This is a genomic window from Aliiglaciecola litoralis, from assembly GCF_039523355.1.
GTDB lineage: Bacteria > Pseudomonadota > Gammaproteobacteria > Enterobacterales > Alteromonadaceae > Aliiglaciecola > Aliiglaciecola litoralis.
Genome location: NZ_BAAAFD010000002.1, coordinates 519,043 through 576,713, shown reverse-complemented (window position 1 = coordinate 576,713; position 57,671 = coordinate 519,043). Strand labels below are relative to the sequence as shown.

The 57,671-nt window shown below is 43.8% G+C and carries 54 protein-coding genes (2 of these 54 only partly in view); 15 read left to right on the top strand and 39 right to left on the bottom strand.

Annotation, left to right across the window (positions count from 1 at the left end):
- The 4 genes in view from gspF to gspC are tightly spaced (at most 10 nt apart) and all read right to left on the bottom strand, a layout consistent with a single transcriptional unit that may run on beyond the window.
- Positions 1–1,155, bottom strand: the 5' portion of a protein-coding gene (gspF, locus tag ABD036_RS06250; protein WP_343857649.1) for a type II secretion system inner membrane protein GspF. 69 nt of this gene lie to the left of the window's left edge; 1,155 of the gene's 1,224 nt are visible here — the first part of the coding sequence; the start codon lies at positions 1,153–1,155; its stop codon lies beyond the left edge, outside the window.
- A 2-nt stretch (positions 1,156–1,157) separates the two neighbouring features.
- Positions 1,158–2,726, bottom strand: coding sequence for a type II secretion system ATPase GspE (gspE, locus tag ABD036_RS06245; RefSeq protein WP_343857647.1), 1,569 nt, complete (start codon positions 2,724–2,726; stop codon positions 1,158–1,160).
- Positions 2,723–4,774, bottom strand: a complete 2,052-nt coding sequence (gene gspD, locus ABD036_RS06240; protein WP_343857644.1) for a type II secretion system secretin GspD — start codon at positions 4,772–4,774, stop codon at positions 2,723–2,725. Before gspD ends, gspE begins: the two co-directional genes overlap by 4 nt.
- A 10-nt stretch (positions 4,775–4,784) precedes the next feature.
- Positions 4,785–5,732 carry a type II secretion system protein GspC gene (gene gspC / locus ABD036_RS06235; RefSeq protein WP_343857641.1) on the bottom strand — a complete coding sequence of 316 codons (948 nt, stop codon included), beginning with the start codon at positions 5,730–5,732 and terminating at the stop codon, positions 4,785–4,787.
- Between the two features lie 125 nt (positions 5,733–5,857).
- Between gspC and hslR the strand changes: the two genes are divergently transcribed.
- Together hslR and hslO are read left to right on the top strand one after the other, a co-directional pair.
- Positions 5,858–6,265 (top strand): ribosome-associated heat shock protein Hsp15, encoded by a 408-nt coding sequence (gene hslR, locus ABD036_RS06230; RefSeq protein WP_343857639.1) that lies wholly within the window; start codon positions 5,858–5,860, stop codon positions 6,263–6,265.
- A gap of 9 nt (positions 6,266–6,274) precedes the next feature.
- A complete protein-coding gene (gene hslO, locus ABD036_RS06225; protein ID WP_343857637.1) occupies positions 6,275–7,171 on the top strand; it encodes an Hsp33 family molecular chaperone HslO in 897 nt (298 codons plus the stop codon).
- 173 nt (positions 7,172–7,344) lie between these two features.
- Here the strand turns inward: hslO and ABD036_RS06220 are convergent, their stop codons facing one another.
- The 3 genes from ABD036_RS06220 to ABD036_RS06210 form a co-directional block, all read right to left on the bottom strand.
- Positions 7,345–8,022 (bottom strand): acyl-CoA desaturase, encoded by a 678-nt coding sequence (locus tag ABD036_RS06220; protein ID WP_343857634.1) that lies wholly within the window; start codon positions 8,020–8,022, stop codon positions 7,345–7,347.
- 348 nt (positions 8,023–8,370) lie between these two features.
- Positions 8,371–8,751 (bottom strand): SMI1/KNR4 family protein, encoded by a 381-nt coding sequence (locus tag ABD036_RS06215; protein ID WP_343857632.1) that lies wholly within the window; start codon positions 8,749–8,751, stop codon positions 8,371–8,373.
- A 289-nt stretch (positions 8,752–9,040) separates the two neighbouring features.
- Positions 9,041–10,021, bottom strand: a complete 981-nt coding sequence (locus ABD036_RS06210; RefSeq protein ID WP_343857630.1) for a transposase — start codon at positions 10,019–10,021, stop codon at positions 9,041–9,043.
- A gap of 401 nt (positions 10,022–10,422) precedes the next feature.
- Between ABD036_RS06210 and ABD036_RS06205 the strand changes: the two genes are divergently transcribed.
- Positions 10,423–11,229 carry a substrate-binding periplasmic protein gene (locus ABD036_RS06205; protein ID WP_343857628.1) on the top strand — a complete coding sequence of 269 codons (807 nt, stop codon included), beginning with the start codon at positions 10,423–10,425 and terminating at the stop codon, positions 11,227–11,229.
- Between the two features lie 288 nt (positions 11,230–11,517).
- Here ABD036_RS06205 and envZ read toward each other — a convergent pair whose 3' ends face one another.
- From envZ to ABD036_RS06165, 8 genes are all read right to left on the bottom strand, one after another.
- Entirely contained in the window at positions 11,518–12,810 is a 1,293-nt protein-coding gene (gene envZ / locus ABD036_RS06200) for a two-component system sensor histidine kinase EnvZ (RefSeq protein WP_343857625.1), read from the bottom strand.
- An 18-nt stretch (positions 12,811–12,828) separates the two neighbouring features.
- A complete protein-coding gene (ompR, locus tag ABD036_RS06195; RefSeq protein ID WP_343857622.1) occupies positions 12,829–13,554 on the bottom strand; it encodes an osmolarity response regulator transcription factor OmpR in 726 nt (241 codons plus the stop codon).
- A 179-nt stretch (positions 13,555–13,733) separates the two neighbouring features.
- Entirely contained in the window at positions 13,734–14,087 is a 354-nt protein-coding gene (locus ABD036_RS06190; protein ID WP_343857619.1) for a DUF1428 domain-containing protein, read from the bottom strand.
- A gap of 36 nt (positions 14,088–14,123) precedes the next feature.
- On the bottom strand, positions 14,124–14,588 hold the full coding sequence (locus tag ABD036_RS06185) for a DUF6265 family protein (protein ID WP_343857616.1): 465 nt from the start codon (positions 14,586–14,588) through the stop codon (positions 14,124–14,126).
- Positions 14,585–15,553 carry a Gfo/Idh/MocA family protein gene (locus tag ABD036_RS06180; protein WP_343857614.1) on the bottom strand — a complete coding sequence of 323 codons (969 nt, stop codon included), beginning with the start codon at positions 15,551–15,553 and terminating at the stop codon, positions 14,585–14,587. Before ABD036_RS06180 ends, ABD036_RS06185 begins: the two co-directional genes overlap by 4 nt.
- A 119-nt stretch (positions 15,554–15,672) precedes the next feature.
- On the bottom strand, positions 15,673–16,575 hold the full coding sequence (locus tag ABD036_RS06175) for a phosphoribulokinase (RefSeq protein ID WP_343857612.1): 903 nt from the start codon (positions 16,573–16,575) through the stop codon (positions 15,673–15,675).
- Positions 16,576–16,715: 140 nt separating this feature from the next.
- Positions 16,716–17,111: a cupin domain-containing protein gene (locus tag ABD036_RS06170; protein ID WP_343857610.1), complete on the bottom strand. Its 396-nt coding sequence runs from the start codon at positions 17,109–17,111 to the stop codon at positions 16,716–16,718.
- Between the two features lie 5 nt (positions 17,112–17,116).
- Positions 17,117–17,548 (bottom strand): ion channel, encoded by a 432-nt coding sequence (locus ABD036_RS06165; protein ID WP_343857608.1) that lies wholly within the window; start codon positions 17,546–17,548, stop codon positions 17,117–17,119.
- Between the two features lie 98 nt (positions 17,549–17,646).
- Here ABD036_RS06165 and ABD036_RS06160 point away from each other — a divergent pair, with 98 nt between their 5' ends.
- On the top strand, positions 17,647–18,255 hold the full coding sequence (locus tag ABD036_RS06160) for a 3'-5' exonuclease (protein ID WP_343857606.1): 609 nt from the start codon (positions 17,647–17,649) through the stop codon (positions 18,253–18,255).
- Here ABD036_RS06160 and ABD036_RS06155 read toward each other — a convergent pair.
- From ABD036_RS06155 to prmA, 7 genes are all read right to left on the bottom strand, one after another.
- Positions 18,239–18,481, bottom strand: a complete 243-nt coding sequence (locus tag ABD036_RS06155; RefSeq protein WP_343857604.1) for a VF530 family protein — start codon at positions 18,479–18,481, stop codon at positions 18,239–18,241. The two genes, ABD036_RS06160 and ABD036_RS06155, sit on opposite strands and share 17 nt — an antisense overlap.
- Before the next feature lie 4 nt (positions 18,482–18,485).
- Positions 18,486–19,769 (bottom strand): phosphoribosylamine--glycine ligase, encoded by a 1,284-nt coding sequence (gene purD, locus ABD036_RS06150; protein WP_343857601.1) that lies wholly within the window; start codon positions 19,767–19,769, stop codon positions 18,486–18,488.
- A gap of 120 nt (positions 19,770–19,889) precedes the next feature.
- Positions 19,890–20,135 carry a hypothetical protein gene (locus ABD036_RS06145; protein WP_343857599.1) on the bottom strand — a complete coding sequence of 82 codons (246 nt, stop codon included), beginning with the start codon at positions 20,133–20,135 and terminating at the stop codon, positions 19,890–19,892.
- 566 nt (positions 20,136–20,701) lie between these two features.
- Positions 20,702–22,300, bottom strand: coding sequence for a bifunctional phosphoribosylaminoimidazolecarboxamide formyltransferase/IMP cyclohydrolase (gene purH / locus ABD036_RS06140; protein ID WP_343857598.1), 1,599 nt, complete (start codon positions 22,298–22,300; stop codon positions 20,702–20,704).
- A gap of 123 nt (positions 22,301–22,423) precedes the next feature.
- Positions 22,424–22,717, bottom strand: coding sequence for a DNA-binding transcriptional regulator Fis (fis, locus tag ABD036_RS06135; RefSeq protein WP_343857597.1), 294 nt, complete (start codon positions 22,715–22,717; stop codon positions 22,424–22,426).
- 29 nt (positions 22,718–22,746) lie between these two features.
- Entirely contained in the window at positions 22,747–23,748 is a 1,002-nt protein-coding gene (gene dusB, locus ABD036_RS06130) for a tRNA dihydrouridine synthase DusB (protein WP_343857596.1), read from the bottom strand.
- 288 nt (positions 23,749–24,036) lie between these two features.
- On the bottom strand, positions 24,037–24,915 hold the full coding sequence (prmA, locus tag ABD036_RS06125) for a 50S ribosomal protein L11 methyltransferase (RefSeq protein WP_343857594.1): 879 nt from the start codon (positions 24,913–24,915) through the stop codon (positions 24,037–24,039).
- A 119-nt stretch (positions 24,916–25,034) separates the two neighbouring features.
- Here prmA and ABD036_RS06120 point away from each other — a divergent pair, with 119 nt between their 5' ends.
- On the top strand, positions 25,035–25,799 hold the full coding sequence (locus tag ABD036_RS06120) for a substrate-binding periplasmic protein (RefSeq protein ID WP_343857592.1): 765 nt from the start codon (positions 25,035–25,037) through the stop codon (positions 25,797–25,799).
- Here ABD036_RS06120 and ABD036_RS06115 read toward each other — a convergent pair.
- Complete coding sequence (locus ABD036_RS06115) at positions 25,752–27,251, bottom strand: S10 family peptidase (protein WP_343857590.1); 1,500 nt, start codon at positions 27,249–27,251, stop codon at positions 25,752–25,754. The genes ABD036_RS06120 and ABD036_RS06115 overlap by 48 nt on opposite strands.
- A 703-nt stretch (positions 27,252–27,954) precedes the next feature.
- Between ABD036_RS06115 and ABD036_RS06110 the strand changes: the two genes are divergently transcribed.
- From ABD036_RS06110 to ABD036_RS06095, 4 genes are all read left to right on the top strand, one after another.
- Positions 27,955–28,464 carry a hypothetical protein gene (locus ABD036_RS06110; RefSeq protein WP_343857588.1) on the top strand — a complete coding sequence of 170 codons (510 nt, stop codon included), beginning with the start codon at positions 27,955–27,957 and terminating at the stop codon, positions 28,462–28,464.
- 102 nt (positions 28,465–28,566) lie between these two features.
- Positions 28,567–29,313, top strand: coding sequence for a fimbrial biogenesis chaperone (locus ABD036_RS06105; protein WP_343857586.1), 747 nt, complete (start codon positions 28,567–28,569; stop codon positions 29,311–29,313).
- A 14-nt stretch (positions 29,314–29,327) separates the two neighbouring features.
- A complete protein-coding gene (locus ABD036_RS06100; protein ID WP_343857584.1) occupies positions 29,328–32,570 on the top strand; it encodes an SPOR domain-containing protein in 3,243 nt (1,080 codons plus the stop codon).
- A gap of 429 nt (positions 32,571–32,999) precedes the next feature.
- On the top strand, positions 33,000–33,209 hold the full coding sequence (locus ABD036_RS06095; protein WP_343857582.1) for a cold-shock protein: 210 nt from the start codon (positions 33,000–33,002) through the stop codon (positions 33,207–33,209).
- A 160-nt stretch (positions 33,210–33,369) separates the two neighbouring features.
- Here ABD036_RS06095 and ABD036_RS06090 read toward each other — a convergent pair whose 3' ends face one another.
- The 7 genes from ABD036_RS06090 to ABD036_RS06060 all read right to left on the bottom strand — a co-directional run bounded on the left by ABD036_RS06090 (position 33,370) and on the right by ABD036_RS06060 (position 40,556).
- Positions 33,370–35,391 (bottom strand): M3 family metallopeptidase, encoded by a 2,022-nt coding sequence (locus ABD036_RS06090; RefSeq protein ID WP_343857579.1) that lies wholly within the window; start codon positions 35,389–35,391, stop codon positions 33,370–33,372.
- Positions 35,392–35,508: 117 nt separating this feature from the next.
- Positions 35,509–36,417 (bottom strand): DUF6492 family protein, encoded by a 909-nt coding sequence (locus ABD036_RS06085; protein ID WP_343857577.1) that lies wholly within the window; start codon positions 36,415–36,417, stop codon positions 35,509–35,511.
- 176 nt (positions 36,418–36,593) lie between these two features.
- Positions 36,594–37,427 (bottom strand): FAD:protein FMN transferase, encoded by an 834-nt coding sequence (locus ABD036_RS06080; RefSeq protein WP_343858013.1) that lies wholly within the window; start codon positions 37,425–37,427, stop codon positions 36,594–36,596.
- Between the two features lie 91 nt (positions 37,428–37,518).
- Entirely contained in the window at positions 37,519–38,811 is a 1,293-nt protein-coding gene (locus tag ABD036_RS06075) for a DUF3570 domain-containing protein (protein WP_343857575.1), read from the bottom strand.
- Positions 38,802–39,026 (bottom strand): DUF4266 domain-containing protein, encoded by a 225-nt coding sequence (locus ABD036_RS06070; protein WP_343857573.1) that lies wholly within the window; start codon positions 39,024–39,026, stop codon positions 38,802–38,804. The genes ABD036_RS06075 and ABD036_RS06070 overlap by 10 nt, the downstream gene beginning before the upstream one ends.
- Before the next feature lie 12 nt (positions 39,027–39,038).
- Positions 39,039–39,491, bottom strand: a complete 453-nt coding sequence (locus ABD036_RS06065) for a TlpA disulfide reductase family protein (RefSeq protein ID WP_343857571.1) — start codon at positions 39,489–39,491, stop codon at positions 39,039–39,041.
- Between the two features lie 222 nt (positions 39,492–39,713).
- Positions 39,714–40,556, bottom strand: coding sequence for a transglutaminase family protein (locus tag ABD036_RS06060; protein ID WP_343857569.1), 843 nt, complete (start codon positions 40,554–40,556; stop codon positions 39,714–39,716).
- Between the two features lie 266 nt (positions 40,557–40,822).
- Here ABD036_RS06060 and ABD036_RS06055 point away from each other — a divergent pair, with 266 nt between their 5' ends.
- Positions 40,823–42,538, top strand: coding sequence for an ATP-binding protein (locus tag ABD036_RS06055; protein WP_343857566.1), 1,716 nt, complete (start codon positions 40,823–40,825; stop codon positions 42,536–42,538).
- 45 nt (positions 42,539–42,583) lie between these two features.
- Here the strand turns inward: ABD036_RS06055 and ABD036_RS06050 are convergent, their stop codons facing one another.
- The 6 genes from ABD036_RS06050 to ABD036_RS06025 form a co-directional block, all read right to left on the bottom strand.
- On the bottom strand, positions 42,584–43,285 hold the full coding sequence (locus tag ABD036_RS06050; protein ID WP_343857564.1) for a hypothetical protein: 702 nt from the start codon (positions 43,283–43,285) through the stop codon (positions 42,584–42,586).
- Positions 43,272–44,042: a hypothetical protein gene (locus ABD036_RS06045; protein ID WP_343857562.1), complete on the bottom strand. Its 771-nt coding sequence runs from the start codon at positions 44,040–44,042 to the stop codon at positions 43,272–43,274. The genes ABD036_RS06050 and ABD036_RS06045 overlap by 14 nt, the downstream gene beginning before the upstream one ends.
- The gene (locus ABD036_RS06040; RefSeq protein ID WP_425542547.1) at positions 44,032–44,424 is read right to left on the bottom strand and encodes a cupredoxin domain-containing protein; all 393 of its coding nucleotides are present in this window, start codon (positions 44,422–44,424) and stop codon (positions 44,032–44,034) included. Before ABD036_RS06040 ends, ABD036_RS06045 begins: the two co-directional genes overlap by 11 nt.
- The gene (locus tag ABD036_RS06035) at positions 44,412–45,611 is read right to left on the bottom strand and encodes a sensor histidine kinase (RefSeq protein ID WP_343857561.1); all 1,200 of its coding nucleotides are present in this window, start codon (positions 45,609–45,611) and stop codon (positions 44,412–44,414) included. The genes ABD036_RS06040 and ABD036_RS06035 overlap by 13 nt, the downstream gene beginning before the upstream one ends.
- Positions 45,612–45,709: 98 nt before the next feature.
- On the bottom strand, positions 45,710–46,381 hold the full coding sequence (locus ABD036_RS06030) for a response regulator (RefSeq protein WP_343857559.1): 672 nt from the start codon (positions 46,379–46,381) through the stop codon (positions 45,710–45,712).
- A gap of 153 nt (positions 46,382–46,534) precedes the next feature.
- The gene (locus ABD036_RS06025; protein ID WP_343857557.1) at positions 46,535–46,858 is read right to left on the bottom strand and encodes a hypothetical protein; all 324 of its coding nucleotides are present in this window, start codon (positions 46,856–46,858) and stop codon (positions 46,535–46,537) included.
- A 273-nt stretch (positions 46,859–47,131) separates the two neighbouring features.
- On the opposite strand from ABD036_RS06025, the gene ABD036_RS06020 reads away from it, so the two are divergent.
- Entirely contained in the window at positions 47,132–47,725 is a 594-nt protein-coding gene (locus ABD036_RS06020; protein ID WP_343857555.1) for an HD domain-containing protein, read from the top strand.
- 62 nt (positions 47,726–47,787) lie between these two features.
- On the opposite strand, the gene accC is transcribed toward ABD036_RS06020, so the two are convergent.
- Genes accC through aroQ form a run of 3 tightly spaced genes read right to left on the bottom strand, consistent with a single transcriptional unit; the run spans position 47,788 to position 50,057 of the window.
- Entirely contained in the window at positions 47,788–49,131 is a 1,344-nt protein-coding gene (accC, locus tag ABD036_RS06015) for an acetyl-CoA carboxylase biotin carboxylase subunit (protein WP_343857553.1), read from the bottom strand.
- A 14-nt stretch (positions 49,132–49,145) separates the two neighbouring features.
- Complete coding sequence (accB, locus tag ABD036_RS06010) at positions 49,146–49,595, bottom strand: acetyl-CoA carboxylase biotin carboxyl carrier protein (protein ID WP_343857550.1); 450 nt, start codon at positions 49,593–49,595, stop codon at positions 49,146–49,148.
- Positions 49,596–49,622: 27 nt separating this feature from the next.
- Positions 49,623–50,057, bottom strand: coding sequence for a type II 3-dehydroquinate dehydratase (aroQ, locus tag ABD036_RS06005; protein ID WP_343857548.1), 435 nt, complete (start codon positions 50,055–50,057; stop codon positions 49,623–49,625).
- A 263-nt stretch (positions 50,058–50,320) separates the two neighbouring features.
- On the opposite strand from aroQ, the gene ABD036_RS06000 reads away from it, so the two are divergent.
- The 4 genes from ABD036_RS06000 to ABD036_RS05985 all read left to right on the top strand — a co-directional run.
- Positions 50,321–50,899, top strand: a complete 579-nt coding sequence (locus ABD036_RS06000) for an acyl carrier protein phosphodiesterase (RefSeq protein WP_343857545.1) — start codon at positions 50,321–50,323, stop codon at positions 50,897–50,899.
- A gap of 7 nt (positions 50,900–50,906) precedes the next feature.
- Positions 50,907–51,536 (top strand): uracil phosphoribosyltransferase, encoded by a 630-nt coding sequence (upp, locus tag ABD036_RS05995; protein WP_343857542.1) that lies wholly within the window; start codon positions 50,907–50,909, stop codon positions 51,534–51,536.
- Positions 51,537–51,833: 297 nt separating this feature from the next.
- Positions 51,834–56,384, top strand: a complete 4,551-nt coding sequence (locus ABD036_RS05990) for an EAL domain-containing protein (protein ID WP_343857539.1) — start codon at positions 51,834–51,836, stop codon at positions 56,382–56,384.
- 123 nt (positions 56,385–56,507) lie between these two features.
- Positions 56,508–57,671 carry the 5' portion of a GGDEF domain-containing response regulator gene (locus ABD036_RS05985; RefSeq protein WP_343857536.1) on the top strand. The gene runs 531 nt beyond the window's last position, so only the first 1,164 of its 1,695 coding nucleotides appear in the window; it begins with the start codon at positions 56,508–56,510; its stop codon lies beyond the right edge, outside the window.

The following is a 57,671-nucleotide window of genomic DNA, read 5'->3' as shown; positions in this document are numbered from 1 at the left end:
GGCCGCCATAGAGACAATCAAAATTGGCTCAAACACCTTAAGTGAGACACCAACGAGCGCCTCAAATTCCCTATCTTGATTATCTGCCGCTCGTTTGAGCATTTGTTGTAGTTCGCCGCTGCGTTCTCCCGACGCAATCATATGCATCATCATCGGTGGGAACATGCGGGTTTTTTCTAAGGCCGCGCGTAGACTTGAGCCTTCTTTAACATTGACTGCGGCTTGAGCCACAGCTTCACGAATGTGTACATTTTCCAAAACGTCCCCAGCTATACGCATCGCTTCTAACAAAGGCACTGCACTGGCGTTAAGAATGCTCAAGGTACTGGCAAACCGCGCGGTGTTGAGGCCTTTGGAGACTTTGCCAATCAACGGCAATTTCAAGATGAATTGATGATAGCGTTTCTTCATTGCCGGTTTTTGCACCATGCGCTGAGCAACCAATATCAGCACCACTATTAAGGCGATCATGATCAGGCCATAACTTTGTAACCACTCACTTACTGAGATCAATACGCGGGTAATGGTGGGTAGGTCTTGTCCCATGTTGTCAAACTGACCAACAATTTTGGGTACCACCACCGTGAGGAGCAAAAACACAATGCCAAACGCGAAGAACATCATCAGCGAGGGATAGACCATCGCTTGGGTGATTTGACTGCGCGTTTGCTGACGTTTTTCGGTGTAATCGGCGAGTCGGTTGAGAACGGTATCAAGGTGACCCGATTTCTCACCTGCGGCCACCATAGCGCGAAACAGCTCATCAAACACATGGGGGAACTCTGCCATTGCATCGGCCAATGAATGCCCTTCAACCACTTTACTGCGTACTGCCATCATCATATTTTTATGCCGTGGCTTTTCACATTGCTCTGCCACTGCTAATAACGCTTCTTCTATGGGTAGGGCAGATTCAATGAGGGTCGCAATTTGACGGGTTAGCAGCGCAAGATCGCTGGCTGAAATTCCTCGTTGAAAAAGGCTAATATTACGTTTGTTGGCACGCCTTTCACTTTCAGCAACTTGCTCCACCTCGATCGGAATCAATCCCAATTCGCGCAGTTGTTGTCGAATGTGTCTTGCGTTATCACCCTCTAAAACGCCGTTTTTGTTACGACCTTTTTCATTTAGGGCCTTGTATGCATAAGCCGCCAAGACTAATCCTCCCGAGTAACACGCAACACTTCTTCTAGTGAGGTGTAACCTTTGAGAACCTTTTGACAGCCGTCTTCGCGAATACTGGGGGTATTCTGACGTATGTATTTTTCGATGGCTTGTTCGCCATGCCCGTTATGCACCAACTCGCGAATGCCTTCATCAACAATCAAAAGCTCATGGATACCGGTTCGGCCACGGTACCCCGTTTGATTACAAGCTGCACAGCCTTTTGGACTGTATATTTGATGACTGTTATCGGTCGTGCTTAAACCTAAAATCTGGCATTCGGCTTCACTTGGCAGGTGAGGCACTTTGCAATCTTCACACAAGGTTCTTACCAAGCGTTGTGATAATACAGCGAGCAAACTTGAGGACAGTAAGAAGGGCTCAATGCCCATATCTTCTAGACGCGTAATCGCGCCAGACGCCGTATTGGTGTGTAAAGTCGATAACACTAAGTGACCGGTTAAACTGGCTTGCACGCCAATTTGCGCCGTTTCTAAATCGCGTATTTCACCGATCATTACCACGTCAGGGTCTTGCCGCAGAATCGCTCTTAGCCCGCGGGCAAAGGTCATATCTACGCGAGGATTCACTTGAGTTTGGCCAATGCCTTGTAAATCAAATTCGATAGGATCTTCGACCGTTAAAATATTACGATCTTTAGAGTTAATCTCAGAAAGACCGGCATACAAGGTGGTACTTTTACCTGAACCCGTTGGTCCGGTTACTAAGATGATACCGTGTGGTTTACGGATCAATTTAGAAAAGTGAGCGCGGTTTTCTTGAGTCATGCCTAAATCAGTTAAATTCAAGCGAGCATTGTTCTTATCGAGTAAACGCAATACCACCCGTTCACCATGACTAGATGGCATTGTCGAGACCCGCACATCTACCGCGCGACCGGCAATACGTAAGGTGATCCGGCCATCTTGCGGTACCCGCTTCTCTGCGATGTCGAGTTTGGCCATTACCTTGATACGCGAGACCAGCATGGTGGAAAGCTTGCGGTTGGGGCGCAGAATTTCACGCAATACACCGTCAACTCTAAAACGCACAATTAATTGGTTTTCAAACGTCTCGATGTGAATATCAGAGGCGCCTTCCTTGATTGCTTCGCCCAGCATGGCGTTAATCAATTTAATAATAGGCGCGTCGTCTTCATTTTCGAGCAAGTCTTCGGTATCTGGAAGCTCTTCGGCAAGCGCAAAAAGATCGCTCTCATTACCTATGTCTTCCATTAACTGCTTAGCGGCAGATGAATCACGTTGAAAGGCTTTGGTGAGTAGATCTTCAAATTGCTCGTCTGGAATTTCGCGCAGCACAAAGTCGCTTTGCAAGAAACGGCGCACTTCGATAAATACTGAAAAATCAGTATTTGCAGTGTGATAAAGCACCGTAGGTTCTTCACCAGTGTCTAGTAGCACTTTGTGTCGTTTGGCAAAACTGAACGCTAGCTGTTTATGTGGCTCGTGTTCAATTTCTTCCATTGCTTGTTCGGAGCGCTCTGGATCAAGATTGGTGCCTGAGGCATCGAGCGCAGCCTGTGTCGCTGTTTCGGTGCTCATTCGTTTTTACTTTCCTCGTCTTTCTTCAACAAATACTCTTCAAACGTGGGCGGCAATGACAACGCATCGTCCCATTCAGGCAACGTCGGGCTGTCGGTCAACGGCATTAATGCGATGCCTTCGGCTTGACGTTTTAATTGTTGAGCGCGAATAAAGTTATATTTCTTATGACTGATCTTGTTCATAGTCACACCATCACGGACGATAGTGGGACGGATAAACACCATTAGATTACGTTTGCGCTTGCTGGTGGTGGTAGATTTAAATAAGTTACCAAAAAACGGGATGTCACCCAAAAGTGGCACTTTAGACACGCTTTCTTGTACTTCTTCGTCTATTAAACCGCCTAACACTATGGTGCCGCCGTCATCAACGATCACCGTGGTTTTGATTTCACGTTTATTGATCGCGATATCTACCGAGGTTGCACCACTGACACTGGACACTTCTTGCTCGATCAGCATTTGCACCGCGTTACCTTCGTTAATCTGCGGTGTTACTTTCAATTTGATACCCACTTCTTTACGCTCGACGGTCTGAAAGGGATTGGCGTTGTTTGAGCCAGTAGAAGACCCCGTAATAATAGGCACTTCTTGCCCGACAATGAAAAACGCTTCTTCGTTGTCCATGGTGGTTAGGTGAGGAGTCGATAACACGTTTGAATTGGTATCTGTACTCACTGCTTGTAGTACTGCTCCCCAACCATCTTTAACCACACCGACCAAGAAGCCGTTGAGGCCACCCAGCAAGCTTGCCAAAGGTGTTAGATTACCTTCAACCGTTTCGGTACTGGTTACGACTTCGCCGTTAGCGGTAATCGTACTGATATCATTCACCGTGTCTTCAGCTTCACGCAAGGCTACGCCCAATGCACCAATACCAATCACACCATTGTTAAACTGCTGTCCGCCGCCTTTTTCACTAGCCCATTGCACGCCCAATGTGGTGCCGTCGCCTTCGAACACTTCGACAATTATGGCTTCAACGGTGACCTGCGCACGTCGAATATCCAGCTGACGCACGACCTCTTCAAGAGAACGCATCATGTCGGGCTCGGCGGTGATCACCAGCGCATTAGAATCAGGATGTGCATCGATACTGATTTCACGGTTATTGGAACTGCGACCGCGTGTACTGGCGCCAGCCGCACCTTGCTCTTCAGCTTGAATGCTGGCACTCACACCTTGTAGCACTTTGACGAGCTCTTCAGCTTTCGCGTAATTAACAAAAATAACCCGCGTATTGCCGCTGGTTTCCAGCTCCTGATCCATTTTAGTGATCAGATTGATAAGACGTTTACGGCCCTTGTTGTCTCCCGACACGATTACACTGTTGGTGCGGTCATCAGCAACGACACGAGGTTCAGATTTGCCTGAGCCCTGCTGTTTATTGGCGCTCTTGTTAATATTTTCAATGATCCTGACCATCTCTGATGCAGAAGCATATTTGAGTTTCACAATTTCAACTTCTTCGTCACCGGCTTGGTCAACTCGTTCGATGATTTCTACTAAGCGATTTACCACGGCCGCACGACCGGTCAACATCATCACGTTTGATGGATCATGACTGACCACGTTACCCCCACCGGCTTGGTCATTAAGCTGACGTAAAATGGGGGCTAACTCTCTAACTGGCACATTGTATACCGGTACCACGCGGGTGATCATTTCATCACCATCAAACAAGGTGCCTTGTACTACGGGGATGTTCGACGTTTTAGCATCTTTCGAGCGCACTACTTTGAGAATACCACTGGGCATTTCGACCACGGCAAAGTCATACACTTGCAGAACATTAAGGAAAAATTGGTAATATTGCTCTTCGGTTAACAAATCATAGCTACGCACGCTGATCTTACCGCGCACATTAGGGTCAACTATGATGGTTTTTTCTAAATTTTTGCCAACAATGTTGATGAATTCAGAAATTTCAGTGTTTTTAAAATTAGGCGAATACTCTGCTGCCGACACGGCAAAAGAGACAGAGATTAATGCTGCGCACGCTGCCAAACATAAGCCTTTAAATTTACTGCGGCTTGTTTGCCTCATAGAGTTTTCCTTATATATCCTGTTCATCTTCCCCTTCCGGGAAATCCAAATACAAGGTCAGGAGTTCCTCACCTCGATTGATAGTTAATTGCAATGAATCAGCTTCACGAAGAGCTGACATCGCTTCAAGGGATTGCTGAGGATCGGTCAGATCCAATCCATTAATTTCAATAACGATATCGCCAGCGACAAAGCCAGCGCCTTTGAATAAATTCGGTTTTTTACCCGGAGCGATCCGGTATCCTGCTAACTGACCATCTTCGGTATGCGGAGTAATGGTAATAAAGTCGGCAAAACCAGCAGGACTGCGTTGTAACTCTCGGGTCGAGTCTGCCACATCTTGTGGCAATAAAATTTGTTGCTCACTTTCTATCACTCGACCAGAACTGACGGTTTGTGCTGGCGGTTCATAGAGTTGGATCTCTTTGGAATATTCTAACCCATCGAGCATTAAGGTTTCACGTCTTGGCCCATTTTTAATGATCACTCTATCGGAGAAGACTTCATCAAGAGTGGCATTCGTACCATCTATTTCATCGTCAATGCCGTAGGTGTTTTGCATGCCACGGTTTTCAATAATAGCTGCTGCAATACTAGGTACATTGGTTGCGACCACGCCCGTTAGAGTTAAATTGAGACGTGTCTCAGGTGCATCGGTGACTTCTTGTCGGGTGGGTTGCTGTTCTTCTACGGCAGTTAAATCACCAAACAAATTTAAACTTTTTAATTGAGCAAGATTAATGCGGCCAGCATTGCTACTCTTAGACGTGGTGGAGGAACTAACTTGATTGCTCACCGATTGGTTGGGTTGTGGGCTAGGAATAAGACGCCACGTCATATCAGCTAAAAAAGCTAATAAGTACAAAGCCAACAACACAACAATCAACAGATTCAACTGAGATTGATATTTGCTAATGTGGAGCCATATTTGGCTAAGGTTTGTACTACCGAGCGTCATTGTTCGTCACTTCTAGGTCTAATGTTACTGGATAACCGCGCCAATGATAACCAGTACACCAGAGCGTCACAACCATTAAACTATCACATTACAATAAAATTACATTTAAAAGGTCTATAAGTATCATGTCAAAGAACCCAAAAGGTGACACTAATGCCGTCCCTGTGAGATTAGATAAGTGGCTTTGGGCCGCGCGATTCTTTAAGACGCGTTCGATTGCACGAGACATGGTGCAATCGGGCAAGGTGCAATATAATGGTCAGCGAAGCAAACCCAGTAAGGCAGTAGAAATTGGCGCAACTGTGGTGATCCCCTCTGGATATGACAGTAAAGAGGTGATTGTCGAGCAACTCAGTGAACGTCGAGTCAGCGCGACACTGGCGCAACTGATGTACAGCGAAACAGACGCTAGCATTGCGCAACGAGAGAAAAATGCCGAGGCTAGAAAGCTCAGTGCATTTCACAGTCCAAGACCAGATTCTCGGCCTGATAAAAAACAGCGTCGAAAAATTATTCAGTTTAAACAGCAGTAAGAGAGAAACATGTCTCAATTTGATCAGTTACATCGTTACGTTTTTGACAAAGCCAATGTGCGCGGCGAACTTGTGCAATTGCAAAAAAGTTATCAGACTATTTTGGCTGTTCAGCCATATCCACCGGTTATTCAACGTATTCTAGGCGAGTTAATGGCGATCACGTCACTGCTCACCGCGACTTTAAAATTTGCCGGTGATATAGCGGTACAGTTGCAAAGTGACGGTATTCTCAAATATGCCGTTATCAATGGCACTCACGATCAGAAGCTGCGAGGCATAGCTCGTTGGGACGAAGCGGTGAAAGAACTCCCCGACAGCATAGAAGCATTACTGCCAAAAGGTTTGTTGGTAATCACTATCACGCCAGAAGAAGGGGAGCGTTATCAAGGCATGGTGGCTATCGATAAGCCGACGCTAGCTGAATGTTTAGAAGCCTATTTCATGCAGTCTGAGCAGCTGCCTACTAAAATCGTTCTCAAGACCCAAGGTGAAAACGACAATGCCATGGCGGGGGGAATGTTTTTACAGGTTCTGCCGACTAGCAGTGAATCAAGTAGTCACAAAGATCACCCTGAATTTAATCATTTAACTGCATTAACCGAGACTATTTCCGCGTCAGAATTACTCGAATTGCCAGCCAATGATGTACTTCACCGTTTGTATCACCAAGAAGAAGTTACGCTGTATGAGCCGCAACCTATTATATTTAAGTGTACCTGTAGCAAAGAGCGCAGTGCTGCAGCGATCGCCAAAGTGGACAAACAAGAACTGTTAGAGATTGTAAAAGAAGATGGTGCGGTGCGACTAAATTGCCAATATTGCCATACCGAATATAGCTTCGACGCAATCGATGTGGAATCAATTCACTCGGGCGCTTACGATCAGCCAAACGCGACTCAGTAAATAGTAACTTTTAAAATTAATTAGCCTGAGCTGAGGTAGCCCTTGTCTCTCAGCCCAGGCATTTTGGAGGGTGAATGCTAAAGGGGGCAACTATCCTTACATCTAGCGTCAATTGCTGTCCTCTGAACATTCACAAGTATCTTTAGCGACGTAAACGCCTCCTCAACCGCAGATTAGCTGCCTTTACGTATAAACTTTGCAATTTCGCAGTCTTCGGGCACTCGCTCAACACGGGTGTCAATATTGTCAGAAATTGCGACCAATTCTGAGCGTAAGGGAAGTTGCTTTGGCAACTTAATGTTTTTAACTATTCTGAGGTTATGCAAAGCGTTTAAAACCCACCAACCGGGATCAGGTTCGTCTTTGTACAAGCCTAACATCGCTGAGCCTGGATAAGCGTGATGATTGTTATGCCATGCTTCGCCCATGGATAGCAAACCCGCAACTTTAATATTGTGTCCTTGCACTGCGGCGCCCTCAACCTCCCATGTTTTATCTCCTTTATTATGTGCGAAGTAACCTATAAGCCAATGACCACCAACAGATATTACGATTCGGACGGAAACTCCCCAAACTAACCACGAAATGCCACCGATAAGATATAAAGGCACGGCTAAAACTAATTGTTGGAGCATCCACGTTTTTTCGATAAAAAGATAAAATATGTTTAACCGAACCGCTTTCTCGATATCAAATTCAGGAGGGTTTTTTAGTACTAGATCACAATTTAATTGCCACCAACAATCTTTTAGAATTTTTGAACCGTGTAATAAGTAATCATGACATTGAGTTTGCCTTTGCGCCCAATCTCGAAGATCATGTTGAATCATCATTCCGATTGGGCCAGCCATCCCAACTAGTACGCCTAAATATACGAATGAATATTCCATCCATTTCGGACATTCATAAGACCGATGGATGAGTAATCTATGCATTCCAAGCGAATGCCCAAAACATAAGGTGATTGAAGTAAGGATAAGAAAGATAAAAAAAGCAGAAACAGATAGTACAAAGGGTGCAATTAAAATCGTCACTAATAGATGTGTTAAAAACCAAATGGATTTAATAGGCTTCCATTTTACAGTGCCCCGAAAAGCACTGGTTTCATCATTTGCTTTAACTCTATCCGTATCGAGCATGGCTATCCTAAGGCTACTAATATTAAAATGATGCGGACCTTAAGAGCCGCTTATTCGTTTTTATACATCAACAATTTGCAAGTATTCGTTAATGAGCTCGTCAAATGTCAACTCCAACGATGTTAATTCATCAAACTCTGTGTCGTACACCAAAACCTCATCTAATTCAGAAGAAATTTCAAAACAAAATGCATTGCCCAAACAGTCCGTAGCAAAAGTATAAACTGTATTTGGCATACCACCTGACCAATACATTTCATTAAACTTCACCACGTTAGCAACTTGAGCAAACTCATTGAGGTCGGGCAATTCAGATCCTGATTCTACAATTGAATCCAACAGACTTGGGTTGTGTGTTGCGCCAAATTTAATTATATAATTTTTATAATTTTTATAACTTTTGGGAAATTTAGCTCCCAATTCAGACTCAAAAGAATTCAACTCTTTGCCTGTGGTTAAAACAGTGCTTTGCGAAAACCGATTCACAAATTTTTGGTATGAGCTCTTTATTTACAACCAACCAAATTAAGACACCCACTTTATAATAGAATCCCAAATTTTTCTGCTCCATAAAAATCAATGTTGTTTCTAAGTCTTAAATCCCGCTTAGATTGGCTGTTTTCTTATTTTGGTTGAGGTGTATGCTGAAAATCGGCTTATTTCTCAAATAACAGGCAGCCGGATTTAGCTGCATTGAGCTGATGGGGGGGTATTTTGGAGTGGATTGTTTCTAGGCGTGTTGCAATAAGGCTCTTGCCTTTGCCATCCCTCGTATGCGTTGATGTTTGGTGTGCTGTTTGAATTGTTGAAGCATGTGTTCATTGCCTGCAGCGGTGTAGAAGTGTTGTTCAAACTCGGTCGTTAGGGTTAACCACTGCTCTGCATTAAGACCAAGACTGTTTAGAATGGAGCTGTGTTGCGGCTTGATATGACCTGCTTTATCCTGACGAATACACTTGCCCGTGCTCTCAATCAGCTCACAGTAATCAATTAGGTTATACGCGATACCTTTGGGCATCTCTTTTCTGTGATTGCCTACAAACCGCATTAATGTGCGGGGCTGTTCACCCTTGATAAGCGCATGGATACGCCTTTGAATGCTGGTGTGTTTTGAGGTTTCAGGAGTGCTGTCCATGTTGGCTCGAATGGGGTTTAAGTCGACATAGGCCATACAGGCTATCAGCGCACTTTCATCTAGCAAGGCTTGAGATTTAAAGCGTCCTTCCCAAAAACGCCCCGTACAGTCATCTTCTTTGTTCGCCTCACGGGCGATGTGCTCGTTCAGATTGCGCATCAGCCAACTGATGTCGTATAAGCGTTGACGGTAAATAGTGACCGTTTGCTCAAGACTTACAAGCTCAGCATCACTGAGCGGCTCGCCTTTATGATATTGTTGACTCAACAAAGTACCTTGATACAACTGATGCCAACGCCTAATCACCTCAGTCATCGACCAGCTATCCGCGGAGTCTTTATCCACACACAGCACCACATGGGTATGATTGCTCATCACCGCATACGCACAAATATCAATGGCGAACACTGACGCTAAAAATAACAAACGTTTCTCTACCCAGGCCCGGCGATGTTCAAAGCTTTGTCCCGTGAAAGAATCTTCACCACACAAAAAAGAGCGACGAACACAGCGTGAAACACAGTGGTAGTAAGGAGTATCAATTAAACTGATTTGGTTTTTACGTGGTTGGGGCATAACAGACCATCCTTGGTTGTTTGATTACCCTAAAGCATAGTACAAAGTGGCTGTTTTGCTGCTTGCAAAGGTGACTGTCCTCGTAAAACTAGACTTTAGTTTTGCTATTTTTAAAGTGGGTGTCTTAATTGCTTAAATGGCTGTTTAACCATTCTTAATGTGGGTGTCTCAGTAAAACTAGACTTTAGTTTTGCTATTTTTATAGTGGGTGTCTTGATAAAGAAAAGTGGGTGTCTTAATTACGCTGGGGAAGTAGCTGATACTGAATTGATGACTCTGTGAAACTGAGTCAAATAGACAAAAGAAAATTTGCAAGGGTGAAGCTTGTCAGCTAAGTTCAATAGTCAGGGCACAGGATGGCTGCTCCCTTAGTTGAAGTTATTAACATAGGTGTCGCCGTAATGAAACGAAACGATTGTGCTCTTCGTTATTATTTAATTATATTTGTAAGTCTGGGCTGCTTTGGCGTCAATAGTAAGGAAAAGCCTGTTTCTCCCGTTTCACCTGAGCCGTTATCAAGCCCATTACGTTTCTATACAGAGTTAGCCCCACCATTTTATTTTTTGGATCCGCAGGGAAAACCGCAAGGAGCTTCGCTAGAATTAGCTCATGCGTTAATGGCAGAAACACAAATCCCAGGTAGGGTTATACAGCTTCCATGGGCGCGTGCGTTTCGCCTTGCCTTAAATGAAGAAAATATCGTTCTGATAACCGCACTACGTACCCCCGCTCGTGAATCTAAGCTGCAGTGGTTAGGCAGAGTTAGCACCCCTGAGGCGTATTTAATAGGACTGGCAGATAACCCCGCTGCTGAGGTTGTCAGTTTAGAGCAAGCCAAAAATCGCATCGTAGCGACGATAAGAGGTTATGGCTCAGCCAGCTATTTGCAACAACAAGGGTTTGTAGAAGGTCAGAACCTTGAATTATTAGTGACCACAAAGCAACAGTGGTCAATGTTATACAAAAGGCGTGTTGATTTAGTGTTGTCCAATATTGTCACTGGTCGGTTCGAAATTAGAGCAGCTGGACTTGATCCTAATCAGATAGTGGGTATACATAGAATAGACGATTTAACCACTGAATTAGATATGGCTACTGGACTCAAAACGGATGAAAAGACAGTTAATGCATTGCGACAGGGATTGAAAAATCTTAAAGAAAATGGCCGTTTGCAGGCCATTATGCTCAAATGGGGGATTCCGCACTAGTGCAGCTTTACTTTCACTCTCACGAGACTTTGAATTGTCTTCACTAATTTGTCGTAAGTGGACCTGATGTACAACCCTAGCGGCATGTGCTTTTTGTATTGCCTCGATTACTGCAATGTCAGCAAAGTAGTTCATCCTTGAGCGCTTGATAACGTATTCCAGTGGTGAAGTAAAAGATCTGATAAATGCACTTACAAAAGCATTTAATGCAGTCATTCTTTAAATGTGGAATGTGTGAAATATATCATTTATTTAAATTAAACCAAGGTGCCTTATCCCAAGTTTAGGCTAGCTAATCGGTAAAGTAACTCTGGCAACCAAGCCGCCTTGTGGATGATTTTCTAATGCCACTGTACCTTTATGCAGACTCACAATACGTTTAATGATGGCCAGACCCAGACCCGAGCCAACGCTGCCGCGGGCTTTATCGCCTTGGGTGAAAGGTTGAAACAAGTCATCGATTCGCTCTTCTGGAATGCCCGGCCCAAAGTCCCTTACTTCTACGAACACGCACTTGCGGCGTTTGTCGTGACCACTTTTAATCATAATGTTATCACTACCGTATCGAAACGCATTTTCGACCAAATTATCGAGCACCCGTTTAATCGCTACTTTACGCAGCATAGCCGGTGGTAGTGAGCCTAATTCAGTGTCTATATGGTGATGCTCTTCAATATTGCGGGATTGCACGACTTCTTCTATTAGGTCATTAAGCGATAACGTTTCTCGGCGTTCACGAGTATCTTGGCGGACGTAATCAATAAACTGATCGATGATGTCGTTCATATCTTCTATGTCATTAACAATTCCATCTTTTATCCATTCCTGATCTTCAGGCAACATTTCACTGGCAAGACGAATTCGCGTTAGTGGAGTACGCAGATCGTGAGAAATACCGGCAGTCAGCAAAGCGCGATCATCTTCTAATTGTTTAATGCCTTTAGACATTTGATTGAAGGCACTGGTCACCGAAATGATTTCACTTGAACCTTGCTCCTTCAGCGGAGCTGGAACTTTGCCTCGGGCGACTTCCAGTGCGGCAACTTGCAACGCATGCAGCGGTTTGTTGAGTCGCCTAACAAATATCCAGCCACCTGCAACACTCAAAATACCGATCACCAACAAGTAAATGGTTAAAGGTGAAATATCGCCTTCACTAAAACTAGCCATCGGAATGGTGATCCAGATACTTGGATCCTGAGGCGGATTGACCCAGATCAGAAAGGGTTCATTGGCCGATATTCTGACCTCCGCATCACCCCCTAACAAATCCGATATCTGTCGTGAGAAAAACTGATAGTAAACTGCTTGATTGAGGCCGTTTTGCTTCGCTTCGGCGTCATCAAAAATGCCAATATGGGTGGCTTGGTAAATCCGTTGCTGGGTATTGTCATCGAGATAATCGACGTCTTCCAGAAACACCATATTGATTTGGGTGGCAATCAGTGAATTGATTTGTTGGTAGTTGGGCCGAATAAAATAATAAGTAACCGACAAATAAGACACCACTTGGTTGATCAGCAATAAAACGCCAATCAACATCACGGTTTGCCCAAACGCGCTTTTTGGTAGGATCCTCACAGAGAAGCTAAGCCATGACTATTTATGGTGCTCACCGTCGGGCACGAATACATAGCCAAGCCCCCAAACCGTTTGAATATAACGAGGATTGGCAGGATCAACTTCAAGCATTCTGCGCAGACGAGACACTTGCACATCAATACTGCGCTCCAAAGCACTGTAATCTCGCCCTCTGGCTAAGTTCATTAGTTTATCACGAGAGAGAGGTTCACGAGGGTGAGTGACTAAGGACTTCAATACCGCAAACTCGCCACTTGTTAGGGTTAAAGGTTCACCGTCTGAAGACATCTCGCGAGTCGCAAGATTAAGTTTGTATTTACCAAACTCAATAATTTGCTCTTCCATAGAGGGCGCGCCTGGCGCTTCATTGACTTTACGTCTTAGTACCGCTTTGGCCCGAGCTAACAGCTCTCTTGGATTGAACGGTTTAGGTAGGTAGTCATCTGCGCCCATTTCCAAGCCAATGATACGGTCAACTTCATCGCCTTTAGCGGTGAGCATAATAATGGGTATTTCGTTCTCATTTTGGCGTAGGCGGCGACAAATAGATAACCCGTCCTCACCAGGAAGCATCAGATCAAGTACCATCAAATGAAAGTTTTCACGTTCGAGCAAGCGATCCATTTGTTCGGAGTTTGCCGCGGTACGCACCTGATAACCTTGTTCAACTAAATAGCGTTCAAGTAGACTGCGTAATCGCATGTCATCATCGACTACCAATACTTTCTGTGTTTCTTGCCCCATGACCAACTCTTATTATTAGGATTTCCTGAATTCACTATAAATGAATCCAATAGAATTCAAAAGTTTACTGGCCATTCTAGGTCAACAGGAGTGTTACAAATTGTTAGGACAGCGAAAATGTCGTAATGATTGGATGTAAACATTCAAGAAATGTGAATCTTATGGTTAATAAAATCGACTTACATTTTCACAATCACGTTAAAGCCACCAAAGATCATCCGTTTACCATCAAAGGGGATCGGATTGTTTTCCAGAGAAAATCGCGGGTCTTCCATCGCCGCTTGCATGCCTTTGTCACGCACTTCTTTGGAGGGCCAGATAATCCATGAAAAACAAACCACTTCGTCGTCTTGACACTTAACGGCCATAGGGAAAGACGTGACTTTGCCATCAGGAACATCATCTCCCCAACATTCGACCAATGATAATGCGCCGTGCTCTTTAAATACTTTACCGGCATCTTCAGCGTGTTGAATGTATTGCTGTTTATTCTTTTTGGCCACAGCCAGTACAAATCCATCTACGTAATCCATATCATTTCCTTGTCGCGTTGCAGCGTTGTATTTTATTCAATCTACTTTGACAAACTGAATGTCAAACCCTTTGCCATCAACGCCACGCACTTCTACCAACAGGCGTTGTTTAGATTCTAGTCGATAATGCAAGGATGTTGGAAAATCATGTTGAAGATTCACGAATTTAGCGACCTCGCCATTGCACACCTCTGCTTTAAAGGCGACCGGCAAAGGATTACTGGCGATTTTGGCGAGGTAGAATACCTGTTGTGACATAGCGACCAACCTTAGGCTTTCGACAAACTCACTGTTTGTTGTTGTGGTCTTACCCACTCCTTCAAAGGTGTTGTCACTGACGCGATGCCAGTTTTCTTCAACAGTCTGTTGCGAAGAAATTGATTGCCACTTGCCTAGCATCCAGTGCAGGCTTTGCAGTGATTCACACGGCGTCGATTGTGCAACAGCCTTTGAGCTGCAAAGAAAAAGGAATAAAAAGCAAAACAAATTAAAAAGTCTCATGAATCGGTACCTAGAATTTGGTCCATTAGCCAGCTGGTGTGTAAGGCACTCTTACCTTGGCTGGGGTGAGGCGTTCCCGCCAAAAGGTGATCTGCCATTGCCTGTACAAAGTGCCTTTGTATGGGATCGGGCTTTGGCATTTCTATGTGGTACTCAGCAAGCGCCGTGGTGATGAGGGCCGCTTGGGGTCCAAAAACACTGAGCACAATGCTGCCTTTAGAGCCAAGAATTCGCATTTCATCTAAGTATAGATGGCTGGCAAAATTCCAACTGCCGGATGCCGTTGCACCAGACTCAAACTGCATGTTGGCGATGACTGCATCGTAAGCCGAGTAATAGCCCTGTTGATTGCTGCAAATACCACTGGCGCGACTCACCTTACCAGCAAAATAAGTCATAATATCCAATCCATGACTGCCAATATCATCGAAATACCCACCCGGCGCGATCTCTTTCTCGGTGCGCCAATTGGGTTGTCGGTTGATATCAAGCTGTGATGGAGCACGACTGTAGTGCCAATGAATATGTCTAAGGGCCCCAATTTCACCTGCGTCTATACGTTGTTTGACCGCTACAAAGCCGGGCAAACTGCGACGATAATAGGCAATGAATAAGGGGAGTCTACGGCTGCTGAAAGCTTGCTCAATTTGACGTGATTGGTTGGCATTAACAGCCATCGGTTTTTCAATACAACAAATTTTATTGGCCGCAGCCACCATCAGGGCTAACGCTAAGTGGCTGTCGGGTGGTGTGGCTATGTATACCGCATCGATATCGGGGTCGTGAATGAGGGAGTGAGCGTCTAGATAATATTTAGGTACTTTGTGACGGGTAGCGTAATTTTGTGACTTTCCAGGTGTGCGAGCGCTTACTGCTACAAGTTTAAAGCCAGAAGTTTGTTGATAGGCAGGTGCACTTTTTCGTTCAGTAACATCTCCGCAACCAATCATTCCCCAGCGGATCATTGGCGTTCCCCCATGTCTAACAACTCAGGCTGATACTCATCCTTGTGGGTGTTCCAAGCGGCAATAATATGCGCAATGTTAGCCTGCATCGACATGTCTTATCTCCAGCAGAGATTAGATTATTTCTCAGTAACCCAGTCCATTTGAAATCCTGCTTTTCGCTTCCTTTCTAACAGCTCTTCAATCAGTGGCGATAAAATCAATTCCATTGCCAGTCCCATTTTTCCGCCGGGTACAACCAAGGTGTTGATCCTAGACATAAAGGCGCCGTCAATCATTTTCAACAAATAGGGGAAGTCGACATTTTTCATTTCACGTCGAAACCGCACGACTACAAAACTTTCATCTTGAGTTGGTATTTCTCGTGCACTGAAAGGGTTCGAAGTATCTACCGTGGGTACACGTTGAAAATTAACGTGGGTATTCGAAAATTGTGGTGTGATGTAGTGAAAATAATCTTCTAAACTGCGCACAATGCTGCTCATGACGGCTTCGCGAGTATGACCGCGATCAGTGGTGTCGCGAATGATTTTCTGGATCCACTCTAGATTGACGATAGGCACCATGCCTACCAGAAGATCAACGTGTTTGGCCACATCTACATCGTCTGTGGTAACTCCGCCATGTAAACCCTCATAAAATAACAAATCGGTATTTTCAGGTAAATCCTGCCAAGGGGTAAAAGTGCCCGGCATCTGATTGAATGGCACCGCTTCATCAAAGGTATGCAAATATTGTCGATGCTGACCAGCACCCGTTTCACCATATTGAGCAAATAGCTTTTCAAGCATCATGAAATCGTTGGCTTTAGGTCCGAAATAGCTAATATGCCGCCCTTGATCTTGCGCTTTACGGATCTCTACTTCCATTTCGGGACGAGTAAATCGGTGAAAGCTGTCGCCTGCCACCGAAGCCGCGTTTACATTGAGGTTGCGAAAAATATGTCGGATCGCATTAGTGGTCGTTGTGGTGCCGGCACCTGAGGAACCAGTGATTGCAATGATAGGATGTTTAACAGACATAGTCGGCGCTTTAAAGAAAAGGAACCCCTAGTTATAAAGCATCGCTGGTGAGATGGTCAAGTGATTTACTTGAGAAGTCGCATCGAGGTCGCCGAATTGGACCTTGGTAAAATGTCCTCACATTATCGTCAAATGCTATGTTAGGCCTGATCCAAATCGCAGTTCTGAGTGTTTTCACCTGGAGTAATAAATAACAATTGAGTTGCAGTTGATGTGCGTGCTGTATGCCAAAGGTTTTGCGGCACAATAGCGAAATCTCCGATTGAAGTAAGTGACTGCGTTTCTTCACCAGATGCTTGTCGAATTACTAATTCGCAACATCCACTTAATAACATCACAATCTCGTCACCTGCAGGGTGTTTTTCCCAAACTTGCCAATCCTGACTGAAGGTATGAGCAGAAACCAATACATGCTGATTGAACTTGTTGTAGTGTTTATCTAGTTCGGCATACAGTGTTGGTGAGACGTCCACGGCATCGACACCTAAATTAGGCTTTAATACTGCAAAGGTCTCAAACATAGATTTTTGCTTCATAGAAATTATTGCCTTATGCGGGTCTTACCCCATGTGGAAATCATCAGCTCTACTAAAAACGCAGTATTCAGACCAAATACGATTAAACCATTTACCGCACTTAGCGATCCTAATATACGCCAGTTTTCACTCATTAATAAATCACCATAGCCTAGTGTGGTAAAAGAGGCGATGGCAAAATACAAAGCGTTCTCGATATTCTGAAACTCGTCAATTATCAAAAAGGTAAAGGCCCAAATCCAAGTGTTTATGGTAATGCCGATAACCAACCAGAGCACCGAAAATACCATCACTATGATGTTTTTGAGGTTCCGTCTGCCATGAGAAACCCAATGCTTAATATTGCCAAAAAATGCCGCCAAGGTACCTAGAAAAACAACTTGAACAATAATAGTCATGATAATAATGGCGGCACCAAGAGCCAGTTGTATCAGCATAACGATACCTTTAGGAGTATTGATTCTTTATTTGACATTGGTTTTTACTCATACAATATTGGGACACTACTAACTAACTATATGCTCCCTCAATTTTGATGCAAGTATTTGATTGTGTGTTATTTGATACCGAATTTACTGCTTGGCAAGGCTCCAAGCAGCGCAACTGGTCACTAGATTGGGAGCACAGAGAGCTGATTCAAATCGCCGCTATTCACTTGCGGATCACTGCTAATCAAGCCGAAATAGTGAGTAGTTTTAATGAGCTGATCAAACCGAGTATAAACGTTCGTCTGAGCGATTACATAAGCGACCTGACTGGCATTGAGCAACAGCTTGTTGATGATATGGGCGTGGATTTTGAGTCTGCACTTCATCAATTTCATCAATTCTGTAGCCAAGGTCAACTCGCTGCTTTGTCATGGGGAAATGACGCTAAAGTACTGCTGGAAAACTGTCAGCTGTATGGATTGGAAATGCCCGTATTCGCTAATGGATTCCATAACTTACAGCGCTTTGCTCAACAAATGCAGCTTACAGGTTGTGATTTAGCTAGCGGTGAGCTTGCAAGTGCCAATGGCATTGCGTTAACGGGGCATCTGCACAATGCCCTGTTTGATGTCAGAAGTTTGGGATTAACCCTTTCGCATTGGCTCAAAGAAGGGCACATCAACCTTGCCCAACTGCTGTCTATTTGCAAAAAGTAGCAACATAGAGCGCCTCTACTTTTGCTCTCGCCCAAGGGGTTCTGCGTAAAAACTTCAAACTAGATGAAATGCTTGGATTATCCGTAAAACATTTGATCTTGATCCGCCAGCCTAGCCCATCGAAGCCATAATGTTGGTGCAAATCTTCTAACATTTTCTTCAAGGTGATGCCATGCAGCGGATCGGCTTGATGTTTATTATCCTGATTTGTGGATTCTTCGCTCACTCGATTAACTCTCTCTGGCGATTGCGCGATAGGCAATATCATTGCGATAAAACATGCCGTCCCACTGTATTTTTTTTGCCAGCAGGTAAGCTTCTTGCTGAGCAGCAGTTACCGTTTCACCTAGGGCGGTTGCACATAAAACTCGTCCTCCGTTGGTGGTTACTTGCCCATCGAGCATTTTCGTTCCAGCGTGAAATACTTTGCCGTTGTCTGCTACCGCTTGATCTAATCCGGTTATCACATCGCCTTTGTTATAGCTTGCTGGGTATCCACCCGCAGCGAGCACCACGCCAACCGCAGCGCGCGGATCAAATTCAATGTTTGCCTGATCCAGTTTGGCCTCTGTTGCTTGCATACACAATTCCACTAGATCAGATTGCAGTCGCAGCATAATGGGTTGCGTTTCCGGATCGCCAAATCGACAATTATATTCAATCACTTTTGGCGTTCCATCAGCCATGATCATCAGTCCAGCGTATAGAAATCCACTGTATGGATTTCCCTCTACTGCCATACCTTCAACGGTAGGGTAAATTACTTCGTCCATGATACGTTTATGTATATCAGGGGTAACCACTGGCGCTGGAGAATAGGCCCCCATGCCGCCTGTGTTAGGTCCGGTATCACCATCGCCAACGCGTTTGTGATCTTGGCTGGTGGCAAAAGGCAATACGTTCTTACCATCTACCATCACAATAAAGCTCGCTTCTTCCCCGTCCAGAAACTCTTCAATAACAACCCGACTACCGGCATCACCAAATGCATTGCCAGCCAGCATATCTCGAATTGCTTCTTCAGCTTGCTGTTCGGTCATAGCGACTATTACGCCTTTGCCCGCGGCAAGACCATCGGCTTTGATCACAATGGGCGCCCCTTTTTGTTTCAGGTATGCCAGTGCCGGTTCAATTTCGGTAAAATTTTGATAGTCACCGGTAGGAATGTTATGGCGCGCGAGAAAATCTTTGGTAAAGGCTTTCGAACCTTCTAGCTGAGCAGCAGCTTGTGTCGGACCAAATATTCGCAGACCTTGTGCTTGAAACGCGTCAACTACACCTAATACTAGGGGAGCTTCTGGCCCTACGATAGTTAAATCAATACCTTGTGAGCGGGCAAATTCGAGCAAACCATTGACATCTTCTGCTGCGATATTCACATTATGCAGTTTATTTTCGGCTTCAGTTCCTGCGTTGCCCGGTGCAACGAACACTTCAATGACATTAGGATTTTGCGCACATTTGAATGCTAAAGCATGTTCGCGACCGCCGCCGCCGATGATAAGTATTTTCATAAGTGAGATAAGTTTCAGACTAGTTAATGTGAATATCAAAGGTGCTAAGAATTGTACAGAAAAGCAAACAAAAAAGCGTGTCAAATTGACACGCTTTTTTGTTAGATAAAGCTAAAAATGTTATTCGTTTGCACTTTTTAATTTTGAAAACTCTTGGTTCAGTTGATATTTATCATCAGTGACAATCGCTTCTAAGGTGTTGAGCCTTTCTTTGACCGATTTTAGCTCAGCTTCTAATGCTTTCACTTGATCCGAACCGGCATTTCCATTGGCGTTTGCCTTTGCCATTTTTTGCTTATGACTAAAAACCATTGCAATAATGACAATTGGCAACACGAAAAACAGCATAAAAGGTAGGTTATCCATCAACAAATCTCCGTCATTGTTTTTAAGTAGGGTGAGTTAAGCGTGTAATAGATTTAGCAAGATGAGTACCAGTAAATAACCTTTTAAAAACAAAGGGTTGAAAATATGCTGAGCTCGAAAAGTGCTAGTTGTCACCATTAATTGGTTAAAAGTACTACTTAGCACGGCTAAATGCAAAAAACTCCGTCACTGTCATATGCATTAAAGTGTAAACAGGTGTCTGGAAGGTCCCGGCACAAGAGCACCGCCGGGATGACATTGATGTTCGAGCACCGCCGGGATGACTTGAGTCATCCCCAAATGTTCACACAACGTCATCCCCAAATGCTCACACAACGTCATCCCCAAATGTTTTTGTTGGGGATCTCCGCAGCAGCGTTATGCAATAAACTGCAAACAGGTGTCTGGAAGGTCCCGGCACAAGAGCACTACCGGGATGACATTGATGTTCGAGCACTACCGGGATGACATTGATGTTCGAGCACTACCGGGATGACATTGATGTTCGAGCACCGCCGGGGTGACATTGATGTTCGAGCACCACCGGGATGACTCAGATGGCAGCTTTAGTGTCTAAAGTGACGCATGCCGGTAAACACCATGGCGATATTGTGCTCATCCGCAGCGGCAATCACTTCGTTATCACGCATTGAACCACCGGGTTGGATCACGGCTGTGATGCCTGCTGCCGCGGCTGCATCTATGCCATCACGAAATGGAAAGAATGCATCTGAGGCCATGACGGAACCTTTTACTTCTAAGTTTTCGTCGGCAGCCTTAATACCGGCAATCTTGGCCGAATAAACACGACTCATTTGCCCAGCTCCAACACCAATGGTCATACTGTCTTTGCAATAAACGATCGCATTGGATTTGACGTATTTAGCAACTTTCCATGTGAACAATAAGTCTTTCAATTCTTGTTGTGTCGGTTGACGTTGAGTCACTACGGTTAAGTCTTCTTCTTCAACCATTCCGAAATCACGTTCCTGCACCAACAAGCCGCCGTTAACACGCTTGAAGTCATAACCATCGGTTAATTGACCATGCCAGTCACCACAAGCTAAAAGGCGCACGTTTTGCTTAGCTGCCACTACGTCTGCGGCTTCTTTGCTAACGGTGGGCGCAATGATCACCTCAACAAATTGACGGTCAATAATAGCTTGCGCAGTTTTAGCATCAAGTTCGCGATTGAACGCAATGATGCCACCGAAGGCGGAGGTTGGATCGGTTTTGTAAGCGCGTTCGTAGGCCTCAAATATGTTTTCCCCTAACGCCACACCACATGGATTAGCATGCTTGACGATGACACAGGCAGGTTGCTCAAACTCCTTAACACATTCAAGAGCAGAGTCGGTGTCAGCAATATTATTGAAAGACAGCTCCTTACCCTGCAACTGAGTGGCAGTAGCAACTGAGGCTTCTTGAATCTCATTTTCCACATAAAATGCCGCCGCTTGGTGACTGTTTTCACCATAACGTAAGTCTTGTTTTTTGCTCAATTGCATATTAAAGGTGCGAGGGAATTCACTGTGCTGATGACCACATTCATCTTCGCATTCTACAGAATCTACCTTAGCACCAAAATAATTGGCGATCATGCCGTCGTATTCAGCAGTATGTTCAAAGGCTGCTATGGCTAAATCAAAGCGGGTTTGGTAGGTCAATGAGCCATCGTTTTGCGACATCTCACCAAGTACCCGATCATAGTCTTTGGCATTTACTACGATAGTCACATCTTTATGGTTTTTGGCGGCGGCACGTACCATTGTTGGGCCACCGATATCAATATTCTCAATAGCATCTTCAAGACTACAATCTTGGTTAGCAACGGTTGCAGCAAAGGGATACAAGTTAACGACCACAAGATCGATTGGCTGAATACCTTGTGCTTGCATGACGTCTTCATCAATACCACGGCGAGCCAAGATCCCGCCGTGTACTTTAGGGTGCAAGGTTTTTACGCGACCGGCCATAATTTCAGGGTGGCCGGTATAGTCAGACACTTCAGTAACTTCAAGACCGGCCTCGGCAAGCAACTTCGCGGTGCCGCCGGTTGATAGCAAAGCCACTCCTTGGGCTGCTAACTTGGTGGCGAATTCAACGATTCCAGTTTTGTCAGAGACACTCAGTAATGCGCGGCGAATAGGTTTTGCAGAAGTCATGCTGTTACTCTTGGTTATGTGGTTTAATCAAAATGTGCGCTTGAGTTGACCAAATAGTCAACTCCAGTTAAAACAAAAAGAGCACCCTAAGGTGCTCTTTTTACTGTTGGGAATTCCCAATCATTAATTCATGCCGTACTGTTTAAGCTTCTTACGAAGTGTACCACGGTTGATACCCATCATAATAGCAGCGCGAGTTTGGTTTCCGCGAGTAAAAGTCATGATTTCTTCTAACAAAGGTGCTTCAACCTCAGCTAGTACTAATTCATAAATATTTTCAACGTCAGTGCTATCTAATTGACGAAGATATTTATTGACCGCTTGTTTAACAGAGTCTCTCAACGGCTTTTGGGCCTGAGTTTGAGAAGGCGTAGTCACTGTAGTAGTGAAAGGGGAAGTCACATTTTGATCGAACATATACATCAGCTCTTTTTAGTTGAAAAAAATTAAGCAGCGGGAGTGATCGAAAAACTCGACCTATCTTCCGCCAGTTGTTCAAAATACCGATTCAATTCGTCAAGTTGCTGTGCAGCATCCTCGATGGCATTGAATTTGGCTCGAAACACGCGTTCCTTGTCGTGATCCGCTAAGTACCATCCCACATGTTTGCGGGCTATTCTGGCTCCTTTATATTCACCGTAAAACTGGTGAACATTACCGACGTGCTCAAGCAATACGCTACGAACTTCATCGATAGTTGGCGCTGGGAGCTCTTCGCCAGTTTGCAGATAATGTAATATTTCGCGAAATATCCAAGGGTTACCTTGGGCTCCACGACCTATCATCAGAGCATCTGCTTGAGTAAAATCCAGTACCATTTTGGCTTTCTTGGCACTGGTAATATCACCATTGGCTACCACTGGAATCGATACGCTTTGCTTAATCGCCGCAATCGTTTCGAATTCAGCTTCACCTTTGTACATACAAGCCCGTGTCCGACCGTGTACAGCAAGTGACTGAATACCATTATCTTGTGCAATCTTGGCGATGTTAATGCCATTACGATTGTCTTGGTCCCACCCTGTGCGAATTTTCAACGTCACTGGGACATCAACAGCCTTAACCACTGCTTGAATAATATCTTCAACCAAGTCAGGGAACTGCAATAAAGCAGAACCGGCCATCTTTTTATTCACTTTTTTCGCTGGGCAACCCATATTGATATCAATAATCTGGGCGCCGTTGCTAACATTTAGTTGTGCGGCTTGCGCCATGAGTTGCGGATCAGCGCCTGCGATCTGTACGGAGCGAATACCTGATTCGCCAGTATGATCCATGCGTTGTTTTGATTTGTCTGTATTCCAAACCTTCGGATTAGAAGACAGCATTTCTGACACCACAAGCCCAGCGCCTAAGCGCTTACACATTTGTCGAAAAGGCCTATCAGTCACTCCTGCCATTGGAGCAAGCATCAGATTATTGTCTAAAACATAACGACCAATCTGCATGTGTTTCTAAAACCTTTTCATTGAACAAATTTTGTTCAGCTAGCCAAAACGGGCGCTATATTACGGTTTTTTGAACACTTTTAAAAGGCTAATATTTAAACAAAAGTATATTTTATTTACTTTCTAGGCCTTGACAGCTATGGGGTTACATGGTCTGAATTGAATCACCCAGAGGATTTAAATCTCTCATAACGTAAAATAAACAGTTTTATAACAATATGTTATGAGTTCTTCATTGCTCCATTAAATGGAGCAATGAGTGTGCAATTAAGCAAAGAAGAAAAAACGCTACCGTTTGGTACCTGATACTCGAGCCCAATCCCCTTCGATGGCGATAGGATCCATTTCAAAGTCGCTAGCGTAGAGCTGATTAATCTCTTCCGCTTGGTTTGACAAAATTCCCGACATCACCAAACGCCCACCAACTTTGCAGTAGTTTGTGATCACGTGGCGCAATTCACGCAGCGGTGCTGCTAAAATATTGGCCAGTACAAAGTCTGCTTGCATATCAGGTTGGTCTTGGGGCAAATATACACTGAGTTTATCGGCAATGTTGTTGCGTCCCGCATTATCTTTGCTGGCCAACAGTGCTTGCGGGTCGATATCGATACCAATCGCTGACTCGGCGCCAAGTTTGAGGGCCGCTATGGCTAAAATTCCCGAACCACAGCCGAAATCAACAACCGTTTTTCCGTCTAGATCAGATTGGTCTAGCCATTGTAGACACAATGATGTCGTGGGGTGCGTTCCTGTGCCAAACGCCAATCCGGGGTCTAGCATCACATTGACTGCGCTGGGATCGGGAATGTCTCGCCAGCTTGGACAAATCCAAAGCCGCTGTCCAAATTGAATAGGGTGGAAATTATCCATCCATTCCCGTTCCCAATCTTTATCTTCGAGTGGATCCATCTTATGTTTAAACCCTTTGCCCAATAGCTTAGACTTCTCTAAACTGGCTATTACGCTCTTCATATCGAATTCGGCATCATATAAACCCACGACTTGGGTATCTGGCCATAGCATGACTTCGCCAGGTTTGGGTTCGTACATAGGCGTGTCTTTGGCATCATTGAAGGTGACTGCTTGAGCGCCATTGGCAGAAAGCATGTCGCCGATTTGTTCGGCATGTTCGGCATGAGTGTTGATTTTTAATTGTATCCACGGCATCAGGAGTTCCTTTTATTAAGGCGTATAATATAACAATAATATCGAAACGCATCTCAATAATGTCGTCCATTTTTGTCTATCTCTCTGGCGTTTCATGCCGGTCACTGAAGCGGCAATGCTTGATTATAAGTGTCTTATTTTGCTCTTTTGTGCAAGCAGCTCCAATATTACAAGTGGCTGTGGGTTGGAACAAACCGCCTTATGTTATGCAATACACCAAAAGTGGCTTTGAAGTAGACTTAGTCAAGGCGGTTTTCCAAAACATCGGCCATCAAGTTGAGTTTGTGCATATTCCTTATGGTCGCTCTCATGAAATACTTGAAGCAACGAACTTCGACGCAGCGATGACGTTGAGCGACAAAGTCCAGACTCCCAATACCTTTTTAAGCAATGAATACGTGCGGTATCAAAATGTTGCTGTGTCACTTTTATCGCCGCCGCTTGATATCACTAGTATTGAAAGCCTTGCAGATTACTCAATAGTGGCATTTCAAAATGCTAAAAACCTGTTGGGACCGCGTTTTCATCACATGGCGGAAAATCATCAAGCCTATTCAGAAGTACCAGATCAAATTCGACAGCTGAAATTGTTGTACTACGGAAAGGCGCAAGTCATTGTGATGGACGTAAATATCTTCAAGTATTTTGATAATCAGTTGCGCAATGATATTTCCTATCAACAAACCCAGATCCATCCGCTGTTCGCAGCCAGCACATATAGAGTAGGATTTGTTGACAAGGCGCTACGTGATAAATTCAATAGCGCCTTAGAAGCGTACTTAGAGTCGAATGATTATCAACATCTATTAGAAACGTACCAATTTGACCAAACCGGTTTAGGGATTAAGAAACTCCCGCATGTCTTTAACCAAGGCTTCGAGTGAGGGTTGGTGAATGTACATCATATGACCTGCTTCATAGTATTTCATTGTCACTCGATCCAAATCGATCCCATGATGATTCATCGAATGTTCAGTCGCGAAAAATGGCGTCGCTAAGTCATAATAGCCATTTGCCACAAATACTCTAAAGTCCTTGTTCTGACGCATTCCTTTGGCAATAAAAGGCGTGACATTAATAAATCCCTGACTGCGCGCTGAGTTTCCATATACCCAATTCCATTTGCTAAATACTTCACCGCTTAGAATGTGGTAAGGCTGATCTCGGATCACGTCAATGTCTTTGGCAAAATAGTCTTGGATAGCGGCAGTGTAGGCGCCATCAATAGCATAGGAAGAAGGATCGGCCTCAAAACGACTGGTCACAACATTGGCATCTTCACCTAGGTAACGACTGTCTAATCTGCCTACTACCTTGCCTTTGTCTCTTAGCACTTCTTTCATAAATAGAAATTCATCAATGCGCAGATTTGATTGACGTATATATTGTTTCTTCAAACCTGTGAATTGATGCAACTTGGTTATCACATTATCCACTTCTGCTTGGCTAGCCAGCGCACCTTTAAGCAATACAGTTGCGTATTCGTTAAGGGCAAATTCACGAGCTGATTTAATGAAAGCATCGAGATCTGGCCATTGTGAGCGGTCCGGTAACGCGTTGTGATACCAAGAGGTCGCGGCATATGTGGGTAAAAAGGTGATGTAAGGCAGGTCGTTGCCATCGGTGAAATCACCGGTTTGGAAATCGATAATAGATGAGATAAGCATGATGCCATTGAGGTCAATTGATCCCCAACCTTCTTGTAGTTCCTTTACCATGGCGCCAGCGCGAGTCGTTCCGTAGCTTTCACCTGCTAGGTACTTTGGCGAATTCCAGCGCTTGTTTTGCGTTATATAAAGGCGAATAAATTCGGAAAGGATCTGGGCGTCTTCTTTAACACCCCAAAAAGCACTTCCGTCATATTCTCCTAATGGGGTTGAGTAGCCTGTGCCAACTGGATCGATAAATACCATATCGGCAATGTCAATTAGACTAAGTGGATTATTAGCTAGGGTAAAAGGAGCGGCTCCAACACGTTCAGCATCACTTGGCAGCACCACACGTTTTGGACCAAAAACACCCATGTGTAACCACACAGACGACGAACCGGGTCCTCCATTAAATATAAACAGCAGTGGTCTTTTAGACCCTTTTTTATCATCAGTTCGCGTGTAGGCTGTGTGGAAAATACTGGCTTTGGGTTTGCCGTCTTTGTCTAGTATGTGGCTATCACCGGCGCTAACTTGATAACTGAGTGTCCTTCCATTAAATTTTCCCTTATGTTTAGTTACGCTCATTTTGGCTTCAGGGATGGGGGGCGTTGTTTTATCTTCTTGTGCCTGAGCGGCTGGAATAATTAATAGTATTAGTGAAAGTAGTAAAAGGGTAGCTTTCATAGCATTCTCATTGTTATAAAAATTAGTAGATTAATGAAAAACGGATACCTTAACGGAATGTTTTACACGCTAGCATATTCTGCCTTTAAGTTAAGCTGATTAAGTGAATTTAACTCTCATCAAATTTAATAAGAACTTTCCTGTGTTTTGATGAAACACCTCTTTTGTTATGTAAATTGCGGATTTTCATCATTGTATTAGCTTGGCGAATGGGCGTTTATGAGACTAAATGAAGTAGGAATTCAACATCAAGTTAGACTTTTCAATCGCTAATTGCCAATGTTTGGTATTCATATTCATACCTTTAAGCGCTTGGCTATACTTTCAGTTTTAGCGTAAAAAACAACCAAATGTTGGTGGTTTTTAAATCACAAAACACAAGGTGAAATTTTTATATCCAACTGTAGCGTGACTTTTAGCCAATGCGTTAATTAAACCTAACGGCTATATTTCGAATTCCCCTAACATGTAAATAATAGTTTGTCATTTTTTATTTTGTGTTGTTAGGTAACTTTAACTCCCCATTTGGTATTTATCACTAGTTCATAAAACTTTTCAATTTCATGAACTTATGTTTCTATATTGAAGGTCTACCACAGTCCAGCTTGCTTCTAATCAGAAATTGAGACATGTATGACCGACTAAAACATTACGCTTACTGGGATACGCATCAGTAATAAAGTTAAAACCCGAGGACAATATGATGAAAAGAATACTCACGGTAACAATGCTAACGCTGGCATCTACCTCTGCCATGGCAGCAAGTGAAACTTATCAAGCTACGGTAACAGCCTTGACCGAGCCAACTATAACTGAAGTCGCCGCTTTGAATTTCGGTTCTATTGTGCCTACTGCAACGTCAAGCTGTAATATGGATGCCACTGGCACAGTAACAGGTGAGTGTGATGTGTCTGATGTTAATATATTGATTGGTGAGGTTTCGCTGACGGACTTAACCGCTAACACTGCACTGACTGTGACGGTTAGCGGTAGCTCAAGTGCCAACTTAACCTTCGACGCAGATTGGGATGTTAATAGTGCAGGAACAGGTAATGCAGATGGTATCGCTGATAGCATCGCAACCAACATTACCGTAGATGGTTCTGGTACAACGATTACGCTAGATGTATACGGAGACATCACCGTTGATACAGGGCTGACATCTGGTAATAGCTATACAGTAGACTACACAGTAGATGTTGTGTTTCAATAATACACATCTAAGCGGTGCCAAAAAAGCAGCTGATTAGCTGCTTTTTTTGTGTTTGTTACCATAAGCCATGCAAGTCTTTGACTGACGAGATAAAAACAAACCATGTTCAAAATTCTATTGTCAATTGTGTTCTTTAGCACACTTTCACTACCTGTTTCAGCAAACTTATCGCTTTCAAAATTTAGGCTCTACTTTGATAATTCGAATCGAAATGACGCTTTACAACTGCGTAATAAAGGAGATCGTGCTATTTCTTATGCGGTTGAACTGGGCCTAGTTTCTATGACGGAAGAGGGTACTTTGCACGTTGTCGAAGAGGACCCTTATTCTGCAATCGGTTTATTGCGATATTCACCCAAACGCGGCACTATCGAGCCCGGTGAGCGCCAGGCTCTGCGATTCTCAGTGCGCAAACCGGCAGGCCTCAAAGACGGTGAATACCGCGCCGTTCTCAAGGTGACAAGCGCGCCCTTGATGGAGCAATCAACCAAGGTTGCTATGCAATCAAAGCTTGCTTACAGCTTGCCTATTATTATTCGCCATGGCCGTCTAAGTGCCAGTACTAAGCTTACTGAAGCTAAACTAGTGACTGTAGGAGACACAGCAAGTATTGAAGTTTGGCAGTTGTTGGAAGGTAATCGCTCGGTATTCGGTAATTTTATTGTCGAAGATGACAACGGCAACGAAGTCGGCGTGTTGAATAGTTCAGCAGTATATCAACCGTTGACTAGACGTAGGGTGATTATCCCTTTAAGTCAAAATGTTTCGGGTAAAATTACTGTCAAATTCAGCGAGGTTGCGTTATATGGCGGCACAGAAAAGGCACAGACTACGGTTATTATAAACTAACCCGTTGCATCCTAATGTATAAAGCAGCCGTGGGCGGGTTCTGCCTTTTGTTTATCTTTAGTTTCTCTTTGGTCGCAAGCGCAGACGATGCTTGTGAGGGAGTTACTGATTGGCAAAAAATAGCGTTAACCGAGGATAGCTTGTTAATCGGTTTGCTACGAGTTAATGGCCGACCTTTGTCGTCTGGTTTTGATATATACCAATATGAAGATAGATTTCTGGTTCCTATGGAAGGGCTCAATGAGCTACTTGGCATGGGGTGGGATGTCGACCAATCTGCGTTGCAAATCAGCTCGAAAAAAACGCATAGTGCTGATGAATTTTGTCAATTCTCAATTGATTTGTCTGGCGACCAAAACACTCAAGGGTTAGTTTGGGGGCAAGATGACTTTGACATATACCTAGATATGCGAGTGTTACCCAGGCTCTTGGGTGGCAGTGCGACTTTTATGTATGAACTACAGCAGTTACAAATCCTAACTCCCAGCCTCATTCCCAACTTGGCAACAACAGGTACAATCGATGTTCCTTCATTTACTGCGTCAACGACGCTTGAGCCGGATGCTATTGTGCAGGACCAATATTGGCTTGCGACGCCTCCTTTGCTCAACTATCGCTTAAACGGCAGTTACCAAGATGACGAGCCCGGTTTAAAGACTAACCTTGGCGTAAACGCTTTTTTTGATATCGCAAAACATGCCGCTGAGTTCAGAATTAATCGCAACGCAAACGATACTAAACAATTTCTTCGCCTGAGCAGAAATGTTGGACTGGAAAACGGTTCAGCGTCGTCGCATGCTTTGCGTTACGAAATCGGTGATTTGCAATTGCAAAGTGATGAACTCGTTATGCGCGCCAAACAAGCGGCAGGTTTCTCTATTTATAACTTTGACGCCAACTATACTCGTTCATTTTCTCAGTTGACCATTACCGAAACTGTCCTGCCAGAATGGCGCGCTCAACTATTTCGAAATGGACAATTTATTGAAGAGCGCTTCGCTGACGATACTAACCGAGTGGTATTTGAAGGAGTGGACAGTTTTTACGGCACTAATTTATTTGAAATAAAACTCTACGGGCCGGAAGGGCAGCAAGAGGTAAGGACACAGACTGTCAACGTGGGAAATGAACAGCTAGCGCCAGGTAAGCTTCGTTATCAAGTAACAGCCTCTAATGCGCGAATTCGAGTTATTGACAACGATCTTAATGAAAGCCAATACGATCAAAGCCTTACTGGGTTGCTTTCCTATGGCGTCAATAGCAGCACGACGCTTGAGGCATCTGCTTACCAGTTGAAAGGCCGTGGAAGCAGGCAAAACTACCTATCTTCAGCACTGTATTTTAATTTTGAGTCGATGGCGTTTAAAACGCAACTGGTCAAAGACTTGGAAGCTGGAGAAGCGTTTTTTGCTGGTATCAACGCCAACATTCAAGGCGCGCTAAGAGCCAATCTCACAACGCGTATTTTTCATGATTTCAGTAGTGACGCCTATCAACAAGATAGAGGAATTCAATCCGAGTCTCGTTTAAGACTTAATGGGCGTAGTGACTTAGGCGGCGGAATTGGTTGGAATGCCAGTGTGCTGTATCGTGAATTCAGGGAGCGTAAAAACGCCTCAGTGATAAATGTTGGTATTAATAAAAACTTATTGGGAGGCACGTTTTCAACTTCGCTAACGTATAACTCTCAGTCATCTGATCAGCGTTTACTGAATCGAATTTACTGGTCGAAAAATATATCAGGCTACCAATTTTCTAACTCACTCGAATGGTTGCCAGAGAACCAGCAAAAGATAAGAAATTACTATACTAATATTCGCTGGCCGCAAAAATATCAGATGTTCAATGAATCACGGCTAGAATATCGCGCCAATCAACAAGATAAATTTTCATTTTCGCATCGTTTTAACTTGCGCAAAGATGAGTTCAATTTTCAGGTGGCAGCGACCGTTGATGACGGTGGGCATTGGCGAATGAACTTAGGTATTAGCGGTGACATTGAATATAACCCGTTTTCAGGCGATTTAGATTTTTACCGGCCAAGAGGTGGTAATGTCGCCAATATTCATGCTTTTGCTTATCTGGATAACAATCGTAATAATCAATTTGATGAGGAAGACTCAGCGCTGTCTGATGTGCTGATATCAGGTAATCAAAAATGGCGTGGCCATGGGACTAACGACCAAGGCCAAGTTCAGTTAGCGACAACTTCTAGACGTCAATCTTTACATATTGATGAAGCATCACTGCCAGACCCCTTCATGCAACCAGCGCAAAAATTAGTTATGGTGGATACGCACCCAGGAGGAGTCAATAGAGTCGAACTTCCGGTTGTCACCTTTACAGACATAGAAGGTGCAATATATCGAGTAAAAGGCCAATCGAGTAGGGGAGCAAGCGGCATAAGTTTATCTATTATTGATGAGCAGCAATCCGTCGTTGCTGACACAGTGACGGAAATTGATGGGTATTTTTATGTCGCAAACTTGGCGCCAGGAACCTATTACTTGCAAATCGACCCCGACTATCTGGCAAAAAATCAGTTGGCTGTGGCCAATCAACCTGAATTCATTCATGCCCCAAAATTGGGCGATACGATCCGTATCAACGATGTATTGTTGATCCAACACGGACCCGAACCAACCCCAAAAAGGACTATTAATCACAATCATATACCCAAAGCCGGATTTTTTGCGCAGTTAGGGGCGTTTAAAAAGCCCCGTTCAATAATCGAGGTAATTAAACACTTACCCACCGAAAAATATGACTTGCGTATTTATCGCAATCATACCACTGCCCTAAGTCATGTTGTATTGGGAGGTTATGACACCTATCAGGAAGCTCAAGAGGCCATATCGCAACTAAGCGAACACATGATATTTGAGGATACCTATATCAATCAGACCGATCGATACAGGTCATCACAATGGACTTTAGAATACGAGTTACTGAATCTTGACCAACATATTCAATATGGTTTACAAACCGTGAGAGAAGCTAACACTAATAGCTATTTTTGTATTATGGCATCGTATCGTTCACAAACGTCTATCAAACCTAGCTTACTTAACGACTTAAAGCGTATTTTCGCTGCCCGACGAGTCGTGAATGGTCAGCGATACTACAGCGTATTTTTCGGCCCAGTTAATGCGCCTCAAGACTGCAAAACTCAAATGGATATGCCAAAATTATCCGCACAAAAGCCATTTGCAATTTCACAATCAACATTAGCGTCACAGTGGTTAGCGCCTTTGTAACAAGGTTCAACGAACCAAACTTCAGGAGCTTTGTAATTAAGCGCTGTAATGAGGTAAGTCCAACCTCCTTAATAAGGTAAATTTAATTCGCCCCAAATACCCTTTCCCCCATTACATTTTCTGTTCAAAAAACAAACTGCAAGTTGTTGTCATGCTTGGGATTGACGCGGACTTCGCGTGTTTTTCAGATTGGCTGTGGAGAGAAAAGGTTACAGTTTAAGGCACGGATTTAATTGAATTAATTTTCATTATTAGTTTGACTCGTAAGGAAAATGAGGTATTCTGCGCCCAGCTAAGAAAACCCCGTTAAATATCTACATGTTCGTTGTTATATCGTTGTTCTTCGTCCTGTCGTTTTTAAGTTCGGTCTCTTTTAAGCTAAATCTGCCGTTTACGGCAACAAAATTAATTATTACAGGAAGATATAAAATGTCTGATAAAGTTGTAGGTACAGTTAAGTGGTTTAACGAAGATAAAGGTTTTGGTTTCATCGAGCAGCAAAGCGGCCCAGATGTATTCGCACATTTCCGTTCTATCGTTGGTGACGGCTTCAAGACTTTGAAAGAAGGTCAAAAAGTTGAATTCACTATCGGCCAAGGCCAAAAAGGTCCTCAAGCTGAGAACATTCAAGTTATCTAAATCAATCTTGGCGCTAGTGTAAAGCTGGCCGATTGAATTAATAACGAAAAAAGGCAATCTGTTGATTGCCTTTTTTAATGCCTGAAATTTAATTTTGTATCTAACCTGAACTCGAGATAAGGCAACTCGGTTACGTACTAACTATCCTTGGCTAGCCTTGTTACAAAGACTTTAGCTTGTCGATGTAGGCATCTGGACTAAAAGGGCGACCAAGAAAATCCTCAACAAAAGCCGCTGCCGGTTTACTGCCCGCCGCACCTAATACTTTATCTCTATATTCGGCCGCCACTTTTTGATTGCGCATACCTGCTTCTTTGAATTTAGAAAAGAGATCAGTAGCGATGGCCAGCGACCATTGATAGGTGTAATAGTTAGAAGAATAACCATTCAGATGACCAAAGGCAGCATAAAAATGGGTTCCATCAACGTGCGGGTAAGGTGAAAATGTTTCAGCCAGTTTGACCATCAAAGGCTCTAACTCAAAGCTATCTGGTTCGCGGTTATAATAGTTCAATGACAGATTGGCATAGTAGATTTGCGTCGCGGTGTTAGTGGCCATACCAAAATCTCGCGCCTTTACCATTTTATCTACTAACGCTTTGGGGATGGTTTCACCCTCTTTATTAACCGCAAATTTTTTCAGGGTATCGTAATCCCATATCCATTCTTCAAGCATTTGTGAGGGAGCTTCAACAAAGTCCCGCTCCATACTCATACCAGTAATCGCAAACCACTTTTGGTTGCCAGAAAATATATTGTGGATCAAATGACCAAATTCATGCAAAAAGGTTTCTACCTGACCGTGCTCCATCAATCCTTTAGGAAAGTTTTGCGCTAATCCTGATAAGGCAATTTGCTTATCCTTTATGCCTGAACGAAGCCCCCAGTGTGCTGCATGTTTATATTTGTTGTCTCGAGGATGGTTGTCCATGTAAAAACGCCCAATGATTTGACCATTCTCTACAATTTCGTAGGTCTCAACATCTTCATGCCAAGTTTGAGTTTTCCAAGGACGAATTTCCACTGCAAATAAATCTTCTGTGAGCTGCAAAATCCCGTCTCGTACTTTGTCATACTGAAAGTACTCGCGTACTTCTTTGGAATCTAATGCGTAGTCTTCTTGGCGGATCAAGTTCATTAAATAACTGACTTGCCAGGTTTGTACCTGGGTGGCTTGTGGGTCGATTTTTTTCAAACGCGCTAACAAAATATCGAGTTCTTTCTTCACCGGCTCTGCTAATGCAAGGCCTACTTTGGTCAAGAAGGCATCGGCATTTTCCGGTGAGCCTATCATCTTGTCATCCATCGACAAGGCGGCAAAGTTTTCAAATCCCAGTAAATTGGCAAGCTCATGACGTTTCTTAATTAACGTTTTAAGAATGTCCTGATTTTGAGGGTAGCCTCTGGAGCGTGAAGCAATGCGCAATTGCTTACGCAGATCATCATTCTCTGCGTAGCTTAGGATAGGGTTAATATCTGGGTAGTCGGTTGAAATCTTAATCAGTCCGTTTTCATCTGCAGGTCTTGCGTCTAGGTAGTCTTGCGGCAAGCCAGTTAATTTATCAACTGTGGTGGTTACGTAACGCACGTCGTCACGAATATTCTTGTCAAATTGGTTACCTATTTCGGTAATTTCTTTGCGCAACGCACGGATTTTGTCCCGTGTCGCTTGGTCTTTATCAACGCCTGCTCGTTTAAATGACGCTAATCCTTGTTCTACCATATAGCGATCGGTCGCCGACAGTGTGCTGAGATCAATGGCTGCAAGACGTTCATAATAGCCTCGCGACAAACCCACTTGTGAGGAAAAATCTGAATAGCGTTGACTGCATTGCGTCGCTGCTTCGCGCACACTTTCATCCGGATGCACGGCTTTCATATACCAAGCATGACGAATGGGTTGTAGATCATAGGTGATCTGATCAAACACCCCTACTACTGATTCTAAGGTTGCTGGTCCCGTGTCCGTTTCAAGTTTACGGAACGCGCTTTGTGCCTTCTCCATGACATCATCGCACAAGGCTGTGAATTGTTCGCCACTGAGTGATGAATCGATACCGTCGATCAATACATTAGGTGAACTGGTTGCTGCTGCATCGGTAGCGGGCGCTTGCGCACTTTCTTGAGGTTGACAGGCCGTTAAAAACAACGCTGCAAGAGCAGCAATATACACTGGTTTCATGCGATTTTTCCCATTTAGAGATTTCAAGTGTTTAATTTATACTCACCACTATGCCTCACAAACCTTGTGAACGACAAGATGACTTAGTTGAAGAGTCGAAATACTAAGATAAAGTTACTAGGTCGCTTGTTTGCTCGGAACGAACGGACTAATTCGCTGCCATACTTCTTCTGGTTCGATCCTCGATTTACTGCCCACCACACAGAACAGGCCGGGGCACTGATCCGAGAAACTTTTGGCCGTATCCCAGCTTTCGTATGGGTGAGAGTCGTGTATCAGCATCAATTGTGGATGAGTTTGGCTGCCCGCAGTAACATGATAATCGTCGAGATTGTTGTTTTTCATCGCACACAGATAATAGAGCGAATACTCAGTCCATTTGAGCATCAAAAAGCGTGATATGCGCCAATTGCTGGGGCGTTTAGGATTGTGCAGTGAGCACACGGCGTTAACCCAATTTTTTTTCCAAACTTGCGCTAGCTCTTCGGTGAGCTGCTTGGCTAACGCCGTCGATAAAATTGCTGGGGTGACGTGCATACCTTTTGTTGCGTCGCCAACATTGGCTGACATGTTCAACAGCCGAGCTGAGGATTTCCACCATTTAGGATGAAAAGAGCGGGGTTCATATTGTAATAAGGCTTTGCCGTTATCGATGAGCTTGTCGATAGTCAATGGTTTAAGGCAAATGACGTCGGCGTCAAAGGTAATATAGAAGTCGTCTTCAAATTCGCGATGTGCTGCAATTTTCACAATTTGTTGTTTACGCCAGCCTCGCATGTGCCGATGTTTTTTTAGCTCAGGCACAAGCTCTTCTTCTGACATAACCACGGGATTAAATTGCGCCCATTTACGCACCTTTTGCGTGACAATCTCGACTTCACTCGGCGGAGTTACGATTAAAAATTTGGAAAACAGCCCTGGCTGACAAAAGGCGTCGAGTGTTTTAAATAAAATTTCAGTTCGACCGAGATCATCTACATCGTAACTTCCTCTGACGCTCAAAGGTAAAATCGCACCAATTGTCATCTGCTGTCCCTTTTTTATTCCGGCTCTATTTCGATTAAAGAATGCGTGTTACGGCCTGTACGTTAAGGGGAATATGGTAACGCTTGCTAGTTTAATCTCAAGCAAAAATCCTGATTTGATAAACAAAGGTGCAGTTAAGATTAATCCATAAACGCGATTATCCTGTTCGACTAAGACTAACGAAAACACCAATATTTGACATTTTGTTTAGTTAAAAACAACTCTGCATCTTTGCCTTGTAGTAAAGCCAAGGTGGCGAGCAAACCGCTTTGAATACAATGTTGTCCCGCCACGGTGACGGAGCGCGGAGCATCGAGCACCGGGTAACCAGTTGTCGGATTAAGAATATGGCCATAACGGACGCCATCTTTAAGTAAAAAGCGATTAGCATCACCGCTGGTAGCCAAGCCCCCGTTGGCAATATTGACGACTGCTGTACCACTTTTATTGTCAGTGGGGTTTTCTATTCCTACCTGCCAATAAGGTTGTTTGGCACGTGGGCGTGTCACTTGAATATCGCCGCCAAAGTTAACCAGCACCGACACCGTTGGCGCTATCTGCTGGGCGAGTTTCGCCACGCAGTCCACCGCATATTCTTTACCAATGCCACCGAAATCTAATTCGAATCCTGCGGGTAGGGTGATACTCTTTCTATCAAATTTAACCTGTTTCCAACCAATCCTTGAACGTAAACTATCTACCAAGGCTGTGCTGGGTAAGCGATCTGAGCCATCAAATCTCCAGGCTTTTCTGAGCACTCCAGAGGTTATGTCGAACATACCGCCGCTAAGTTCGAAACAAGTATCGGCAAAACACAGCAGTCGAAACGCTTCGTCGTCAATAGCCACCGGCTGATGATTGCTGTGATTGATTTTATCCATCAAATTATGTTGCCGGTAGCGACTGAATTTGTCTTCTATACGTTGGGTCTCTTGATGGGCGGCATTGATGATTTGCGTGCCTAGCTCGCTGTTAATTGAATCAATCAAGATCTCACAGGGACTGGCCATAGCCGCAAAGCGACCACAGATGTGGTCGCTTCGGATTTCTAATTCGGTGTTTTGGGTTAACGCTTGCATCGGCTAAGTTTATACCACTGCACTAAAAACGATAATTAACCTGTGCAATCACCGCTTTTACCGACGGATACAAATCTAAGCTCGCCAAAGCACCGGGTTGGTCAAAACCTGCATTTTTCGGATCTTGCTGGTAATACTCTAATCTAAACGCCAATTCATGACCGTTTTGTAACTGCATACCGTATTTGATACCCACCGTGATTGCCGTCATTTCACCGAGTCGGTAATCCGCGCTGGCATGTTCTGGCATAGGCTCACTTTCTAACAAAAATGGATTATAAAACTCGGCGGCACTTTGCTGATAATAGCGAAAGTGCGGTTGGATGTAGCTAGTTTCTGACAAATCAAACCTTAGTCTTGAGTCGATGGTGTGAGAATCTATTTCCCAATCATCAGTTGCGAAACGATAGGACAAGTCAATTACGCCTTGATCCAGCGCGTACTTTGTCTGCCAGTACACACTGTGTTTGGTGCGCTGCGTAGGACGTGATTCATGCAATATGTCTTGGGTTAATCCTTGCTGATCTACCACACTGAGCACTTTGTATGGGTCATTGTGATAACCATCCGACGTAGAAAAACTATAATTAAATTGCATTAACATACGACGATTGATGATTTGGGTTACACCAAACAGCAGATCAACGGTGTCTTTGTCTTCACTGCCATAAATTCGGGTGTCGTCAAACGCTTGTTGATAAGCGTCAGTATTATTAAACTGGCCTGAGTCGACAATCATGCTTGAAAAATCGATCGGGCGACCGCCTACTGGGTCAATGCTATCTAACGCGTAAGATAAGCCCGCAGTGACAGTAGTATTTTTGTTATAAAAATCCATCGCCAGAGATCCGTTACCGACGATAGACAAGTAGTCGTATTCTTTGGATACCTGCAGTCCGCCGCTGGCTCGCAGATCTTCAGCAATAGGTTGAGTCCACTGGCCGCTCAGTTGTACACGAGTATCTCTGAAAGTGTCATCTAACGGGGTCTCGCCAGCGGCGATTTGATAGCTGTCATTACCCGAAGGACGGGTAAAGGTTTGAACTCCAGGTTGGGCGACAGCGCCAGACGCAGATGCGCCGGTCAGTGTATCGATAACGACTTTACCGTTGAATATCTGTTCGTTACCAAAGTCTTTGTTGGCATTGAAAACACCTTCCACTAACTGAACGCGATCCGACTCCCCGTAATACAAAATTGCTGTATCAAACTGCCAATCTTCGACGGTTTCTTGTGCTTGGACTGGAGAGCCCAATAGTGTGCAGGATGCCGCGGCAAGTATCGCGCTAACACTTTTAGGATGAGTTAATTGCATCCGCAACCTCCACCTGCAAAAGAGCGTCCACCGCTGGTGGCTTCTTTACTAAAGTAAATATGATCATCCAGCCCAATATCGACCCCTTCAGAATCTAACGCCATTTGTTCTTTTGCTAATAGATCCCGCTCCCAAGGCTCTACACCTAAGCTGGCACAACCTGATAACTGCACAATCGCCATGGCGACTAAGGTTAATTTAAATTTATTTTTCATATTTTGACTCTCTTACTCATTTAGAAGCGATACTATTTCGGCTTCGTAATCGGGTGCTTTTTGTAAATGAAATCCTTTGTGCGCAATGCGTAATTGACCATGCTTATCAATGAGATAACTGGTGGGCATACCGGGAATACGATACTGACTGGCAATCTTGCCGCTAGGATCATAGATGATTGGAAACTGAGCCGGATATTTGGCCAAAAATTGCTTGGCCAAGTGGCTCTCTTTATCGAGATTGATAGCCAACACGACCAACCCCTGTTCTGCGTACTTTGTACTAATGCGATTCATCCAAGGGAAAGATTGACGGCAGGGTTTGCACCATGAGGCCCAGAAATCGAGATACACTACCTGACCTTGTAAGTCGGCCAACGAGTGCTTGTCCACTAGTACCGAATCGGTAGTTGAATCCAATTGCTGTAAATCAAAGTCGGCCGCTGGCTGAGCTATGCCAGCCATTGGGAGCAGCAGTATATATAAAACCCGTAAAAACCGCATAACGTCACACTCAAGTAATAATGAGCCGTGAGTATAAGGTTTGAAACTTAAGTGAATATTAACAAAGAGTGATTTTGCAGCACTTATTTAACGGTTGAACCACTCGTGGATTAGGATTGAGACGGCACACAAACTAACTAGTGTGTTTGCTGTACTTGTGAAACCAAAGGCGTAAAAAGCACACTATTGTTTATGTATGGTCAATTTGGTGAGCAGTTGTGAGCTTGCACTGCCTCGAATACCACCAGAAACCGGCATAGTGTTTTCCGCAATCGCACTCGAAGCAACAGGAAAGTGGGTATTGCCAGTTAGGATCCCATGGCTAGGATCAAACCCCAACCAACCCGTACCTGGAATAAAGATCTCTATCCAAGCATGCAACTCATAAGTGGGTTCTTCCATATCAAAGTAGAAGTAACCACTTACAAACCTAGCCGCAATGCCATAATGACGCAACAGATTAATAAGCATCCACGACAAATCTCGGCAAGACCCTTTTTTAATCGTAAAGGTATCCTGAGGGGACAATGGCGCACCAACCTCACGATACTCCACGCTAAAATCTTTGTGTATTTGTATAGTGAGGTTGGTTACGAATGTGATCGTTCTAAACTCTGCTCTGTGTAGCACTGCGTCAGCATAATCGACCAACTCCTGGGATAGGGGAGCTTTTTGTAAAGAAGCGTAGAGTATTTGATACTGATGGTCAGAATAGGTAAAAGGTACAGTGTTAAAGTAGTCTGGATGAACGATAAAACTAAATGGATTATAAGCTTTGGTTTGCAAGCTACTTTCGACACGAATCGCAAAACTGTTGGTGAGTTTTTCAAACCAGCAAAAGTCGACAACATTATGCTCTTCATCCTCTATCACTCTGTGTCCTTCTGGCTCTGACACAAGCGCAATCGAAAAACTAGTAACATCAATAAAGGCCGTTTGTTTAGGACGAAACCGCAGCATATGTGGCTCTAAAAAAACCTCGTCACTAAATAAATAGGTTGTCTCATGGATGATCTTAAAATTCATTTAGCGCTCCAGCATTAAGTAAACTCATGCTCTGGTTATTCGAGCACAATCACTTTGTCCCACACGACACTGTGACTAAGCATCAAGTTGGGTAAGCATAATAGCACGTATACCTAGTTGAAAATCGTTTAGTCTGTTGGGCAGAATTGGCGACGTATTAAACCCTGGGGGATACAAATTGGCTATTTTAGTTAAGTATAGGCTAACATTAAGCAGAGATTTTTATCCTTTAAACCGCAATCGTTAGTATTGAGTGATGGGCCCTTTTGAATAGACAAGGTAGTAAAATACAGTCTGTTAATGAAACGATGGACTTGCTTCGCCCCGTAGCCTACTTTTTTGCGGTACTTTACTTTTTTCTTACCTTTGCTCATTTTTTTCTTTTACAAGAAAGCTTCAAATGGATCATGTGTGCTTCAGCACTGGTAACAGCGACTGTCAGTGTTGTTTTTGGACTCAAAGCAGCAAAGATTGCTTCGGCTCAACAAAGCATGGTCATTTTAATGCTATTACTCATGGCCAGTTCAAACAGCCTGCTACATTTATGGTTTTCTGAGTCACCAGAACAAACCACCAATATCTTTGTGACCCTTATTGCTTCTGGCATCGTGTTATCAAATCGCTATCATTGGACAGTCGCCATGTTGTTCAACTGGATAGGATGGTTGGTCGTCAACATCACATTAGAAATTGCCTTAGTTCAACACTTTTTCTTCGCCATGGCGATGAGCACCTTACTGAGTTGGTTCGCTCATTTAGCGCGAAAAAAATTAGTAGAAAAGCAACTTGAACTAGAAATTGAAAGAGATCTTGCACTAGAGCATGAGCAAGAGGCAATGGCCGCAACTCAGGCAAAGAGCAGCTTTTTAGCAAACATGAGTCATGAAATTCGCACACCCATGAATGGTGTCATTAATATGATTGAGCTTGTTTCTCAGTCAAAACTGGATGAAAAACAAAAAAACTTCATCGCGACTGCAAAACGCAGTGCCGAATCACTGTTGGTGATCATTAACGACATTTTGGACTTCTCTAAGATAGAAGCCGGTGAATTGACCATCGAACAGGTGGAATTCGACTTGGAAGAGCTATTTTCTAACGTGATCCATGATCAGCAATTTGCGGCTACCAGCAAAGGTTTGACGCTAGAATTGGCAAAACAAAACTTACCGCAAACACGGGTTGTGGGTGATCCTTATCGTATCATTCAGGTGTTAAATAACTTGCTGTCCAATGCCATCAAGTTTACTAAGTCAGGTAGCATTGTTGTGCAATATGATTTGCAAATGCTCAAAGAGCATCTGCGCTTAGGTGTGAATGTTAGTGACACGGGGATTGGTGTTAGCGAGGATGCATTACCCCATTTATTTGATGCTTTCTCTCAGGCCGACATGTCGACAACACGTAAATTTGGTGGCACCGGTTTAGGTTTGGCAATCACAAAACAACTGTGCGAATTAATGGGCGGGAGTATCGCCGTCGAAAGTAAGCTAGGAGAGGGTTCTACTTTCCGCTTTTCGGTTAAGTTAGCGGCACCAACTGCAGCAACTTCTTTACAACAAAGTCCCAGCGAAAACTCCCCCGACTACAATTTTGCAAATTTGCGGATCCTGTTGGTTGAAGATAACCATATAAACCAAGAAGTGATGCTAGCGATTCTAGAAAGCTTAGAAATTGAGGTGGAAATTGCCAATGATGGGCTTGAAGCGCTGACGAAGCTAGCGGACTCTCAAGGCGCAAATTTTGATCTGATCCTGATGGATTGTCAGATGCCCAATCTAGATGGCTATCAAGCGACGCGCCGAATTCGAGCAGGTGATGCAGGGCAGGAAGTTAGTGAAATTCCTATTATTGCCCTTACCGCGAATACCATGAACAGTGAACGAGAAAAGTGCCTTGAAGCCGGTATGAATGAGTACCTTAGCAAACCAATCAGCACTAATGCTTTGACATTGCTGTTGGCAAAATACCAATCCGCTTAAAAACTCAATCTGAAAAACAGCCCGGATTGAGGTGATCACTGCACACTAAAACTCATACTCCAACGCAAATCTTAGAGTGTGATCTTTACTATCACCATTGAGACCAGCGATAAATCCTAATTCCCATTTGAGTTGCTTTTGCCCTTGATATCGATGAATCCCCATAAACGCAGGACCAAGACCGACAAAATCTTCGCCGGTATATATCTCTAAAGCAGGTTGTAACCACGGTTGCCAACGATATCGATATTTCAACCTAAACTGTGTTTCAGTTTCTGAGGTGATGTTACTGCCCCATTCGTAGCTGAACAACAAATTGGTAGTTAAGCTGGTATTACCAAACTCTTTTTCAAACAGTATGCCTGTGGTAACTTCCCAGATATCGGTATTGTGTTGTTTTTCTATCTCGAATAGCGCGCCCCAGTCAGCCCAAAGCTCGCCTTGCTCGGTGATCATCCACCTAGCTTCTAATTCATAGCCCTTTAATCCAAAGTCATTATCATCATCACGTGCTCCGATAAGGTACACTTCCAATGTTAGGCTTTCCGATACTGCGTGACCAAATGCGACACGCTGAGTAAGCAGATTGCCCTCGTCATTTTGCCGAGAGGCAAATCGCCATTCCACTTCCCGTTCATTAGGTAGCACATAAGGATGATAAACTTTGTCTACTGCACCCTCTTTAGCCTCTGCTATTGATATCAAAAGTAGGCTTAGGGTAATGGCAAACAATCTAGTCCGTTTCATGATTTTGCTCCAAATTATTTTGCAGACGAGCACTGCAAGTGCGCCTTACTAGCAAAGGGGTAACCAAAGCAATGATAAAAAAAAGCGTCAATGCGATTGTGGGAGATGAGTTATAGCCAAACAAGGTCGCAAGAAATTGCCCAAGTTCATTTTCGTCGGAAACCCACTGGCGAGTACTCCACAGTTGTTCAGAGCTGAACCAGTCGATTTGTTGCAATAAATTCGCTACTTGCGAAACCTGCCCTGCGGCAAACAACAACAGAAGAATTCGAGCAAAGGCTTTTTGCTCGATGGGGTCAAGCAACAACACCAGTAACATGGCAACACTAGCACAAATCCCCAAGCCAAGAAGTGCCCCTAACAGGAGAACTTGATTCGCCCCTGCGGGTTGCCAGAAACTGGCGAAAAACATCATTCCATTAGTGGCATTGAGTGCAATCATACAAGCCAATGCAAGTGCTGCCGCAATCCATAAATCATTCCCATTATCGAAATTTTCATGGGCGCAATAAAGCCAGCTAAAAATGACGTAATTTACCAGCATAAGTGCAATATGCAGTAATTCGTAACCACTACCGTCGAGCATGGCCGAAACCTTAGGGATACTAAGGGACAAGATTACACACAAAATACTGCCGGCAATGCCGCCACTTATCATCCACTTCCGCTTGTCGGCAACTAGCAGTGATAGCAGCGCAATCGACCAGAATATGGGTAGCGCATCACGTAAGAAAAATACCACTGTGTTAGTCAGCATCGGGGATCTCCGAGCCATCAACCACATGTACAAAGCCGACGGCCGAATTCGGATGATATTCGCCAAAGAAACGATATTTCCCCGGCTTTAGTGGCCCAATGAAAATATGCGCACTACTGTTGGCAAACACTACTTTTTCACGGTTAAGGTCAAAACTGTCGATTTCTTCTGGTGTATCATCTTGATTAATAAAGGTTATCTTGACTTTTCGATAGGCGGGAATAATCACCTCAGCAGGATAAAATAAGTTCTCTTTGATGGTGACGTTGATGTTTTGAATGCCATGAGTGATAAAAGATAAGGTCGCACAAAAAATCGCTATGGCCACGTAGCTAGTTTTGCTGAGTGAGGATTGAACCGAGTTTTTTGTTACTGTGAACAAAGCTCAATCTCCACTCGCAATCCGCCCATGGCTGATTTAGATAAGGTCATATTGCCACTGTGCATGCGCACAATTTGTTCGACAATCGACAATCCTAGTCCGCTTCCTTCAATCTTGCTATTCGTGTGTTGTTGACCTCGGAAAAAACGTTGGGTCGCCAAAACAATATCAGCTTGCGGCATTCCGGTTCCTGAGTCCTCCACAATTATGCGTAGGGTGTTTTGCTCGTAACTTATATCGACACTTAAGTCTCCACTCAGGGGAGCGTACTTATTGGCATTGGCGATCACGTTTTGCAAAAGGGTATAAAGTGCAAATCGATTTGCTTTGAAATTAAACGAACAACCGTTTAATTCAATGTTCTGATTCTTTTCATCAATTTTCGGATAGATATCTGAAATGACGTCCTGTGCTATTGCATATGGATCACAGTATTCAAAGTCTTCTTTGACCAGTTCAGGGTTGGTGCGACTGAGCAACAGGATCTGGTTAACGACGTGGATCATACGGTCAGTATCTAGTTGCAGCTGATGAATATCTTCCTGGGATGAATCCGCTATCTGTTGAAGGTTATGTAAATTGACTTTCAGCACACTCAATGGTGTTCTCAGTTCATGAGCGGCATGGCTAGCGAATTGTTTTTCACGTTCATAGGCCGATTGTAGACGACTTAGCAGTCGATTTAGGGTTTCGACTGCGGGTACTAATTCTTGCGGAGTGCGAGATAGCGTAATGGTTGAAAAGTCATGCTCCTTGCGACCTGCCAGTTGTTTGGTTAATTCTCTTAAAGGAGCTAGCCCATAAGTGACCAACAAAAATATAGCGACGGCTAAAAAAGGAATGCTAAAAAACAGTGGCGTCATTGCCGCAATCATCATTTGCTCGGTTAATTCAAAGCGCGTATTCAATGGTTGAGCGACAAATACCCATTTGTCAGCGGTATTATTTTGACTAGCGTATACTCGCCAACGCTGAGCATTGAAGTTCTGATCCGAATAACCTTCCTTAAACGGGCTGATAGCTGATTCCGGAGTATTTGTGGTGCGCAGTATCAGCTTTTCAGCGTTCCATTGTTGAACTGCAAGATCCGCATTGCTGGCGTCTATGGTGTTTAGCTGTGCATTGTTCATAGACGCCATGCTCTGTGCGACTGTGCGCAGCTCAGCGTCGAACAGTCGAGATGACATTTGCATCCCCGAGCGATATCCCTTTAAGGCCGCTACAAAACTGATCAACACAATTGTTGAGATCATGAGTAGCGTAAGGTACTGACGAATGGAATGCATTACGTGGAATACGACCGTTGATTGATACTGTAACCCACACCACGCACGGTTTTAATAAACTCCTGGGGTAGCTTTTTACGCAAATGATGAATATGTACTTCGATAGTATTGCTGGCGACTTCATCTCCCCATTCATACAATTTAGATTCCAACTGGTCTTTGGACTGAATTCGCCCCACATTTTCCATCAATGATTTAAGTAAGGTAAATTCTCGTCGCGACATCTCAATCGGCTCTCCAGCTACATTGAGCTGATGATTAGTGATGTCTAATTCTACCGGCCCACACACGATACTTGATTGTTGAGAGGTACCAAGGCGGCGCTCCATAACTCTTAAGCGCGCTAGCAACTCCTCCATATCAAAAGGCTTAGCCAAGTAGTCATCGGCCCCTTTGTCGAGCCCCTGAATTTTATCTGAAACTGAGTCTCTGGCGGTAAGCACTAGGGTGGGCAGGGTATTTTTGTTTTTGCGAATTTTGTCTAGCAGTACAAGTCCATCTATATCGGGCAGACCCAAATCTAAAATCATCAGATTACTATCATCAATCGATAGCGCTGCTAAAGCATCTTTGCCATTGAATACACAATTTACCGCATAGCCTTGCTGGCGCAGCGATTTGCTCAAGGCCGCAGATAAGGCTATATCATCTTCAACTAATAAAATTCGCATCGCTTCTTCCGCAACTAAGTTAACCCCCGACGCTAGCTTAATCCAGTATGCTTAAGGTTATCTTAAAGCACATTATTTAGCCGTGTTTATGCTTTTAGACGGCCCAACTAAAGCCGCTATCTGACCGTAACGGCCACAAATATAAGGAGAGTATCACTTGTGGTTCACGGCCCACTTTTTCAGATCCCAGTTATCGAACAAGGTCCAAATATAATTCTCGGTAGAGCTTTCCCTGAGCATGTGTAGGTTTTGCTCTTCGAGACGATGCATGAACAAGTCGAAATCTTTTTCATCACCAAACTGCATCACCAGCATATGCTGCCGAGCATTGCCTTTTAAACTCCGTATGGGATTAGTACCGGAACAAATCGGCTTAGCATCTATGCCTTTTAGCTGCTGAGTGGCCAGCTTGACATATTGCCGATAGGTTGCCTCTTCACCGTGAATAATATCGTAGAGGTTGAGTGCGTAAACCATGCTCTGTTCCTTGTTTTTATTTTTGTCGGTTACTGCGAAATCGGGCCAAGTTGTCGCTTACTGGTATGTTTATCCGTTAGGTCGGTTTAAATTAAGACAACAGGTAATCCAGTATTAAGATGCAATTTTGGTCACCGCAGCTGGCATCCTTATTTCTTTTCCGTGCAGCGTACTGACGCAGATCATGGCGCGACAAAAAATTGCGTAAATCACCCCAAAATTTAGGCTGTAGTTAATATAAGATAGCATCCTTGATTTAGAAAGGAACATGCAATGGAAAATTTGGCTAAACACATCGACTTTATTTTGGAGTTGGACAAACTCAAGACCGTTAAACGTAAAACCATGGTGTTAGCCGACAACAACCGTCAGGAAAACAGTGCAGAGCATAGTTGGCATATCGCGTTAATGGCGCAGGCGCTCGTGGAATATGCGGATGAAGAAATTGCCCTTGATCGGGTTGTTTCGATGTTACTGATTCACGATGTCGTGGAGATAGATGCCGGTGACGTCTTTGCATTTGCTCATGCAGATGAACATAGCGAACAAGAGCAAAAAGAAATTGCTGCGGCTAACCGTATTTTTGGCTTGTTGCCAGCACAACAAGCACAACAATTTATCGCCTTATGGTTGGAGTTTGAACAGGCCCAAACCGCTGATGCGCGCTTTGCAAAAGCGATGGATAGAGTATTACCTGTTTTTCAGAATATGAGCAATCAAGGCGGAAGTTGGTCTAAGCATGGCGTGACCAAAAGTCAGGTCATTGATCGCAATATTTACCTGCAAAAAAGCGCACCCAAATTATGGCAGTATGTACTGGAGCAAATTGAATTAGCAGTACAAAACGGTTGGCTTAAAGAAGCATAAAAAAACTCGGCGAATAAGCCGAGTTTTTACTATCTTAAAAAACCTATGTTTACACCGACGCGTTAGTCTAATCCGAGCTTTTTCTCTAAATAGTGAATATTGGTTCCACCATTGAAAAAGTTCTCATCCGCCATAATTCGTTGTTGCAATGGAATATTGGTTTTGATCCCTTCTATAACGAGCTCATCTAATGCATGTCGCATACGTGCAATTGCCACATCTCGATTCTCACCATAAGCGATTAACTTGCCTATCATAGAGTCGTAATGCGGAGGCACGCTATAACCTGCGTAGATATGCGATTCCCAGCGAATACCAAAGCCACCCGGTGAATGGAACATGGTGATCTTTCCAGGGCTTGGCATAAAGGTCTCAGGATCTTCTGCATTGATACGACATTCAATAGCATGACCACGAAGAACAATATCGCTTTGCTCCATGGACAATGGCTGGCCAGCGGCAATGCGTAATTGCTCTTTTATCAAATCCACACCAGTGATCATTTCTGAAACTGGGTGTTCAACTTGGATTCGGGTGTTCATTTCGATGAAATAGAAATCCCCGTTTTCATACAAAAACTCAAAGGTGCCTGCGCCTCTGTAGCCAATTTCAATACAAGCTCGGCGACAACGCTCACCAATACGTTCACGGGTTTCAGAATTAATGCCCGGTGCAGGAGCTTCTTCGACCACTTTTTGGTGACGACGTTGCATCGAGCAATCACGCTCACCTAAGTGAACCGCATTTCCTTGCCCGTCAGACAATACCTGAATTTCAACGTGGCGAGGATTCTCAAGAAACTTCTCCATGTATACCACATCGTTGCCAAATGAAGCGCCAGCTTCAGCTTTGGTCATGGCAATGGACTCGATCAAATCTTCTTCACTACGAACGACTCGCATGCCGCGACCACCGCCACCGCCTGCTGCCTTGACAATAATCGGATAACCAATGCGCTTAGCAATACTCTTGTTGCGTTCAGCATCGTCTGAAAGCGGCCCATCAGAACCCGGAACACAAGGTACTCCGGCTTTCTTCATTGCGTTAATTGCAGATACTTTGTCACCCATCAAATTGATCGTTTCTGGGCTTGGGCCAATAAATATAAAGCCACTTTTTTCTACTGCTTCGGCAAACTCGGCATTCTCAGCTAAAAAGCCATAACCTGGATGGATAGCAACCGAGTTTGAAATCTCAGCCGCAGCAATTATTCTCGGTATATTTAAGTAACTTTCAGTAGCAGAAGCGCGGCCGATACAAATGGATTCATCGGCTAGTAACACATGCTTTAAGTCTTTGTCGGCAGTGGAGTGAACCGCAACGGTTTTAATCCCCAGTTCTTTACAGGCACGGAGAATGCGCAGGGCAATCTCCCCTCGGTTTGCAATTAATACTTTATCAAGCATAGTAATTCGCCTGCTTATTCAATAACGAACATGGGTTGGTCGAATTCAACTGGCTCTTGGTTATCTACTAAAATCTGTTTTACCACGCCTGCTTTATCCGCTTCGATTTGGTTCATCATCTTCATCGCTTCAACAATACACAATGTATCACCGACATTGACTTTTTGACCCACTTCTACGAAAGCTTTAGAACCAGGAGAAGAGGAACGATAGAACGTACCTACCATTGGGGATTTTACAATATGACCAGAGATTTCTTCGCTCGCTGCTGGTGCTGGCGCAGCTGCGGCAACTGGAGCCGGCGCAGGGGGCGCAGCCATAGGTGCGGGTGCTGCGTACTGCACTTGTGCAGAGCTACCACTGCGATGAATGCGTACTGATTCTTCGCCTTCAGTGATCTCTAGTTCTGATATTCCTGATTCTTCGACCAGTTCAATGAGTTTTTTTATTTTACGAATATCCATTTAAAGCTCTCTTTATGCTGAGTTAAATTAATTTGTACAAAAACGTTTTGCAGCCAATAACGCTGCTTCATAGCCATAATCGCCTAAACCGCAAATAACGCCTTTAGCGATATCAGACAAATAAGAATGGCGTCTAAATGCTTCTCTAGCGTGCACATTAGAAAGATGAATTTCAATACAAGGAATACTGACACTCAAAAGTGCGTCTCGTATCGCAATACTGGTGTGCGTGAAGGCACCAGGGTTTATCAAAATAAAATCAATTTTGCCCATTGCCTGTTGAATTTCGGTAACGATTTCGTGTTCTGCATTAGATTGCAGATGACTCAATTCAATCCCATGTTGTTGAGCAAGCTGGTTTAGATGCTCTACAATGTCATCTAAGGATTTTGAACCATAAACTTCGGGCTCACGCTTACCTAGCATATTTAGGTTTGGACCATTGATTAATAAAAATTTCACGAAAATGTCGCTATCTTCTTTTAAAAAACTGATTGCACTACTTTTCAATTAATTCTGGATGTTGTCAAACAGAAACAGAGTGAAAATTGAGCAATGTGAAAAATATTTATCTAATTATAGAGAAAAGCTGCAAATTAGCAGCAAAATACTGGTCTTATCAGCGAAGATTGCCGAAATTTTTTGATGTTGAGCGCGTTTTTTAACACCTGTCGATCCAGCCCCCTCTTTTACATGATGGGATTGCAGCAGCAACGGAGTCACCTTTGAATTATTTGGCGCATATACATCTTGCTCACGCCTCTCAAACAAGCTTGCTGGGTAACTTCCTTGGCGATTTTGTTAAAGGTAAGCAAATAGAGTTACTGGACGCAGAATTACATAAGGGGGTTTGGTTACATCGTAAGATAGATGCATATACTGATTCGCACCCTTGTGTCGTGGGTCTCAAACGGCAGTTTCCGCCAACACTTAGGCGCATGTCCGGTGTTATACTGGATATCTATTTTGACTATTTATTGTGCCAACATTGGTCGACTTTTTCAGACGTATCACTTGAGAAACTGTTAGCACTATTTTATCAACAATTAGGTACACACGACCTGATCCTAAATTCGCGTTTCCAGCGGATCAGATCTAGTCTGTTAACAGATCATTGGTTAATAAATTACACTAGGCGGGCAGGATTTGTTAGCGCGTGCTATCAAATTGAAAAACGCTTGAGAAACCGTATCATATTTGCACAACAGGCAGATCAATATATGGTTGAGTTACATAGCACAGTTGAAGAACAGTTTATGACCTTCTATCCTCAACTGATCCATTACAGCAAATCAATAAGTTGAGTCATCTATGGCCGTTCATGAAATAAAGCACCCTCTCATATTACACAAACTTGGCTTGATGCGAGCTGCTGGTATCAGTAGTAAAGACTTTCGCGAATTAGCGGGCGAGGTTGGTAACTTACTGACTTATGAAGCGACCCGCGATATGCCAACCGAATCAGTCGAAATTGAAGGTTGGACAGGTGAAGCAATTGTTATCGATAAAATTAAGGGTAAAAAGATCACCGTAGTGCCTATCTTGCGGGCTGGAATAGGTATGCTTGATGGTGTATTGAAACTGATCCCCAATGCCAAAATCAGTGTGGTCGGACTCTATCGTGACGAAGAGACATTACAGCCGGTGGCCTATTTTGACAAAGTCGTCAGCGACGTGGAATTGCGCACAGCTTTGATTGTCGACCCTATGCTAGCGACCGGAGGAACGTTAATCGCCACCATTGATTTATTGAAACGCAAAGGTTGTCAAAATATTCTAGGCTTATTTTTAGTCGCCGCGCCAGAGGGCATAAAGGCTGTGGTAGAGGCACACCCTGATGTCGATATTTATGTTGCCGCTATTGATGCCAAGCTCGACGATAATGGCTATATATTACCTGGCTTGGGTGATGCGGGTGATAAAATATTTGGCACGCGTTAACCGATAAAATCGACTTCGTTCTTTGATTATTTTCAACCTAGGTTGAAAATCTAATAAAAACAAAATGATAATAGTGTCGCCTTAACAGGTTTAGGCGTAGAAATAGGTTAGAATTTTTCGCAAATTATAGGCAACAGACCAAATGCTTTGAGAAAGTGCGCTTTTGAGGTCTTTTTATTATTGATTACAGTCTGTTACTGCTTTGGATTTAGTTCGAAAACGTGTAAGCTGGGATTCTAAAATTTGCAGTAACTTTAGCAATCAAGGCTATAAACCCATACCGGAGTGCTTTTTAGTTTGTTGAAAAGGCTTTTACATTTTTTCCGTTATTCACTCCAAACACAGATTATCCGTGTGTTTCTGGTATTGTTATTTTCTTGGTATTTAGCTGCCAGTGCTTATGCTGCTCCACTTATTAACGAACCCAAATTCGTTCAGCTTTCCACTTCTCATGGTTTGTCACAAGACTCGGTCAATGATCTACTAATAGACGCTCACGGCTTTTTGTGGGTGGCTACTGCCTCTGGACTAAATCGATTTGACGGGTATCGAGTCGTACAGTTTGATGGTCGTCAGCGCATGCTTTCGGACATGGGTGTTGAGGTTCTATTTGAAGATAATCAAGGTGATATTTGGGTAGGCTCAACTCGCTCCGGCTTGTTTAAAATAGAAATAGCCACGGGTAACACAACGCTGATAGAGAGCTTTAGAAAAGAACAAGAAGCAATCTCCGATCGCGTAACCAGTATCCATCAACTAAGTAATAATCAACTTATCGTTACCACTGATCGTGGTGTATTCATTGTCAATCCAGATCTCGCCACTGCATCTAGTCTGTATACGCTACCAGAAGAACAACAAAGTCCCGAATTTAGAATTCATGCAGCGGTTTTCACCGATGGCTTATTGTTAATGGGTCGTCAAGATGGTTTGTTCTGGGTCGATTTAGAAACCGATCCTAGTCAAGTTAAAAAATTGCATCTGCGCGATGGCAACATCACCATCAACACGTTGAAAGTCGACAGTGAGCAAACGATTTGGATTGGCTCCCAATTTGGCTTATTCAGTGCCTCAATAGACGATATTCGAACTGATACCATTGAAGTACACGCGCTGGAAAAATCGATTTTTTCTGTATTCGAAACTGACTATGGCAGCCTTTATCTTGGCACTGACGATGGGCTGTATAGTTATGACAGCAAATCAAGTCAACTACAGCACTACTTTAGACCTTCTGATAGCCGCTATTACCTTTCCTCCGATGATGTCACTGCGATTGAGACTGATAACAATGGCAATTTGTGGATCGGTTCTATTTTTGATGGCGCTCTTTATTGGTCTACTCAGGGCGTGAAATTCGAAAATGTTCGGCAAAACAAAGAAGAAACGATGCAGCTTAGTAGCAATAGCGTACTAAGTTTTGCTCAGTTTGACACCAAGGGCCTCTGGGTAGGCACGCTCTCCGGCCTTAATTATTACGACTTTGAAGAACATGACATTGTCGGTAATTGGCTATTAAAAAATAACGTGGGTGCGCAACAATCGAAAATTCGCCATTTGGCCACTTGGGGCGACAGCACACTGCTGGTTAATACTGACAAGGGCTTGATTTTCTTCGATATAAAAACGCTTTCTAGCTCACCCCCCAAAAGCGACAGCCAAGCAACTGCAGATCTTCTTAATCAACGTTTAAACAGTTTTCTACAAGGACCATTGGATAGTTATTGGTTTACGACTCGAGAGGGATTTTATCGATATCAACCTGAATCTGGTCGTGTTGTACCGGTAAAAGAACTTAATAATCAAATAGATCCTAGCGTGACCTATGGCTTCATTGGGGTAAGTAAAGTTCATCCCGATGTCATGTGGATCAGTGGTAAGGAAAAACTCTGGGCCTTTAATGCGAAAACCGGTGCAGTTCAGATTGTCCATCAATTAGAACGCTCGAGCATGGGTCAACCGGTTTATGCCGAAAGTGTATTACAAGATAATAAAGGTACGCTTTGGATCACATACCCTGGTGCGGGATTGGTAGGTTTAGATGCCACTATCTATACTCCTAAGTACGGTTTTGATAAGCAAAATTTGTTACCCAGCAATGTTGTCTTTGGACTTCGCCAAGACGCTTCTAACGCAATCTGGATGAGCTCCCACGCTGGTTTGTTGAAATTCAACCCGTCTGGTCCCTACTTGCAACAGTATGGCATTTCGCAAGGCTTGGATGGTAAAGAATTCAATGCGCTAGCGCACGCAACACTCAAAGATAATCGCTTAGTGTATGGTTCGCAAAAAGGCTTTACGGTATTTGATCCATTGGAATTTGAAAGCCATGATGGCAAACCGCCCAGCGTAAGTATTACGTCGATTCGTCTTAGTTCTAATCCTCTTGTGATGCCGCTGATTGATTTGAATCAACAAGTGGTGTCTTTGAAACATTCAGATGCAGGTTTGACTATCGAGTTCTCTACTTTGGCATTTGAGCATCAAACCTCGACCCAATATCAATACCGGCTCGATGGGTCAGATAGTTATATTTATCCGGCAACCACCGACTCGCAAGTCACCTTCCCTAAACTTGACCCCGGTGAGTACGTATTCTCAGCGGTCGCTTTTGATCCAATTACGGGCGCAGAAAGTGAACCTGCCAGTGTCATAATTAAGGTCAAGTACGCACCTTGGTTTTCACCCTTTGCATACGCAGCGTATATTTTCGTATTTGTTACCCTAGTGTTGTTCTGGTGGTACCGTCGAGATGTGCAGAATAAACAAATCATGATGGCGCGCGACCAAGCGTTGCAAAGTAAAAACCGTTTGACACTCGCTCTGACCGCCAGTAACAGTAATGTTTGGGAATGGCGTTCTGCCACCAATCAATTTTATATGCCTAGATTATCTGAAGAATTAGGCTATGACTCTACTGACAACTTGGTCAGTTTTGATCGGCATCTGGAGCTGATCCACGAAGAAGATCAAAACCTCTACTCGTCCAATTGGACCGCCTTTATTGACAAACACAGCGATGGACTTGATGTGACGTATCGGATCAAATCCGCCAGCGGTGAATGGATTTGGTATCGTGATGTCGGTAATGAAGTTGTCAACAATTCGTTAAGCCGAGAAAGTGTTGTCGCGGGCACCTATAGCAACGTTACAGAGTCGGTAGCCGATCGCGAAAAGGTTCGTCTGTTTGGTGAAGCGTTTAAACATACTCGTGATTGGGTTGTGATCTTCAATACTAAAATGATGCCGGTCGCGGTGAATGCGGCTTTTTGCGAGGCATTTGGAATAAACGAACACGGTGATTTAAAAATCCAATTAACCCGTTTATTTAAACTTGATGCAGAGTACCCACCTCGGTTCTGGAAAAAGCTGTCAGAATTACATATTACCGGCCACTGGAAAGGCGAAGAGCAACTGGTTATTGACGAAGGAAAAGTATCCAATGTCCTGATCAATATGACGTCTATTGCCAGTATGCGAGCCAAGGGTGATATTGATTATTATCTGATGATTATGTCGGATATTAGTGAACAAAAAGAAGCAGAAAATGAACTTCGTCGTCTGGCTAATTTTGATGGCCTGACTGACTTACCAAATCGGACATTGTTGCTGGATAGAATTAAACACGGTATCGATCATGCTGCTCGGCATAAATCGAAAATGGGCGTATTTTTTATCGACTTAGATCGATTTAAGCAGGTGAATGATAGCCTTGGCCACAAAGCCGGTGATGAACTGCTTAAAGTCGTCGCCCAACGCCTGACAAATTTATTGCGTCAAGATGACACGGTGGCGCGATTAGGTGGCGATGAGTTTGTGGTAATGGTTGAAGAAGTCAAACATCCAGATCGCCTGAGTATCCTCGCTCAACAATTAATTGATGTGTTAGAAGCACCAATACAATTAGGCAACCAAACCGTCAGCGTGTCATCCAGTGTGGGGATCGCAATTTATCCTGGCGATGCAGCGACTCCCGAAGAACTGCTTCGAAATGCAGACTTGGCTATGTATCACGCTAAAGAGCAAGGCCGCAGCAATTTCCAATATTTCACAGAGCACATGAATGAGAAGGCGCAGCAGCGTCTGCTGATGGAAAACAGGTTGAAGAAAGCCCATCAGAGCAAGGTATTCATCAATTACTATCAACCCATCGTGAATATCACCTTAGGTCAAGTTGAAGGCTTTGAGCTATTAATGCGTTGGCCCGACCCTGATGGCATGGTACCACCAGATGAATTTATACCTGTCGCCGAAGAATTAGGTTTGATTGAAAATATGACATGGGATGCATTGGAACGCGCGATGCCCGTGCTCAGCGAATGGCAATCAAAAGATCGCGAAGTGTATTTATCGGTGAATCTTTCTGCTCGCCATTTTGAACGTCAAATTTCGATAGATCACATTGTCTTGCTGCTAGAGCAATACGGTTTACCGGTGTCATCGTTGCGTTTTGAAATTACCGAAAGTGCGTTAATGCGAGATTATGAAAGAGCATTGGAGTATATGGAATCAATGCGTGAACAAGGGTTTATCATTGCTTTAGATGACTTTGGCACCGGCTATTCATCGTTGAAATACTTGAAAGAATTCCCTATCCAAGTGTTGAAAGTGGACAAAAGTTTTGTTGACGATATTGGTAAGAATAAGAGTAATGAAGCATTAGTACTGACTACACTTAGAATGGCTGAAAGCCTTGACATGTACTGTGTTGCCGAAGGCATAGAGCAGCCAGATCAAATCGAATTTTTCCGTCAACATGGCTGTCATCATTTACAAGGTTACTTCTATTCAAAACCAGTGCCAAACGATGAAACCGCAGAATTAATTGCACGCAGTTGGTTAGTGTAAACTTGGTTTTGTAAACAATGTGTTCTAAATTACATTGGGCGTTGTACCTTGTTTTTAGATTGTTGTACTGCGGGTGCAATTAAGAATTAGGTGTTTCGACGACCGAAAATAAGTGTAGGAGTTATGACAACAGCGTTGGAAAAAAAACTCACTGAATTTCGTGAAAAATTCAAAAGTGAATACCATTCTCAGCTTGCTGAACTCATAGAATTGTGGCGCGCAGTTCGTGAGAAAAAGCAAACCAAACAGATTGGCGAGTTTGTTTTCAGCGTACACAAATTAAAGGGGTCTAGTAGCACGCTCAATTTTCTTAATCTTAGCGATCGTCTGAATTTAATCGAACAAGAATTAGATGCCAGTAAAGAAGATGCCAAGCTTCTCACTAAAGATTTGATAAGCTTTGTTGATCGACACATGAATACCCTGATCGCCAGCTCTAAACAGTCTCCGGATCCCGTTTTAGAAGTTGTATTTCGTGAAGCCGATCACGCTGCTGAGCATGGCTTAGAGTCTCCTTCGTTAGCAAAGCAACTGTCACCCAATCAGTCAAACATTAAACAAAGTACCAATTACACTGATATTACAATCGCCTTGGTCGATGATGACCTCGTCATTTCGGCTCTGATGTCCAAGCTGTTGGTGGGCTTTGGTTTCGAGGTGGAACATTTTAGCTCGCTACAAGAGATAACCAAAGCGGGCAATCTTGATCGCTTTCAGCTAATACTGCTTGATTTAATCATGTCGGGATCTGCTCAGGAGCAAGTTTTTGAGTTTGCAAAATCCTGTGAGAGCAAGGGCATTTTCGTGTTTATTCTGTCATCACTCAACACCTTCGAAGCTCGCTTGGCGGGGATACGTGCTGGCGTTACAGATTACTTGCTCAAACCAATTAGCATCACCAGCTTAGTGACGAAAATTCGTAAAACATTCAAAATAGATCGTTTCGAGCCGCATAAAATTTTACTGTTGGATGATCAAGCTAATGTGGGCAATTTTTATAAGGCCTTGCTCGAAGAAAAAGGTATCGAGGTGCTAGCTTTGACCGACCCGCATACCTTGATCCAAGCCCTTGAGTCTTTCCATCCTGATGTGTTTTTGCTCGACATGCATATGCCTGATGTTAGTGGTATTGAAGTGGCCAAAATCATCCGCCAACAACCTAAATACGATTATGTGCCTATTATTTTTCTGTCCGGTGACACAGATGTTAAATCTAAATTGTTAGCCTTGCAGTGCGGAGCCGATGATCTAATCCCCAAAAAAACACCTCCAGCGATGCTGATCAGT

Bases quoted from the DNA above. Each gene is read 5' to 3' on its own strand.
- gspE (WP_343857647.1), bottom strand. From the start codon at position 2,726: ATGAGCACCGAAACAGCGACACAGGCTGCGCTCGATGCCTCAGGCACC.
- gspD (WP_343857644.1), bottom strand. From the start codon at position 4,774: ATGAGGCAAACAAGCCGCAGTAAATTTAAAGGCTTATGTTTGGCAGCG.
- gspC (WP_343857641.1), bottom strand. From the start codon at position 5,732: ATGACGCTCGGTAGTACAAACCTTAGCCAAATATGGCTCCACATTAGC.
- hslR (WP_343857639.1), top strand. From the start codon at position 5,858: ATGTCAAAGAACCCAAAAGGTGACACTAATGCCGTCCCTGTGAGATTA.
- hslO (WP_343857637.1), top strand. From the start codon at position 6,275: ATGTCTCAATTTGATCAGTTACATCGTTACGTTTTTGACAAAGCCAAT.
- ABD036_RS06220 (WP_343857634.1), bottom strand. From the start codon at position 8,022: ATGGCTGGCCCAATCGGAATGATGATTCAACATGATCTTCGAGATTGG.
- ABD036_RS06210 (WP_343857630.1), bottom strand. From the start codon at position 10,021: ATGCCCCAACCACGTAAAAACCAAATCAGTTTAATTGATACTCCTTAC.
- ABD036_RS06205 (WP_343857628.1), top strand. From the start codon at position 10,423: ATGAAACGAAACGATTGTGCTCTTCGTTATTATTTAATTATATTTGTA.
- ompR (WP_343857622.1), bottom strand. From the start codon at position 13,554: ATGGGGCAAGAAACACAGAAAGTATTGGTAGTCGATGATGACATGCGA.
- ABD036_RS06190 (WP_343857619.1), bottom strand. From the start codon at position 14,087: ATGGATTACGTAGATGGATTTGTACTGGCTGTGGCCAAAAAGAATAAA.
- ABD036_RS06185 (WP_343857616.1), bottom strand. From the start codon at position 14,588: ATGAGACTTTTTAATTTGTTTTGCTTTTTATTCCTTTTTCTTTGCAGC.
- ABD036_RS06180 (WP_343857614.1), bottom strand. From the start codon at position 15,553: ATGATCCGCTGGGGAATGATTGGTTGCGGAGATGTTACTGAACGAAAA.
- ABD036_RS06175 (WP_343857612.1), bottom strand. From the start codon at position 16,575: ATGTCTGTTAAACATCCTATCATTGCAATCACTGGTTCCTCAGGTGCC.
- ABD036_RS06170 (WP_343857610.1), bottom strand. From the start codon at position 17,111: ATGAAGCAAAAATCTATGTTTGAGACCTTTGCAGTATTAAAGCCTAAT.
- ABD036_RS06165 (WP_343857608.1), bottom strand. From the start codon at position 17,548: ATGCTGATACAACTGGCTCTTGGTGCCGCCATTATTATCATGACTATT.
- ABD036_RS06160 (WP_343857606.1), top strand. From the start codon at position 17,647: ATGCAAGTATTTGATTGTGTGTTATTTGATACCGAATTTACTGCTTGG.
- purD (WP_343857601.1), bottom strand. From the start codon at position 19,769: ATGAAAATACTTATCATCGGCGGCGGCGGTCGCGAACATGCTTTAGCA.
- ABD036_RS06145 (WP_343857599.1), bottom strand. From the start codon at position 20,135: ATGGATAACCTACCTTTTATGCTGTTTTTCGTGTTGCCAATTGTCATT.
- purH (WP_343857598.1), bottom strand. From the start codon at position 22,300: ATGACTTCTGCAAAACCTATTCGCCGCGCATTACTGAGTGTCTCTGAC.
- fis (WP_343857597.1), bottom strand. From the start codon at position 22,717: ATGTTCGATCAAAATGTGACTTCCCCTTTCACTACTACAGTGACTACG.
- dusB (WP_343857596.1), bottom strand. From the start codon at position 23,748: ATGCAGATTGGTCGTTATGTTTTAGACAATAATCTGATGCTTGCTCCA.
- prmA (WP_343857594.1), bottom strand. From the start codon at position 24,915: ATGCCGTGGATACAATTAAAAATCAACACTCATGCCGAACATGCCGAA.
- ABD036_RS06115 (WP_343857590.1), bottom strand. From the start codon at position 27,251: ATGAAAGCTACCCTTTTACTACTTTCACTAATACTATTAATTATTCCA.
- ABD036_RS06110 (WP_343857588.1), top strand. From the start codon at position 27,955: ATGAAAAGAATACTCACGGTAACAATGCTAACGCTGGCATCTACCTCT.
- ABD036_RS06105 (WP_343857586.1), top strand. From the start codon at position 28,567: ATGTTCAAAATTCTATTGTCAATTGTGTTCTTTAGCACACTTTCACTA.
- ABD036_RS06100 (WP_343857584.1), top strand. From the start codon at position 29,328: ATGTATAAAGCAGCCGTGGGCGGGTTCTGCCTTTTGTTTATCTTTAGT.
- ABD036_RS06095 (WP_343857582.1), top strand. From the start codon at position 33,000: ATGTCTGATAAAGTTGTAGGTACAGTTAAGTGGTTTAACGAAGATAAA.
- ABD036_RS06090 (WP_343857579.1), bottom strand. From the start codon at position 35,391: ATGAAACCAGTGTATATTGCTGCTCTTGCAGCGTTGTTTTTAACGGCC.
- ABD036_RS06085 (WP_343857577.1), bottom strand. From the start codon at position 36,417: ATGACAATTGGTGCGATTTTACCTTTGAGCGTCAGAGGAAGTTACGAT.
- ABD036_RS06080 (WP_343858013.1), bottom strand. From the start codon at position 37,427: ATGGCCAGTCCCTGTGAGATCTTGATTGATTCAATTAACAGCGAGCTA.
- ABD036_RS06075 (WP_343857575.1), bottom strand. From the start codon at position 38,811: ATGCAATTAACTCATCCTAAAAGTGTTAGCGCGATACTTGCCGCGGCA.
- ABD036_RS06070 (WP_343857573.1), bottom strand. From the start codon at position 39,026: ATGAAAAATAAATTTAAATTAACCTTAGTCGCCATGGCGATTGTGCAG.
- ABD036_RS06065 (WP_343857571.1), bottom strand. From the start codon at position 39,491: ATGGCTGGCATAGCTCAGCCAGCGGCCGACTTTGATTTACAGCAATTG.
- ABD036_RS06060 (WP_343857569.1), bottom strand. From the start codon at position 40,556: ATGAATTTTAAGATCATCCATGAGACAACCTATTTATTTAGTGACGAG.
- ABD036_RS06050 (WP_343857564.1), bottom strand. From the start codon at position 43,285: ATGAAACGGACTAGATTGTTTGCCATTACCCTAAGCCTACTTTTGATA.
- ABD036_RS06045 (WP_343857562.1), bottom strand. From the start codon at position 44,042: ATGCTGACTAACACAGTGGTATTTTTCTTACGTGATGCGCTACCCATA.
- ABD036_RS06035 (WP_343857561.1), bottom strand. From the start codon at position 45,611: ATGTCATCTCGACTGTTCGACGCTGAGCTGCGCACAGTCGCACAGAGC.
- ABD036_RS06030 (WP_343857559.1), bottom strand. From the start codon at position 46,381: ATGCGAATTTTATTAGTTGAAGATGATATAGCCTTATCTGCGGCCTTG.
- ABD036_RS06025 (WP_343857557.1), bottom strand. From the start codon at position 46,858: ATGGTTTACGCACTCAACCTCTACGATATTATTCACGGTGAAGAGGCA.
- ABD036_RS06020 (WP_343857555.1), top strand. From the start codon at position 47,132: ATGGAAAATTTGGCTAAACACATCGACTTTATTTTGGAGTTGGACAAA.
- accC (WP_343857553.1), bottom strand. From the start codon at position 49,131: ATGCTTGATAAAGTATTAATTGCAAACCGAGGGGAGATTGCCCTGCGC.
- accB (WP_343857550.1), bottom strand. From the start codon at position 49,595: ATGGATATTCGTAAAATAAAAAAACTCATTGAACTGGTCGAAGAATCA.
- upp (WP_343857542.1), top strand. From the start codon at position 50,907: ATGGCCGTTCATGAAATAAAGCACCCTCTCATATTACACAAACTTGGC.